Source organism: Candidatus Eisenbacteria bacterium (assembly GCA_035712145.1).
Lineage (GTDB): Bacteria > Eisenbacteria > RBG-16-71-46 > RBG-16-71-46 > RBG-16-71-46 > DASTBI01.
Genome location: DASTBI010000127.1, coordinates 1 through 57,671, shown reverse-complemented (window position 1 = coordinate 57,671; position 57,671 = coordinate 1). Strand labels below are relative to the sequence as shown.

General features: G+C 69.2%; 42 protein-coding genes (1 of these 42 running past the window's edge). 18 read left to right on the top strand and 24 right to left on the bottom strand.

Annotated elements, in window-relative coordinates; genetic code table 11:
- Both VFQ05_08010 and VFQ05_08005 read right to left on the bottom strand, forming a co-directional pair.
- On the bottom strand, window positions 1-138 hold the beginning of the coding sequence (locus VFQ05_08010; GenBank protein ID HET9326700.1) for a sigma-54 dependent transcriptional regulator. 1,239 nt of this gene lie to the left of the window's left edge; only the first 138 of its 1,377 coding nucleotides appear in the window; the start codon lies at window positions 136-138; its stop codon lies off the left edge, out of view.
- A gap of 12 nt (window positions 139-150) precedes the next feature.
- The gene (locus VFQ05_08005) at window positions 151-786 is read right to left on the bottom strand and encodes a hypothetical protein (GenBank protein HET9326699.1); all 636 of its coding nucleotides are present in this window, start codon (window positions 784-786) and stop codon (window positions 151-153) included.
- A gap of 80 nt (window positions 787-866) precedes the next feature.
- On the opposite strand from VFQ05_08005, the gene VFQ05_08000 reads away from it, so the two are divergent.
- The 3 genes from VFQ05_08000 to VFQ05_07990 all read left to right on the top strand — a co-directional run bounded on the left by VFQ05_08000 (window position 867) and on the right by VFQ05_07990 (window position 5,283).
- On the top strand, window positions 867-2,984 hold the full coding sequence (locus tag VFQ05_08000) for an ATP-binding protein (protein ID HET9326698.1): 2,118 nt from the start codon (window positions 867-869) through the stop codon (window positions 2,982-2,984).
- A 97-nt stretch (window positions 2,985-3,081) separates the two neighbouring features.
- Entirely contained in the window at window positions 3,082-3,900 is an 819-nt protein-coding gene (locus VFQ05_07995) for an AraC family transcriptional regulator (GenBank protein HET9326697.1), read from the top strand.
- A 93-nt stretch (window positions 3,901-3,993) separates the two neighbouring features.
- Window positions 3,994-5,283: a serine hydrolase domain-containing protein gene (locus tag VFQ05_07990; protein HET9326696.1), complete on the top strand. Its 1,290-nt coding sequence runs from the start codon at window positions 3,994-3,996 to the stop codon at window positions 5,281-5,283.
- Here the strand turns inward: VFQ05_07990 and VFQ05_07985 are convergent, their stop codons facing one another.
- Genes VFQ05_07985 through VFQ05_07975 form a run of 3 tightly spaced genes read right to left on the bottom strand, consistent with a single transcriptional unit; the run spans window position 5,284 to window position 8,680 of the window.
- Window positions 5,284-6,450 (bottom strand): CoA transferase, encoded by a 1,167-nt coding sequence (locus VFQ05_07985; protein HET9326695.1) that lies wholly within the window; start codon window positions 6,448-6,450, stop codon window positions 5,284-5,286.
- The gene (locus VFQ05_07980; protein ID HET9326694.1) at window positions 6,447-7,631 is read right to left on the bottom strand and encodes a glycosyltransferase 87 family protein; all 1,185 of its coding nucleotides are present in this window, start codon (window positions 7,629-7,631) and stop codon (window positions 6,447-6,449) included. Before VFQ05_07980 ends, VFQ05_07985 begins: the two co-directional genes overlap by 4 nt.
- Window positions 7,632-7,639: 8 nt before the next feature.
- Window positions 7,640-8,680: a Glu/Leu/Phe/Val dehydrogenase dimerization domain-containing protein gene (locus VFQ05_07975; GenBank protein ID HET9326693.1), complete on the bottom strand. Its 1,041-nt coding sequence runs from the start codon at window positions 8,678-8,680 to the stop codon at window positions 7,640-7,642.
- A gap of 104 nt (window positions 8,681-8,784) precedes the next feature.
- Between VFQ05_07975 and VFQ05_07970 the strand changes: the two genes are divergently transcribed.
- Window positions 8,785-9,432 (top strand): NAD(P)-binding domain-containing protein, encoded by a 648-nt coding sequence (locus tag VFQ05_07970; protein HET9326692.1) that lies wholly within the window; start codon window positions 8,785-8,787, stop codon window positions 9,430-9,432.
- Here VFQ05_07970 and VFQ05_07965 read toward each other — a convergent pair.
- Both VFQ05_07965 and VFQ05_07960 read right to left on the bottom strand, forming a co-directional pair.
- Window positions 9,413-12,829 carry a TM0106 family RecB-like putative nuclease gene (locus VFQ05_07965; GenBank protein HET9326691.1) on the bottom strand — a complete coding sequence of 1,139 codons (3,417 nt, stop codon included), beginning with the start codon at window positions 12,827-12,829 and terminating at the stop codon, window positions 9,413-9,415. The two genes, VFQ05_07970 and VFQ05_07965, sit on opposite strands and share 20 nt — an antisense overlap.
- Window positions 12,830-12,880: 51 nt before the next feature.
- On the bottom strand, window positions 12,881-13,795 hold the full coding sequence (locus VFQ05_07960) for a hypothetical protein (protein HET9326690.1): 915 nt from the start codon (window positions 13,793-13,795) through the stop codon (window positions 12,881-12,883).
- A gap of 102 nt (window positions 13,796-13,897) precedes the next feature.
- Here VFQ05_07960 and VFQ05_07955 point away from each other — a divergent pair, with 102 nt between their 5' ends.
- From VFQ05_07955 to VFQ05_07940, 4 genes are all read left to right on the top strand, one after another.
- Window positions 13,898-15,445 (top strand): DUF4301 family protein, encoded by a 1,548-nt coding sequence (locus tag VFQ05_07955; GenBank protein ID HET9326689.1) that lies wholly within the window; start codon window positions 13,898-13,900, stop codon window positions 15,443-15,445.
- 150 nt (window positions 15,446-15,595) lie between these two features.
- Window positions 15,596-16,483 (top strand): DUF2911 domain-containing protein, encoded by an 888-nt coding sequence (locus tag VFQ05_07950; protein HET9326688.1) that lies wholly within the window; start codon window positions 15,596-15,598, stop codon window positions 16,481-16,483.
- Between the two features lie 4 nt (window positions 16,484-16,487).
- Window positions 16,488-17,027: a hypothetical protein gene (locus VFQ05_07945; GenBank protein HET9326687.1), complete on the top strand. Its 540-nt coding sequence runs from the start codon at window positions 16,488-16,490 to the stop codon at window positions 17,025-17,027.
- On the top strand, window positions 17,024-17,830 hold the full coding sequence (locus tag VFQ05_07940; protein HET9326686.1) for a mycofactocin-coupled SDR family oxidoreductase: 807 nt from the start codon (window positions 17,024-17,026) through the stop codon (window positions 17,828-17,830). The genes VFQ05_07945 and VFQ05_07940 overlap by 4 nt, the downstream gene beginning before the upstream one ends.
- A gap of 12 nt (window positions 17,831-17,842) precedes the next feature.
- On the opposite strand, the gene VFQ05_07935 is transcribed toward VFQ05_07940, so the two are convergent.
- From VFQ05_07935 to VFQ05_07920, 4 genes are read right to left on the bottom strand one after another with little or no spacing between them, the layout of a single operon-like run.
- Window positions 17,843-18,148 carry a hypothetical protein gene (locus tag VFQ05_07935; GenBank protein HET9326685.1) on the bottom strand — a complete coding sequence of 102 codons (306 nt, stop codon included), beginning with the start codon at window positions 18,146-18,148 and terminating at the stop codon, window positions 17,843-17,845.
- Between the two features lie 9 nt (window positions 18,149-18,157).
- Window positions 18,158-19,864 carry a sodium:solute symporter gene (locus VFQ05_07930; GenBank protein HET9326684.1) on the bottom strand — a complete coding sequence of 569 codons (1,707 nt, stop codon included), beginning with the start codon at window positions 19,862-19,864 and terminating at the stop codon, window positions 18,158-18,160.
- The gene (locus tag VFQ05_07925; GenBank protein HET9326683.1) at window positions 19,861-20,010 is read right to left on the bottom strand and encodes a hypothetical protein; all 150 of its coding nucleotides are present in this window, start codon (window positions 20,008-20,010) and stop codon (window positions 19,861-19,863) included. The genes VFQ05_07930 and VFQ05_07925 overlap by 4 nt, the downstream gene beginning before the upstream one ends.
- Window positions 20,011-20,017: 7 nt before the next feature.
- On the bottom strand, window positions 20,018-22,666 hold the full coding sequence (locus tag VFQ05_07920; GenBank protein HET9326682.1) for a PIG-L family deacetylase: 2,649 nt from the start codon (window positions 22,664-22,666) through the stop codon (window positions 20,018-20,020).
- A gap of 188 nt (window positions 22,667-22,854) precedes the next feature.
- Between VFQ05_07920 and VFQ05_07915 the strand changes: the two genes are divergently transcribed.
- The 7 genes from VFQ05_07915 to argF are packed head-to-tail and all read left to right on the top strand — an operon-like array spanning window position 22,855 to window position 30,912.
- A complete protein-coding gene (locus tag VFQ05_07915; protein HET9326681.1) occupies window positions 22,855-23,331 on the top strand; it encodes an arginine repressor in 477 nt (158 codons plus the stop codon).
- Window positions 23,328-24,458, top strand: a complete 1,131-nt coding sequence (gene argC / locus VFQ05_07910; GenBank protein ID HET9326680.1) for an N-acetyl-gamma-glutamyl-phosphate reductase — start codon at window positions 23,328-23,330, stop codon at window positions 24,456-24,458. The genes VFQ05_07915 and argC overlap by 4 nt, the downstream gene beginning before the upstream one ends.
- A 47-nt stretch (window positions 24,459-24,505) precedes the next feature.
- A complete protein-coding gene (argB, locus tag VFQ05_07905; GenBank protein HET9326679.1) occupies window positions 24,506-25,312 on the top strand; it encodes an acetylglutamate kinase in 807 nt (268 codons plus the stop codon).
- Window positions 25,305-26,558 carry an aspartate aminotransferase family protein gene (locus VFQ05_07900; protein ID HET9326678.1) on the top strand — a complete coding sequence of 418 codons (1,254 nt, stop codon included), beginning with the start codon at window positions 25,305-25,307 and terminating at the stop codon, window positions 26,556-26,558. Before argB ends, VFQ05_07900 begins: the two co-directional genes overlap by 8 nt.
- Window positions 26,555-27,847 (top strand): argininosuccinate synthase, encoded by a 1,293-nt coding sequence (locus VFQ05_07895; GenBank protein ID HET9326677.1) that lies wholly within the window; start codon window positions 26,555-26,557, stop codon window positions 27,845-27,847. The genes VFQ05_07900 and VFQ05_07895 overlap by 4 nt, the downstream gene beginning before the upstream one ends.
- Window positions 27,837-29,903, top strand: a complete 2,067-nt coding sequence (gene argH / locus VFQ05_07890) for an argininosuccinate lyase (GenBank protein HET9326676.1) — start codon at window positions 27,837-27,839, stop codon at window positions 29,901-29,903. The genes VFQ05_07895 and argH overlap by 11 nt, the downstream gene beginning before the upstream one ends.
- A 13-nt stretch (window positions 29,904-29,916) precedes the next feature.
- Window positions 29,917-30,912: an ornithine carbamoyltransferase gene (gene argF, locus VFQ05_07885; protein ID HET9326675.1), complete on the top strand. Its 996-nt coding sequence runs from the start codon at window positions 29,917-29,919 to the stop codon at window positions 30,910-30,912.
- Between the two features lie 89 nt (window positions 30,913-31,001).
- Here the strand turns inward: argF and VFQ05_07880 are convergent, their stop codons facing one another.
- Window positions 31,002-32,318, bottom strand: coding sequence for a M20/M25/M40 family metallo-hydrolase (locus VFQ05_07880; protein ID HET9326674.1), 1,317 nt, complete (start codon window positions 32,316-32,318; stop codon window positions 31,002-31,004).
- 101 nt (window positions 32,319-32,419) lie between these two features.
- On the opposite strand from VFQ05_07880, the gene VFQ05_07875 reads away from it, so the two are divergent.
- Together VFQ05_07875 and VFQ05_07870 are read left to right on the top strand one after the other, a co-directional pair.
- Entirely contained in the window at window positions 32,420-32,971 is a 552-nt protein-coding gene (locus VFQ05_07875) for a DinB family protein (GenBank protein HET9326673.1), read from the top strand.
- Window positions 32,972-33,005: 34 nt separating this feature from the next.
- Window positions 33,006-35,210, top strand: coding sequence for an MMPL family transporter (locus tag VFQ05_07870; protein ID HET9326672.1), 2,205 nt, complete (start codon window positions 33,006-33,008; stop codon window positions 35,208-35,210).
- Between the two features lie 46 nt (window positions 35,211-35,256).
- On the opposite strand, the gene VFQ05_07865 is transcribed toward VFQ05_07870, so the two are convergent.
- The 9 genes from VFQ05_07865 to VFQ05_07825 all read right to left on the bottom strand — a co-directional run bounded on the left by VFQ05_07865 (window position 35,257) and on the right by VFQ05_07825 (window position 49,437).
- Window positions 35,257-36,411: a DUF2911 domain-containing protein gene (locus tag VFQ05_07865; protein HET9326671.1), complete on the bottom strand. Its 1,155-nt coding sequence runs from the start codon at window positions 36,409-36,411 to the stop codon at window positions 35,257-35,259.
- Window positions 36,412-36,557: 146 nt separating this feature from the next.
- Window positions 36,558-39,137, bottom strand: a complete 2,580-nt coding sequence (locus VFQ05_07860) for an MASE1 domain-containing protein (protein ID HET9326670.1) — start codon at window positions 39,135-39,137, stop codon at window positions 36,558-36,560.
- Between the two features lie 148 nt (window positions 39,138-39,285).
- The gene (locus tag VFQ05_07855; GenBank protein HET9326669.1) at window positions 39,286-40,875 is read right to left on the bottom strand and encodes an AMP-binding protein; all 1,590 of its coding nucleotides are present in this window, start codon (window positions 40,873-40,875) and stop codon (window positions 39,286-39,288) included.
- A complete protein-coding gene (locus VFQ05_07850; GenBank protein HET9326668.1) occupies window positions 40,863-41,864 on the bottom strand; it encodes a GNAT family N-acetyltransferase in 1,002 nt (333 codons plus the stop codon). The genes VFQ05_07855 and VFQ05_07850 overlap by 13 nt, the downstream gene beginning before the upstream one ends.
- Entirely contained in the window at window positions 41,861-43,288 is a 1,428-nt protein-coding gene (locus VFQ05_07845; GenBank protein HET9326667.1) for a hypothetical protein, read from the bottom strand. Before VFQ05_07845 ends, VFQ05_07850 begins: the two co-directional genes overlap by 4 nt.
- Entirely contained in the window at window positions 43,285-44,418 is a 1,134-nt protein-coding gene (locus tag VFQ05_07840; GenBank protein HET9326666.1) for a DUF3419 family protein, read from the bottom strand. Before VFQ05_07840 ends, VFQ05_07845 begins: the two co-directional genes overlap by 4 nt.
- On the bottom strand, window positions 44,415-47,150 hold the full coding sequence (locus VFQ05_07835; protein HET9326665.1) for a PEP/pyruvate-binding domain-containing protein: 2,736 nt from the start codon (window positions 47,148-47,150) through the stop codon (window positions 44,415-44,417). The genes VFQ05_07840 and VFQ05_07835 overlap by 4 nt, the downstream gene beginning before the upstream one ends.
- On the bottom strand, window positions 47,147-48,124 hold the full coding sequence (locus VFQ05_07830) for a hypothetical protein (protein ID HET9326664.1): 978 nt from the start codon (window positions 48,122-48,124) through the stop codon (window positions 47,147-47,149). Before VFQ05_07830 ends, VFQ05_07835 begins: the two co-directional genes overlap by 4 nt.
- A gap of 17 nt (window positions 48,125-48,141) precedes the next feature.
- On the bottom strand, window positions 48,142-49,437 hold the full coding sequence (locus VFQ05_07825) for a hydroxymethylglutaryl-CoA reductase (GenBank protein ID HET9326663.1): 1,296 nt from the start codon (window positions 49,435-49,437) through the stop codon (window positions 48,142-48,144).
- A gap of 103 nt (window positions 49,438-49,540) precedes the next feature.
- Here VFQ05_07825 and VFQ05_07820 point away from each other — a divergent pair, with 103 nt between their 5' ends.
- Complete coding sequence (locus tag VFQ05_07820) at window positions 49,541-50,071, top strand: FG-GAP-like repeat-containing protein (GenBank protein HET9326662.1); 531 nt, start codon at window positions 49,541-49,543, stop codon at window positions 50,069-50,071.
- Window positions 50,072-50,074: 3 nt separating this feature from the next.
- On the opposite strand, the gene VFQ05_07815 is transcribed toward VFQ05_07820, so the two are convergent.
- The 3 genes from VFQ05_07815 to VFQ05_07805 form a co-directional block, all read right to left on the bottom strand.
- Window positions 50,075-52,948 (bottom strand): S8 family serine peptidase, encoded by a 2,874-nt coding sequence (locus VFQ05_07815; GenBank protein HET9326661.1) that lies wholly within the window; start codon window positions 52,946-52,948, stop codon window positions 50,075-50,077.
- Window positions 52,949-53,065: 117 nt separating this feature from the next.
- Complete coding sequence (locus VFQ05_07810) at window positions 53,066-55,909, bottom strand: S8 family serine peptidase (GenBank protein ID HET9326660.1); 2,844 nt, start codon at window positions 55,907-55,909, stop codon at window positions 53,066-53,068.
- Between the two features lie 160 nt (window positions 55,910-56,069).
- Window positions 56,070-57,671, bottom strand: a 1,602-nt coding sequence (locus VFQ05_07805; protein ID HET9326659.1) for an Fn3-like domain-containing protein, incomplete at its 5' end; no start/stop codon positions are given.

The following is a 57,671-nucleotide window of genomic DNA, read 5'->3' as shown; positions in this document are numbered from 1 at the left end:
GGGGGGTGTCTTGGCCAGGCGCTGCCGGGCCTCGGAAAGCGAGGCCGCGGTGGCGGTTTCGAATCCTTCGAGACCGACGACTTCGGCCAGCGCCTCACGGATGTTCGGATCGTCGTCCACGATCAAAGCACGGGGCACGTATCGCTTCTCCTAACGAGTACTGGTCTGGATAGGTATGCGTAAAGCAACGACCGAGCCGGTAGGGCTCGCATCGAAACCGCCGCCGATGTTCTCGATGATGTCGGCCACCGCGGGGAGCCACTGGTGGACGAGCGGGCCTTCGATTTCCAGGGTGCCGTCGACGTCGAGACGCAGCTCGAGTCTTTCCTCTTTCTTCAGGGCGAGGCTCGCTTCGAGCAAGGTTACCAGAAGCACTCGCTGGATCACATCACGGGTTCCTTCGAGCATCAGAGGCTGATCGGGCAGCGTGATCAGGAGCTCGGTGTTACGGTCTTTGTGGAACGGGGAGAGCAGCGCCTCGACGTTCCGGATCACGCCGCGAAGGTCCAGGCTCGCTTCGGCCTTTTCGGAAGGACGCGTGGTGGCGAGAACGTGGTCGAAGAACGCCTTGAGCGACCTCATGGCCTCGTTTGCCTTGGCCGAGCGGATCTTGAGTTTTTCCCACGCCTCGCCGTCGCCCGGAGAGGCCCGTCGCAGGACCTCGGAACTGATGTCGAGCTGGAAGTTCAGGCTGGCCAGATGATTGTTCAAGCCGTGATTGAGGCTCGCGTTCAGAAGCCTCAGGGCGCGGAGGTAGTGGAGGTCCAGATCTTCGTTGCGGCTCATGACTTCAGGATGAAGGTCGGAGGGGGCCGAGGCAAGGCCCCCATGGCGAGCCTGCAGGCCGGGCGTATACTTGCCTCCCGATGACTACCGCGGGAAAGCTTTGGCTCGGCTTCGGTTTGCTGATCGCTCTGCTGGTCGGGACCGGGGTCTTCGTGGCCCATCGTCTGGCCCTGATCGAGCGCGCCCTGACGACCATCATGGCGGTGCAAGAGCCTGCCACTGCAGCCACTTACGAGATGGCGGTCAACGTCATCACCACCCGGTCGGCCGTGCTTCACTACAGCGACACCGGGGATCTCGAGGAGAGGGCGCGGGTGGGTGTCCTGATGTCGGAGTTCGGGCGCCACAAGCAGTACTTCGACCAGGTCGCCCGCTCGCTGACGTCGCGCGAGCTGGGACGTCGCATCGAGACCGGCTACGCGACATTCCGCCGTCAGGGGGACTCGCTGATGGCTGTGAGCGATCAGCAGCGGGAGCACGCGGCGGCCTTTGCAAAGCGCAGCGACGAGCTGCGCGAGCTGATGGATCCCGGCCTCCGCATCCATCTGGACACGCGCGGCCGCGAGGGACCGCGCCGCATCACCGATATGAGCCGGATGGAAGCGGATATCGCGGGCGTGGGCGCGGCGCTGGGACAATTCATGACGACCCGCGAGTCTCGTCATCGCGTCCGCGTCTCGTTTCACGAGAGCCACTTCGAAGTCACGGCCACGGATCTCCGTCAGACTGGTCTGAACGAGGACGAGCGCAGACGTCTCTCCCGCGTCGAGTCGGCCTTCGAGCACTACGTCGCAGAGGCGCGCAACATCATGTCGGTCACCGACGAGAACCGCCAGATCTACGCGCGCTTCACCGCAGCCGGCGTCTTGCTCGAGCGTCTGGTGGGCGAGGGCATCCGCAGCCTGGCGCGCGACGACCTGCGCGACGCGCAGCAATCGGCGCGGCTCGCCATTCGCACCAGCCTGATCGCTGTGATCGTGCTGCTGGTGGCCGGAATCATCATCGGGGTCGCCACCGCGGTTCCCACCGGACAGAGCATCGTGCGCGCCGACCTGGACCTGCGCGAGCGCATGCGCGAGCTGGCCGACGCTCATCAGCGGAAGGACGAGTTCCTCGGCGTCCTGGGCCACGAGCTCCGGAACCCACTGGCGCCGCTCAGCAACGCGCTGAACGTCCTGGAAGCGCGCAAGGGCGAGGTGCCGGAAGACATCCGCGACACCCACGCCATGATGATGCGGCAGGTGCGCAGCATGTCGCGTCTGGTCGACGATCTGCTCGACGTCTCGCGGATCAACCAGGGCAAGATTCCGCTGCGCCGTGAGCCCACCGACCTCGCGAGCGTCGCGTTCGAGACCGCGCATGATCTCGAGCCGGTGGTGACCGCTCACCGCCATCAGCTCGAGGTGGTGAAGCCTTCGCGGCCGGCATGGGTCCACGCGGACCCCACGAGGCTCGCCCAGATCACCTCGAACCTGCTCCAGAACGCGATCAAGTACACGCCCGACGGAGGGCGCATCGTGCTCGAGGTCGAGAGCAAGGACGGGCAGGCGGTGCTGCGGGTGACCGACAACGGCATCGGGATCTCTCCGGCGATGCTGCCGCTCGTGTTCGAGCCCTTCATCCAGGGCGACCATTCACGCACTCGCGCGCAGGGTGGACTCGGCATCGGGCTCACGCTGGTGAGCCGGCTGGTCGAGCTGCATGGCGGTCGCACCACGGTCGAGAGCCCAGGTCTCGGGCGCGGAAGCACGTTCACGGTTCGCCTACCCTCGGTCCCTGCGCCTCCTCCTCCGGCCAAGCCCGCTCTGCCTCCGGACCCCTCCCCGCGGCGGCGCATCCTGGTGGTGGACGACAACGAGGATTCGGCCGAGAGCATGGCGATCCTGCTGCGCATGTGGGGTCATCACGTCGACGTCGCCCACGACGGGCCGACCGCGCTCGTCTCCGCCGCCGAGAATCGCCCCGAGGTCGTCTTCCTCGACATCGGTCTGCCGGGCATGGACGGCTACGAAGTCGCCCGCCGTCTCCGCCAGCAGCAGAACGGCAAGGCGCTGACCTTGATCGCGCTCACCGGGATGGGCCGGGACGAGGACCGCCGGCGTGCCATGGAGGCCGGTTTCGATCGGCACGTCACCAAGCCGGTCGGGCCCGAGACCCTGCAGTCGATCGTGGGACCCGTTCCCGCGTCGCCGGTATGACGCGGCCCTCCGGGAGCACGTCGCTCCAACCCTTCATCCGGCTTGCGGGTCCAACCACTGGAGTCACGGAAACCCGACCCCACTCGGAGAGCCTGTCATGAGTTCCATGAGGATCGAATCGGCGGGAGAACGCTTCGGCAAGGTGCTCGCGACTCGGCGCGTCGGCCGATTCCTGCTGCGGCGCTCGACCTACCGGCCACACCTGATGACGCCGTCGCACGAGCACGGCGCTCCTTATCTCTCGTTCCTCGTGCAGGGCTCACAGCGTGAGACTGGACGATGGGGTCGTCGGGACTACGAGGCGGGATCCCTGCACTTCCATCCGTCCTGCGAACCTCACGCCGTCGTCGTGGGTCCGAGCGGGATGACGTCGCTCAGCTTCGGCCCGAGCGGCCGTGTGGGACTTTCGCTCGACGCACAGCCACCCCGGCCGGCGGACCTGGACGATCCCGTTCTCGCCGATCTCGCGCGCCGCTGCAACGCCGAGCTCGCCGCCACCGACAGCGCCTCCGATCTGGCGATCGAGGGCCTGTGCCTCGAGCTCGTGGCCGCCTGCATGCGACGCCGCACTCAGGGCGGCCGGCGGGCCCCACGCTGGCTCTCGACGGCACGCGACTATCTGCACGCGCACCTCGACGGCCGGGTGACGCTCCGCGATTTGTCGGCGGTCGCGGGTGTGCACGAAGCTCATCTCACCCGCACCTTTCGCCGCCACCTCGGCATTTCGCCCGGAGGCTATCAGCGGCGGCTGCGCATCGAGCGCGCGCGGCTCGCGCTGGAGACGACCGAAGACTCGATCGTCGAGATCGCGCTGGCGGCGGGATTCTCGAGCCAGTCGCACTTCACCCGCGTGTTCCACCGCCATCTCGGCGTGCCACCCGCACTCTACCGGCGAGAGCTCGGCCGGCGACGGTAGGCACGGCCCGGGACAACACGCTCGGATCGTGCAAGAACGCCGGGGAAGGCGCGATTAGGGTCCTCTCGCTCGCGGGTTTTCCCTGGAGATGCGATGGCCCTACTGAAGCTCCTGACCATGGTCCTGCTGGTGCTCGCCTTCGCGCCGGCATCCTCCTCGAATTGGAAGCCGGACAGCCGTCTCGCCAAGGCGATCGACGATTACGCCAAGCCGTTGGACGCAGGCCGCCAGCTCTCGGGCCAGCTCCTGGTGGCCCGCCACGGCCAGATCGTGGTCGAGCGCTTCTACGGTTACGCCCACTGGGAGCTGAAGGCGCCGGTCACGGCGGAAACCCGATTCAACATCGCTTCGGTGACCAAGCCGATGACGGGAACGCTCGCCATCCAGCTCCTCTCCGAGAAGAAGCTGAGGATGACCGACTCGATCGCGCGCTGGTTTCCGGACTTTCCCAAGGGCCATCGCATCACCTTCGGGCACCTGATGCGCCACCGCTCGGGGATACGCCATGAGCTCTGGCCGGACAGCGAGTCGACGCGTCCCGTGACCACCGTTCAGGTCGTGGAGCGCGCCAAGACGCTGCCCCTCGATCACGAGCCCGATGCGCGCGGCGGGTACAGCTCGGGCGGCTTCTCCGTGCTGACCCGCATTCTCGAGCGGGTGACGGGCCAGAGCTACGCCGAGCTGCTGGCCAAACGCATCTTCGAGCCGCTCGGCATGACGCATTCGAGCGACCATGACAGCCGCGCTTTGCTGCCGGGACGGGCCCGCGCCGTCACGCCCGGCCCAGGTGGTCTGGAGAACGCGGAATACCAGGACTTCTCGGCGATCGTGGGCGCGGGATCGGTTTGGTCCACGGCGCGCGATCTCCATCGTTTCGTGCAAGGGATCGTGAGCGGAAAGCTCGGCCCTGGCCCGCGATATTCCTACCTCCGCGATGGCCGGATCGACTTCAACGGGATCGCCGGCGGGTACCGGTCGTTCTGTGACTACGACAGCGTCTCGGGGCTCGAGGTGATCTTCGTGGGCAATCTCCAGACCGGCGCGCCGGACCTGATTCGCCGCGCGCTTCCGAAGCTCGCGGCGGGCGAGGCCGTCCCGGCGCCCGCGCTTCCGGCGCTCAGCGCGCAGCCTCCGTCGGAGTCCGATCTCAGGAAGTACGAAGCCACCTACGAGCTCGGCAACCACACCAAGCTCGTGATCCGCGCGCACCGCGGCGTGCTCTGGGCGAACCAGTGGGTGCTCATGCCGATGGAAGGCGGCGGGTTCTTCTCGCCTCGAGACTACGGCAAGGTGCACTTCGTCGCGGGGCCCGACGGACGTTTCGAGCGCCTCGACTGGGAGCAGCGAGGGCAGGTCTATCCCGCCCCTCGCGTGGCGGGATGATCACGGCACGAACCTTTTCCAGAACTCCGCGGTGTGCTCGCCGAGCGCCGGCGGCGGAAGACGCAACGGAGGCCTCACCTCGTCGATCCGCCAGGGCATCTGGAACAGGTCGGTCTCCCCGCCCGCGACTTTGATCCGGGGCGCGATCATGCCCCGCGCTTCCAGCGCCGGATCACGGACCACCTCGTGCACTTCGCGCACGGCGCCGGCGGGGACGCGCGCGGCGCGGAATCGCTCCAGCCAGTGCGCGCGCGGCGCTTCGGCGAAGCGCGACGCCAGCCAGGCCACCACGTCGGACTTGTGGAGCACGCGCGCCGGGTTCTTCGCGAAGCGTGGATCGTCCCCTCGCTCGGGATCGCCGAGCGCCTGGCAGACACGGCGCCACTGCTCGTCGTTCCCCACGGCGAGCACCATCAGGCCGTCCGCCGCTTCGAAGGTCTGGTACGGGACGATGTGGGGATGAGCGTTGCCATGGCGGCGCGCCGGCTTGCCGGTCGTGAGCACGCCCTGGGAGACGTTGACCATGGCGTGCACGCCGACTTCGAAGAGCGCCAGGTCGATGTGCGCGCCTCCGCGCCCGCGCGCCTGCCCGACCAAGGAGCCGAGAATCGCCGCGGCGGCGTGCGCGCCGGACAGCACGTCGACCAGCGCCACGCCCACCTTGGTCGGCGGACCTTCCTCCTGGCCGGTGATGCTCTGCAGGCCGATGAATCCCTGGAGCACCGCGTCGTAGCCCGGCAGCTCGGCATACGGCCCGTCCTGGCCGAAGCCGGTGATCGAGCACACCACGAGCTCGGGCTTGGCCTTTCGGAGCGAACCCGCATCCAGCCCGAAGGGAACGAGCGTGCCCGGAAGATAGTTCTCGACCACCACGTCGGCGGCCATCGCCGCGCGCTTCACCGCCTCCAGATCGCGCGGATTCCTGAAGTCGAGCTCGGCCGAGCGCTTGTTGCGGTTGACGCTCAGGTAATACGCGCTCTGGTTGCCGACGAACGGCGGGCCCCAGGCGCGCGTCTCGTCGCCGATGCCCGGGCGCTCGACCTTCCACACCTCGGCGCCGAGATCCCCGAGCAGCATGGTGGCGTAAGGTCCGGCGAGCACGCGAGAGAGATCGAGAACGACGATTCCTTCGAGCGGCCGGTGGGCCACGAACGCCGTCTGGCTCACGCGGCTTGCTCCACCGGCGACACGGATCGCTCGGCGCGCTGCAGCACCACCACCAGCCACCAGACGAGCGGCAGCAGGATCGCCGCGAACTGAAGGACCGTCTCGCTCGGAGCGCGGCCGGCGGCCACCGGAACGCCCAGGACCGAGAGGATCATGGCAATGAACAGCCGTCCGGCGGGACCTTCGAGCCGCGGCGGCGCCAGGGCCAGAGGCGCCGCGGCCGCGAGCACGAATCCGTACGCCATCGGGCGCGGAGTGAGCAGCGCGTACAGCCACACGGCGGTGAAGGCCCAGCGCCGCGCGTCACGCGCGCGCCACGTGTCGTTCAGCCAGCGGGCGCTGACCGCGAGCATCGCGGCCACGAACAGCAGCCAGCCTCCGAACGCGAGGCCGAGCGCCAGATGCTCCGAGTCCATGGCGCCGCGAGCATAGGTCAGGAAGAGCGCCAGCATGCTGGGATTCGAAGCGCCCACGGGAAAGACTTCCGCCAGCTTGGCGAGGAATCCCGACCAGCGCGACGCCGGGCCGATCCACAGCGGACCCCACACCAGGAGCGCCAGCGCCAGCGCGTTGATCGCCAGCAGCTTTGGGCTCGGCTTTCGATCCGCGGTCGGCACGAGCAGGAGGAGCAGCAGAAACGCAGGCGTCAGCTTGAAGCACGACGCCGCCACGATCCACGCGGAAAACGCGCCGCGCCTTCCGTCCACGAAGGCCGAGAGGCCGATCCAGATCAGCGCCGCCTCGAGAATGCCGACGTTGCCGGCGCGCAAGTCCCACAGCGCGCTGCCCCCGAACGAGAAGAGGCCGACCAGCGCGAGCGGAAGCCAACCAACGTCCGAGGCGACGCGATGCCAGAGGATGACCAGCCCGATCAGCAGCAGGACCTTGAAGCTGACCCAGACCGAGAGCGCCATGGCGAGCGGCATCTGCGCGAGCACCAGGAACGGCATGAGCCCGATCGGCGGATAGACGAAGGGATACAAGACCTGCTTGCCGTGGGCGAGCGAGGACAGATTCTCGAGCGAGTAGGGATCGAGTCCGGCGAGCGCCGCGCGCGCCGCCAGGTGGTAGGTGCCCGTGTCCCATTGCGCGGTGCGCTGGCGGGCGGCGAACGACACGAGCCAGGCCAGCAACAATGCGAGCGCGATCCACTCGAGACCGCGAGCGGTCCATCGCAGCACGGCGCTGCTCACCGGACTCGCGCCGCGCGCACTCGTGCGAGGGCCAGGGACTCGGCCGCCGCATCGGTCGATCCTCCGTGACGCGACGCCAGGCGCGCCACCTGGAGCATGCGACCGTGGATGCGCTCGAGGCTCGTCCAGCTCTGCGCGCGGCCGAGCAGCTCGTATTCGGCGCCGCGGATCACGCCGCCTGCGTTGGCGAGATAATCCGGCGCGTAGAGAATGCCGCGGCGTGCGAGCCGCAGGGCATCCCCAGGCGTGGCCAGCTGGTTGTTGGCGGCGCCGCAGACGATCCGGGCCTTCAGCCGGGCAATGGTGCGCGCGTTCAGCACACCGCCCAGCGCGCAGGGCGCCAGCGCGTCGCAGGCGGCGGTCAGCGCGCGGCCCGCCGAGAGCACTTCGCCTCCGACCTCGCGCGCCACGCGCCGCGCCCGCCCGGCGTTCAGGTCGGCCACCGCGATCCTGCAACCGACCTCGGCGAGGATACGGGCGAGCCACGCGCCCACGCTGCCCGCGCCCTGGATCACGACACGTGCGCCGCGCGGAGCGATGTGCGCGTGCTCGAAGCACGCTCGGAGCGCGTGCGATACGCCCATCGCCGTGTGCTGGCCGATGTCACCGAGCCGGGCATCGCCCTCGCGCGACACGTGCGAGGTCGCGCGCCCGACCGCCTCCAGATCGGCCGCGCGAATGCCCACGTCGGGGCCGGTGTGGAAGCGCCCGCCGAGTCCTTCGACGATCCCGCCAAAGGCCTCGAAGGCGGCTGCGCGCTGAAGTCGCGGGTGGTCGAGGATCACGGCCTTGCCCCCTCCCGCCGGCAGCTCGGCAAGGGCGGTCTTGAGCGTCATCGCCCGCGAGAGTCGCAGCGCGTCCTCGAAGGCTCGCCGCTCGCTCGGGTAGCGGAGCAGCCGCACCCCGCCCAGCGCCGGGCCGCGGCGGGTGCTGTGGATGGCGAGGAACCCGCGCAGCCCCGAGCGCGGATCCTGAAACGCGATCAGCTGCTCGTGGCCCAGAGCGGAGAGTCTCTCGAGAATGGTCACGGGCCGCATTGTCGCGATCCGGGCCCGGCGGGTCCAGAATGCTCGCCGCCGGCCTCGCGCGACAGCATCGCCGCGAGTCGACCGATGGGCTCATCACGCACAGGGAGTGACCGATGCCTCAGAAGATCGCTGTTCTCGGAACCGGCCAGGTCGGCCAGGTGCTGGCCAATGGATTTCTCGCGCGCGGCGACACCGTCATGCGCGGCAGCCGCGATCCACGCAAGCTCACGGAGTGGCAGCAGAGCGCCGGCGCGCGCGCGTCGGCCGGAACGTTCGCGGAGGCGTCGGCCTTCGGCGACATCGTGGTGCTGGCGCTCAAGGGCGCGGCGGCCGAGTCGGTGGCCGAGCAGTGCAGCGCGAGCCTCCGCGGGAAGACGGTGATCGACACCACCAATCCCATCGCCGATGCGCCGCCGGTCCACGGTGTGCTGAAGTTCTTCACCAACCTCGACGACTCGCTGATGGAGCGCCTGCAGCGCCGGGTCCCGGACGCTCATTTCGTCAAGGCGTTCTCATGCGTGGGCAACACGCTGATGGTCGAGCCGAAGCTGCCCGGAGGTCCGCCGACCATGTTCATCTGCGGCAACGATTCGGGCGCCAAGGAAGAGACCGGTCGCATCCTCGCTGACTTCGGATGGGAGATCTCGGACCTCGGCATGGCCGAAGCGGCGCGCGCGATCGAGCCGCTGTGCATCCTGTGGTGCATCCCCGGCTTCCTGGGTCAGGGATGGACCCACGCGCTCAAGCTGTTGAAGGGGTGACCTCCAGAGCGAGTGTCGCGGCCTGCTCGAGGTAGCGGCAGAAAGCATTGGCGAGCTGCATCTGGCGCGGGCTCCCGCAATCGGGCTCGAACAGCCGCGGGCTTGCGATCAGGATGCAGGCCGCCTTGGCGCGGGATGTGGCGACGTTGAGCCGGTCGAGGCTGTAGAGGAACTCCATGCCGCGCGGCGCGTCCTCGGGGGACGACGTGGCCATCGAGACGATCACCACGGGCGCCTCCTGGCCCTGGAAGCGGTCGACGGTCCCGACCCGCGCGCCCCCCGGCAGGGCGCGCAGCAGATCCGCGACCTGCGCGTTGTATGGAGCGACGACCAGCACGTCGTCGAGCGTGAGCGGCCGGCTTCCATCCGCGTCGGTCCAGGTGCTCGACCCGCTCAGCAGGTCTTCGACGAGCGCCTTGGCCGCGGCGACCTCCTCGACCGAGGCGGTGGTGTTGCCCTGATGCTCGACCGGAAGGAACCACAGTCCCGCGCCTGTGAGCCTCGGCGTGTCGATCGCCTGGCGCTCGAGCGAAGGCCGTGATCGCAGGCGGCCCTCGTAGAACTGCTCCGAGGTGAACGCGCAGATCGTGGGATGCAGTCGCCAGGTCTCGTCGAGGAACAGCCCGCGGTCCGCCGGCAGCGTCTTGTGTCCGCCCAGTACGTGCTCGAGCGCCGAGACTCCGGAGCCCTCCGGATGGCTGCCCTGGATCGGCTGCTCGAGCTGCTGCGGATCGCCCACCAGCACGAGGCTTCGGGCACCCTGAGAGCAGGCGAGCGCGTTGGCGAGCGACATCTGGCCCGCCTCGTCCACGAACAGCACATCGACGGCCTCGTGAAATTCCTCGCGCGACCACATCCACGCCGTGCCCCCCGCCACCTTCACGCTCCCTTCCTCGAGGGCGCGGCGGACCGGTTCGTTCTCCGTGGTCTCCGGGACATCTTCGTCGTCGGAGGGCTTCCTCACCTTCTGCAGGCACGGCACGCTTTGCCCGTTGCTGGCCGCGGCGGCGAGCACGGCCAGGAGCAGGTTGCGAATCACTTTGTGGCTCTGGGCGCTGATGCCGACCCGTCGGCCTGCCGCGACGAGATCGCAGATCATGTGCGCCGAGGTGTAGGTCTTGCCGGCGCCGGGCGGACCCTGGATCACCAGGGTGCCTTGATCGAGATCCATGCCGACGCGCCGCGCGGCATCGACGATCGCCCCGGCTCCCCCCTCGAGCGACGCACCCGCGCGCAGCCGTGGCGGCAGGCCGAGGAGCAGATCGCGTCCGGCGCGGTAAGCGCCAGGCGCGTCGATTCCATGCTCGTCCACCCACTGGCCGATGCGAAACAGCGCCGCGGCCAGGGTCCCGTTGTGGATCATCTTGTGGCGGAAGGCCGCGACCAGCGGGGTGCCTTCGGCGCGACGCGGGCGAAGAATGTCGACCAGTCCTTTCTCCAGATGCATGGCGGCGACCTCACCGGCCTTGCCGAGGCGGGTGTGCAGCTCGTCTTCCTCTCGCACCTGCGTTTCCTGAGGCGGGAAGGCGTAGCGCTCGAGCTTTCGGCCGCCGTTCACGATGGGGCCCACGAACTCCAATCCGGCGATGGCCGACCGCTCGTCCATCAGCTCGTCGTCCGTGAGATCGCGCAGCCGGAAGTACTCCCACCACGGCGCCTTCTCTTCGCGTCGGTGCCATTCCAGCAGGTCGGCCAGCAACGACCGCGCGTTCTGCTCACGTGTTCGCCCATCACGATCGGCCGGCACTCCCGACGCCAACCGGGCGGCGAGGGCCTGGGTCCGGCGCTCGCGCTCGTCCAGATCGGGGTTGGGAGCGCCGTCCTCCACCGCGACGGGCCGCGCGATCTCCGCCCCTCCCCGGATCCGCTCGCTGCGCAGACCCTCGAGCCAGTCACGCAGCCGCATCGCCGAAACGCAGTCGTCGCGGTTGTACGCCTCGACCGCGTGACGGGCATCCGGGTCGATCCCGCCTAGGCCTCCGAGCTCGAGCGAATGCTCGATCGCCGACCGATGCCACGATGCCTCGCGCAGGGGCAGCGTCCGGGAGAAGCCGAAGAAGGGCTCCAGGTCCTTGATGGAGTAGTGCTCCACGCTGGCGCGCAGCGTCTGGCGCACGATCGGCAGCAGGTCGACGAAGCGTCCCGCGCGCAGCAGACGATCCACCTCGCGCTCGCGCCGCGCGTAACGGCCCATCAGCCGCCGCAGCGCCGCAGGATCGTAGGCGCCGTAGTGAAACACGTGGAGGTCGGGGTCGCGATCCCAGTGGATCATGATCGTGTCGATCAACCGTTCGAACGCGGTGCGCTCCTCGTCCGCGTTCGTCGCCCATTCACAGACGTAGACCGGCTCCCCTTGGGATCCCTGGAAGGCGAGGCCGAACAGGTACTCGATCCCGTGCTCGCCGACGTAGGGATCGCCTTCGAGGTCGAGGAAGAGATCGCCGGGCGAGGGTGCTTGAAGCCGCGCGAGACCCTGATCGGGGGCGAGATCGAGCAGCTCGTAGCGCCGGCGCCCCTCACGGCGGCCCTCGAGCTGCACCCGCGCCTGCTCGCGCACCCGCTCGTAACCGCGGCGGGTGCCACGGCGCGGCGACCACGGGAGAGGCAGGGCCAGGCTCGCCAGCGACTCGAGCGTCGAGATGCCGCGGGCCTCCAGCTCGCGCCGCTGCAGACGGGAGATGCCGGCCACGATCGAGAGGTGATCGTCGTCGTGACGCTTGCGGTCACAGCGGGGCCACCAGCGGCACAGGTCGCAGTGCGGCACCGGCTCGGGATAAGCCTCCGTCTGCGGCGCATCCACGGCGGCTTCGAGGCGCCGGCGCACCCAGCGGTAGTAGGCCAGGAAGTCCTCGACCCGGAACGATTCGGGCTCGAATCCCGAGCGAGGCGATACGACGTGCAGCCGCTCGGGATGAATGCCCTGCAGCGGCTGGAGCAGATCCGCGTAGAGCACGAGCTGCAGGATGGTGCCCGCGCGCGTCTCGCGAGCCAGCTTGGTGTCGACCGGCTCGTAGGACCATGCGCCGAGCGCACTGGGTCGATCGACTTTGCGCAGCACGTCGGCGCGGCCACGGAATCGGCCTTCGCCGAGCGGCGCCTGCACGATCACGTCGACACCGGCCTTCATCGCCTCGAGCGTCCACGCGGCGCCGACCGAGTCGACTTCACCCGCGCGCGCCCAGCTCAGGCCCTGCCCGTCGAGGTGCGCCAGATACGCGCGCTCGTGCGCCATGCCACGCTCGCGCAGCGCATCCAGGCCAGGACGCTTCCAGCGCGGCGGCTCGATCTGGCCGCGGGCGGCAGCGAGATCGAGCGACGTGAGATGGCGGCACGCCAGGTGGTTCGCCAGGTCGGTGGCGGCGAGACCGATCGCAGGATCCTTCCCGCTGGCGCGCATGCGCGGGATTCTACCCGGTCGTCTCGGGGCTGCCTCGGAGAATCGAGCCGCTCATTCGCGCACGGGAGGTTTCGCGTCGAGCGGAGCCCGGGATGAGGTGTCAGGCTCGACCTCGCGCGGCGCCAGACCCCAGGCCGATCCCATGGGCAGCCTTCGTTTCCTGGGTTCCAGGCGGGGCTCGACCGGAGGTGCGCTGACATAGCCGAGGCTCAGGGCGAAGCCGTTCTGCGGCTCACCACCCGAGTGCCCCAGCCTCGCGTTCCCCGCGAGCGTGATGTGATCATGAATGCGGCGCTCCACCTTGAGCGTGAAGCCGGGCCCGTCGTAAGGCCCGCCCCCGACGATGCCGGCGTAGACGTCCCAGAGCCGGCCGGGATGGGCGCCCACCCCCATGTCGAAGAAGCGCCCGCTCGAGTAGAGCGGAACGGTCTCGAGCCAGCTGATTCGGAAGTGGAGGCCATCCAGGCGCCCGGCCCGGATATGGAAGGTCGGCTCCCCGCGGTTCGTGGGGAAGAACCCGGTCCCATAGGGGTCGTCCGAGAAGATCCAGCCCACCCCGACTCCTCCGCCCCGACCCTCCCAGCCGATCCGCGGAATCACGTACTTGTTCTCACGCTCGTAGACCCGCACGAACATCGTTTCGCGTGCCGGGTAGCTCCCGTCATCCGTGAAGGTGATGTGCTCATCCGCCTGGTCATGCACCCGGCCGCCGCTCACTCCCAGCGACAGACCGTTGGCAAAGCGGTGGGTCACCTCGCCGCCGACCTCGTCGAACGCATGGGGATGGGTGCGCAGCACCTGACCTTCGCAGCCGCGATCGATGATGGCGTAGGTGCCCATCCCGCGAGTGACCGTGACTCGCGTCTCCCCGCTCCGGCTCACGCTGTCGCGGGCCGCAGGGATCTCCACGCTGACCGGCAGCAATGCGATGAAGGCCCCGAGACTCCACGTCCGGGCATTGTTCATGGCGACCTCCTGCCCATAGCTTGCGTCGGCCGAGCACGGAGCGTGTGACGCCTGCGGGACGGCCTTCCTTGCGATCGAGGCCGCAAGCCCCCTAGTGTCGGCATGATGCGAACGGCACCGGTGTTCGAACCGCGCGACCTCGAGTCGATGCGCCATCGCGGCGTGCGGGTCGAGGACGTGGTCGACCAGCTCGAGCGGATCCGACATGGCTCGGGGCGCGTGCATCTGCTGCGCGCGGCGACCATCGGCGATGGCATCGAGCGCTCCTTGGGCCGGGACGCCGAGCTCGACCAACAGGGACGAGAGGCGATCGCCGCCGGACGCTGCGGCTGCTTCGTTCCGGCCTCGGGCGCCGCGACCCGCATGTTCCAGGACCTCATCGCGACGCTCGATCAGGGCATCGAGATCGAGACCGAGACGACGAGGCGGCTGCTCGACGAGCTGCCGCGATTCGCCTTCCACGACGCTCTGGCCAGCGAGCTCCAGCGCCGCGGGCTCTCGGCCGAGCGGCTGCGCGCCGCGGGCCGGGCGCGGCCGATCCTCGAAGCGCTGCTGGAAGACGATGGCCTGGGATACGCCAACGCGCCGAAGGGCATGGTGCTCTTCCATAAGGCACCCGAAGGACCCCGGACCGCCCTCGAGGAGCACTTGTTCGATGCGGCGGCGATGATGGCCGACGGACGAGGCGTCGCCCGCGTCCACTTCACGACCGCTCCCGAGCACGAGCAAAGGATCACGGATTTCATTCGCGAGCGCGCGGCCACGATGTCCGCGGGGGTCGGCGCATCGTTCGAAGTGAGCGTCTCGACCCAGGGCCCCGAGTCACAGTGCGTGGCGGCCACGCCCGAAGGCGCCCCGTTTCGCGACACCGCCGGAAGGCTGGTGTTCCGTCCGGGCGGGCACGGGGCGTTGCTGCCCAATCTCGAAGGCACGCGTGGCGACCTGCTGTTCGTGCGCAATGTCGACAATGTTCCGGCTGCCCGTGAGGCGGTGCATCAATGGGTGCCTCGAATGCTGGGACGCCTCGCCGAGGTCGAGCGCCGGACGCACGAGCATCTGCGGCGCCTCGATGATTCCGACGACGAAGGCGCCGTCGAAGCCGCCGTGGCGTTTGCCGCCACGACGTTTCGCCGGAGTCCCTCGCCGACCGAAGGGGAGGACGCGAAGAGCCGGGCGCGCGCGCTGCTCGACCGCCCGATCCGCGTTTGCGGCATGGTGCCCAACGCCGGCGAGCCCGGCGGTGGCCCCTTCTGGACGCGCGGGGCGGACGGCAGCGTGAGCCTCCAGATCGTCGAGCAGGCCCAGGTCGGCGCCGAGCAGCGATCGATTTTGGCAGGCGCGACCCACTTCAATCCGGTGTTCATGGCCGTCGCACTCCGGGACCGGCACGGGCGCCCGCGGGACCTGCGCCCCTTCGTCGACCCCGAAGCGGTGATCGTGACGCGGAAGAGCGAGGGAGGGCGCGAGCTGCTGGCTCTCGAGCGGCCCGGGCTGTGGAACGGCGCGATGGCCCATTGGAACACCCTCTTCCTCGAAGTCCCGCTCGCGACGTTCGCTCCGGTCAAGACGATCTTCGACCTGCTGCGGCCCGAGCATCAGCCGGCATCGGATGGAGCGCCCCGGACGCGATCGAGCGCGGATCAGGTGTGAAGGATGGATGAGACCTTCGCCACAATTTCGCCACATCTCGTCATCATCTTGCATTGCCTTCTCGGATGGAGTCTCTGCTAGCCTCCTCGTGCGCGGGGAGTCCTGCCCGCCCCACTCGAGTCCATCCCTTCCGTCCACAAGGAGCGCCCCATGAAGTCCTCCCGCATCCTCGTCACGACGGCCGCGCTGGCCGCCGTGAGCCTCGTGACAGGAGTCGCCTTCGGCGAGCTCGTCACGCCGCGTGTCAGTCCCAAGGTCAGTCTGACCCAGACGCTCGGCGTCACCGACATCACGCTGGTCTATTCGCGTCCCGGCGTGCGCAACCGCACGGTGTGGGGCGAGCTGGTGCCCATGGGCAAGCCGTGGCGCACCGGCGCCAACGAGGCCACCACCTTCACCACCTCCCACGACATCAAGATCAACGGACAGAGCCTGCCGGCCGGCACCTACAGCTTCTTCACCATTCCCGATGCCACCGAGTGGACGATCGTGTTCAGCAAGCAGAAGGATCTGTGGGGCGCCTTCGACTACGACGAGAAGCAGGACCAGCTCCGAGTGAAGGCTCAGCCGGTCGCCGCCGAGTACCGCGAGTGGATGGAGCTCGACTTCGAGGAGCTCTCCCCCGCAGCGCTGCCTCAGTCTCCTTCCGCCGGCAAGCTGGTGCTGCGCTGGGAAAAGATCGCGGTGCCGATCACGGTCGAAACCGACATGAGCAACCTGGTCCTGGCCTCGGCGCGCGATGAGATGTCGAAGCTCAAGGCCGACGACTGGCGGACGCCGTTCCGTGCGGCCAGCTTCAGCTTCGATAACAACCTGAACAATCAGGCCGAGGCCAAGGGGTGGGCTCAGAAATCCGTATCGATCCAGGAGAACTTCCAGAACCTGAGCCTGCTGGCGAAGATCCAGGCCAAGGAAGGCAAGAAGAAGGACGCGGTCGCGACGGCGAACAAGGCGGTGAAGCTCGGCAAGGCCAGCAAGAACCCCGTCGACACGGCGCCCACCGAGAAGCTGATCGCGGAGTGGAGCGGCAAGAAGTAAGGGCATGGCCCGGATTCGCCCGCTCGACTACGAAGAGGTCTCCGGTGCCGTGCGCGCCGAGTACGATCGGCAGATCGGCGCGCACGGCCGCATGACCAACATGAAGCGCACGCTGGCCCATTCCGAGGTCGCGCTGCGCGCGCTCATGGAGTGGTACGCGCTGCGCGACGAGGCGCTCCCGTTTCTCGGCGAGCGGCTGTGCGACCTCTACTCGCACGCGATCTCGGCCGAGACCGACTGCCTCATCTGCTCCACGTACTTCCGCCGCGCGCTGATCGACCGTGGCGACTCTCCGGATGCTCCTTCGCTGGACGAGCGCGAGCAGGCGGTGATCGACTTCGGGCGCCAGCTGGTGGCGGACCGAAACCGCGTCGGAGACGAGATGTACGCGCGCCTGGCCCGGCACTTCACGCCCGGGCAGATCGTGACCTTGACGGCGTTCGGCGCGATGATGATCGCGACCAACGTGTTCAACAACGCTCTCGACGTCGATCTGGACGACTATCTGAAGCCCTACACCCGTTCCGAGGAGCCGCGCAAATGAGCGCCGATCTCAAAGGCCAGGTCGCGTTCGTCACCGGCGCCGCGCATGGCCAGGGACGCGCCACCGCGCTCGCGCTCGCGGATCATGGCATGGACATCGCCGCCTTCGACGTGGCCAGGCAGCTTCCCTACCCCGGCTACGCGCTGGGGAACGCCGGTGACTTGTCGAGCCTGGCTCAGGCCTGCGAGCAACGCGGCGCGCGCTGCCTGACGTTCGCCGGCGACGTGCGCGACGACGCCGTGGTGAGCCAGGCGGTCGAGGACACCGCCCGCCAGTTCGGCCGCATCGATCTCTTGTTCAACAATGCCGGGATTTGCGCGTACGGCCTGGCCCACGAGCTCACGGAAGAGGCGTGGGATGCGATGCTGGACATCAACCTCAAGGGCGCCTGGCTGGTGGCACGCCGCATCATCCCCCACATGATCGAGCGCAAGTCCGGCGTGATCGTCAACAACTCCTCGGTCGGCGGCCTGCGAGGCATGCGGCGGCTCAGTCATTACGCGGCGTCGAAGTGGGGCCTCACCGGCCTCACCAAGTCCTGGGCCATCGAGCTGGCGCCTCATGGAATTCGGGTGGTGTCGATTCACCCCACCGGCGTCAACACGCCGATGAACGACGGGCTCGCCGAGCTGGAAGGATCGACGCCCAAAGAGATCGCGGAGCGCTCGGCCGGCAATCTGCTCCCGGTGCCGTGGATCGAGCCCGAGGACGTCGCGAAGGCGGTCGTGTTCCTGGCCTCGGACGACGCCCGCTATGTGACGGGGTCACAGTTCGTCCTCGATGCCGGCCTGCTGACCCGATAGGTCACATCGTTCTTACTGCAGCGCGACGCCGCACTTCGAGCAGAAGCGTGGGCTCAGCTCCCGCCCCAGGTAGCGCCCGCACGCCGGGCAACGCCAGTTCCGGAACGAGAACGCCAGCGCGCCGATGACCACGGCGAAGAAGATCGGGAAGAAGAATCCAAGCGACACGCCGCCCATCTCCCCATCCGTCTCGAATCGAGCGAGGAGCGCAAATGCGATGATCACCAGGACGAACGAAATCGCCACCATGAGCTGGCGTTTTCGCCGGACCGCGAACTCGTGTTTGAACTCGTCGAGCTGGTTCGGTGTGTATTCCATGCGAGGAATCTAGGCCGTGCGCGCCACCTGACGCCAGCGGGGCACCAGCAGCGCCAGAATGGCCGCGAGGCCGATCACCACCAGGCAGCCGACGACGTTGAACCACAGGAATGAGATCTTGCTCCATCGGAAGCAGGCGAGCACCACCGCCTCGGCCACGATGGCGGCGATGAACACCGGCGTGCCACCGACGCGCTTCAGATAGAAGGCGGTCAGGAAGATTCCAAGGATGGTGCCGTAGAAGAGCGAGCCGAGCACGTTCACCGCCTCGACCAGGCTGCCGAGGCGTCCGGCGAATTCCGCGAAGCCGATGGCGAACACGCCCCACATCAGGGTGATCCAGCGCGACGCGTGCAGCTCGTGCATGGGTTTGCCGCCTCCGCCGAGCCAGCGCTTCCAGACGTCGACGATGGTGGTCGACGAGAGCGCGCTCATCTCCGCCGAGCTCGCCGACATCGAGGCCGAGAACACCATGGCCAGCACCAGCCCGATGATCCCGACCGGCAGGTTCTGGAGCACGAAGCGCAGGAAAACGTAGTTCACGTCATTGGGATTGAGTCCGGGGTCGGCCTTCTGGAGCACGTCGATGGTCGCGCCGCGCGCGGCTTCGACATCGCGGTGCGCCTGCTCGAGCGCCGCGCCGGCCTGAGCGACCGCGGCGGGATCGCGGAGCCGCCGCGCCTCGACCAGCGCCCGGGCCCTGTCCGCACGTTCGGTCGCCGCCGCCCGCTGGATCCCGGCCGCGCGCTCGAACTCGGGCGCCAGCTCCGAGCGCTCGACGGCGCGCAGCGGCTCGGGGTTGAAGAACACCGGCGGCGGCGTGAACAGGTAGAAGGCGAACACCAAGGCGCCCACACCCAGCACCACGAACTGCATCGGGACCTTGGCGAGCCCGTTGAAGAGGAGACCCAGCCGGCTCTGCGTCACCGAGCGGCCGGTGAGGTAGCGGCCCACCTGCGACTGGTCGGTGCCGAAGTAGGACATGGCGAGGAAACAGCCGCCGATCAGGCCCGACCACAGGTTGTATCGGTTCTCGAGATCGAACGTCGGGTCGACGATGTTGAGCCGTCCGAGCCGCCCGGCCACCGCCAGCGCGTCGAGGGCCGATATGCCGTGCGGCAGGCGGGACGCGATCACCACGGCCACGATGGCGAGCCCGCTCCAGATGACGGCGAACTGGAGCGAGTGTGTGTGGCTCACCGCCTTGGAGCCTCCGAACACGGTGTAGGCCATGACCAGCGCGCCGATCGCCAGGATCGTCCACTGGATGCTCCAGCCAAGCACCACGGACAGGATCAACGACGGCGCGTAGATCGTGAGCCCCGCCGCCAGCCCGCGCTGGATGAGGAACAGCAGCGCAGCCAGCGCGCGGGTCTTGGCGTCGAACCGCGTTTCCAGGTACTCGTAGGCCGTGAACACGCGCAGACGATGGAAGATCGGCACCGCGGTGGCGGCCAGCACCACCATGGCGATCGGCAGGCCGAAATAGAACTGCAGGAAGCGCATGCCGTCCGCATACGCCTGGCCGGGCGTCGAGAGAAACGTGATCGCGCTCGCCTGGGTCGACATCACCGAGAACGCCACCATCGGCCAGGCCAGGCTCCGCCCGGCGACCAGGTAGTCGTCGAGGCCCCGCTCGCCGCGGCTGCGCCACACGCCGTAGAGCACCACACCGGCGAGCGTGATCACGACCACGGCCCAGTCGAGTGCGCTCAACGGAAGGCCTTGGTCAGCGCCCAGAAGATCGCGATCTCGGCCAGCAGCGCGATCAGGACCAGCGCGTAGAGACGGCTCCAGCGGCCGAGAATGGGCGGCGGCTCCTGCGCGGAATCTCCTCGATCGGGTGCCTCGAGTTCGGGCATCTCGGTTCTAGGGCGCGCTCCGGCTCGAGGGTGAGCCCGCCGTGCCCTTTCGCTTGGTGGCAGCGCCCCGGCCGCCTTTGGCGGCCGACTCGAGGCTCACCAGGTTGGCGAACAGCCGGTAGGCGCCGGGCACGCCGGCCGGCAACTGACGGAAGAACGCGTAGCCGGTGTAGACCATGTGGCCGTCGCCGTGACGCTTGTAGATCAGGCCCCCATCGCGTGCCGGCTCGCCCGGGTCGTTGCTGGAGAGCGGTGCGACGAACGCCGACGAATCCCACGCGGTCGCGAAGTAGAGCCCTCGCTCCTGCACCCAGCCGTCGAAGTCCGCGGCGGCGATCTTGTTGGGCGCCGTGAGCAGCGGGTCGCTCTCCCGCATCCGCAGCGGGGCCTCCTCCACGGTCACGCGGTCGCGGCCGATGGTGAAGCGGCCGAAACCCATCTGCTCGCCGAGCCGTGGCTCGGCGGTGTTGTACTGGACCACCAGCGTGCGACCGGCCGCCACGTAAGGCGCGAGTCGCGAGGAGCCGATGCGCTTGAGGACGTCGCGCGTGTTCCAGGCGCGCACGCCGGTGACCAGGGTGTGGTACTTCGACAGATCGCCCCATTGGAGATCGGCGTCGGTGAGCAGCGTGACGTCGTAGCCCATCTGTCGCAGCGCCGAGGGCCCTTCGTCGCCCGAGCCCATCACGTAGCCGATCGACTCGCCGCGCCGCTGGATGTCCGTGGCCACGTAAGGCACCTCGGCAGGCGGATACAGATCGGTGATCGGCAGGTGAGCGTGATCGATCACCTGATGACCGTAGGAGGTGGCGCCCCGGCCGTCTTTGAACTCCAGGCGGAACGCGCCTGACGCCGGCGGCGCTTTGCTCGAGCGCGTGACACGGAACTCCACGGAAGTCGCAGCACCATTCCCCACCAGCTTCACGTCGTGGCTCGCCGTCGCCAAATCGAACTCGGGCGGCGTGACCAATGTCACCGAGCCTTCGACCGGCACGTCTGGACTCTCCACCAGGACTCGCACCGCGCGCGTGACACCCTTCGCCGGGAAGACGTAGAACTTCTGATCGAAGGTCATCGTGACCGCCGGCGTCACGGCGAACGGCCGGTAGCGCTCGCCCTTCACCGGATCCGTCCAGCGGTACGCGACCGGCAGGTCGAACGCGACCCGCTCGCCTTCGATCCGGAACGTCATCCGCGCCGACAGGGCCGGCGCGTCCATCGCGTGTCCGACCTCGGTGGGCTCGACCGTGAACCGCCCCTTGCTGCGCCGGTGCGCCAGCCAGTAGGGCTGGCCGACCGGCATGGTCGCCGGCAGGGTCAGGCGCACGGTGTCCGCGGTCGCGTGGTTGAGCCGCAGGGTTCGTGGCGTGTCTCGGCTCCCACCATCGAGTGGGAATTGGACGGACTCGAGCGTGATCGCAGCCGGAGTCCTTTGGATCGCGGCGGTCGCGATTCGCACTTCTCCCCCGGGCGAAGCCGTGGGCCGGAGCGCGAGCGCCTCGATCCACAGTCCGGCGCACGAGCGGATCACGTCGTCGAGCTCGGCGCGCTTGATGGCCACCCATGGATCGTCACCGAGCTTGCTCATGGCGGCGTGAGCCTTCAGCAGCGCGGGCAGCGCCGCCTGGGGCTTCGACGGGTCGAACGCCTTCTCCGCCTCGGCCAGGATGCGATCGACGGCCGCTCCACCCTTGATCCGGTTCCAGGTGAGGTCGATGCCCTCGAACAGATCGGTCGTGGGCGTGTCGCCGAGACGCGGGTCGAAGAAGTTGGGGATCGTGCCGCGCCGCTCCGGCGCGCCGAAGCCCTGGCTCTTGTGCATGCTGCGGCTCTCGCCGGCGATCTCCGTGTACGAGCGTCCGAGCAGCGGCTGGTAACCGCCGAGATCGATGCGGATCAAGGCCGGCTTGCCCGCGGCCTGGGTGGTGTCGGCGCCGAACCGGTTCCAGAGCAGTCGCTTGGGCCGCCAGGGACGCAAGGATCCGAGCTGCTCGGGGAACCGCGTCGAGTCGCCGGCGGCTTCGAACGCGGCTTCCGCCAGGATCGCCGAGGCGGTGTGGTGGCCATGTCCTCCGCGGCCATCGGTCGGGAAGCGGAGCACCATCACGTCCGGGCGGTAGCCGCGGATCACCCGCACCACGTCGGCCAGAGTCGAATCGCGTCCCCAGAACTCCATGGTTTCGTCGGCCGTCTTCGAGAAGCCGAAATCGAGCGCGCGGGTGAAGTACTGCTCGGCGCCGTCGATGGTGCGCGCGCCGAGCAGCTCGTGGGTGCGGATCACGCCGAGCGCTTCGCCGATCTGATCGCCGATCAGGTTCTGACCGCCGTCGCCACGGGTGAGCGAGAGGTAGCCGGCGCGGGCCAGCCGGCCCTGCGTCAGGTACGTGAGAAAGGCCGTGTTCTCGTCGTCGGGATGGGCGGCGACGTAGAGCGCGCTGCCCAGGACGCGCAGCCGGCGCATGGCGAGTGCGAGGTCGGCGCCGTTCATCGGCTCGCGCGGCTGCCAGTCGGGATCGGGCTCCCGTCCCGCGGGCGGAACGCGCTCGGATCCGGCAGCCGCGGCGCTGCGAAGGCTCGGGCCGGGCACGATGCTCAGCGCAACGATGAGCGCAGCGAGCCACGCGGAGCGGAGCGGAGAGAGCCGGTTGAGTTCCATGGGCACGAGCCGCGAATGCTAGCACAGCGGGCCCCTGCGCCCGCGGCCCTCGTCGATGGCGCCTTGGTGCGGGCCCGGCCGCCAAGCCCAACGGCTCCTCCCATCCCGCCGCCTCGGAGATTTTCATTGACCCCGGGGGCCGCACTGCAGTTTTATGCATACATGTGCATATTCATGCAGGCCCGACGATGAGCCGCTCGCGGCGACTGGCGGTCATTTCGCAGCTCCTCGGCGGTCGCTCGTTCCACAGCCAGGAGGAGCTGACCAAGGCGCTCGCGCGCGCCGGCATCGAGGTCACGCAGGCGACGCTGTCGCGCGACTTGCGCAGCCTCGGGGTCGGCAAGCGGCCCGACGACGGCGGGCGCTCCGCGTACCGGCTGCCCGCGCCGGCCGCCGAGATGCTGGATCGTGAGCGCCAGCGCCTCGATCTGCGGGCGTTCGTCAACGAGGTGCGGGTGGCGCAGAACCTCGCCGTGGTCCGGACCCCGCCCGGCCACGCGCATGCGGTGGGGCGCGCCATCGACCTCTCCGGCTACGAAGGCGTGGTCGGATCCGTGGCCGGCGACGACACCATCCTCGTGGTCCTCGAGGAGCGCACGGCAGCCATGCGCTTCAAGCGCTGGCTCGAAGGCGTCGCGACGGCCGCCGCGACCGGCGCGAAGTGAACGACCCGCTCGGTGCTTTGCCGGCGGGCCTGGACGTGGCCCCCGAGGAGGCACGGCCCAGCGTCACCTTGGAGGCGGCGGCTTCGGCGCCTGCGGCCACGCGCGCGGGTTCTCCGCCGGGGGTCCGGTTGGCCGTGCTGGGGGCGAGCGGCTATGCCGGTCAGGAGCTGATCCGCCTGGCCTTCGCCCACCCCCGGCTCACGGTCGCGTGGCTGGGATCGCGCGAGCACGCGGGGGCATCCGCCGAGGTGGCCCTGCCCGGCCTCGATCCGCGGGCCGTGTCCCTCCCATCGCTCCGCGAGCCGCTGGATCTCGAGCATGCGCTCGACACCGATGCCGTCGACGTCGTGATCGCCTGCCTGCCGCACGGCGCCTGGCGCTCGCTGGCCGCGGAGCATCGGGCACTGGGCGAGAAGCCGCGCCGAGTGGTCGATCTCTCGTCGGACCACCGTACGGGTGAAGCCGGTTACGTCTATGGATTGCCCGAGGGGTTCCGCGCTTCGCTGGCCGGCGCGACACGCATCGCCAATCCCGGCTGCTACCCCACCGCCTTCACGCTGGCATTGCTTCCGGCGGCCGAGGCGGGCTGGCTCGATGGTCCCGTCGCCGTGAGCGCCGTCTCGGGCGTGAGCGGTGCGGGACGAGCGCCGCAGCTCGGCACCTCGCTCGTCGAACGCTCGTCTTCGGCCGCCATCTACCGCGCGGGCGGCGATCATCCTCACGTCGCCGAGATGGAGCGCACGCTCGCGCGCCTCGGCGCCGCTCTGCCGGTCGGTTTCGTGCCGCACCTCGCGCCGATGTCGCGCGGCATCCTGCTCAGCGCGAGCGCACCGCTCGCGCGGTCGGTCGAGCCGGACGAGGCCCGTGGCGCCTATCGTCGCCGCTATGCCGAGGAGCCCTTCGTGCGCGTGCTCGAAGGCGACGTCTGGCCGGACACGCGCGCCGTGAGCCACTCGAACCGGTGTGACGTCGCCGTCACCACCTTGCACGGCGGCCGCACGCTGCTCGCCACCACAGCGCTCGACAATCTCGTCAAGGGCGCGGCCGGCCAGGCGATCCAGAACCTCAACATCGCGCTCGGCTGGCCGGAAGCCACCGGGCTGCCGGCGCATGGGATTCCATGGTGACGCGGGGAGGTCTTGCGAGCCTCTCCGCAAGACCCGGGCGGACGGCCGTGGACGTGGGAGCGACCGCGCCGTCCTGCCCGGTCGTGCTCAAGCTCGGCGGTCGCGCGCTGGAGCGCGAGGGCGCGTGGGCCGAGCTGGCGACCGCGCTGCGCGCGCACCATGAGGGCATCGTGCTGGTGCACGGCGGCGGGGCCGAGGTTTCGGCATGGAGCCGGCGACTCGGCCTCTCTCCCGCATTCGTCGACGGGCGGCGGGTGACCGACACCGCGACGCTCGAGGTCGCGGTCGCGGTGCTCGCCGGGCTTGCCAACAAGCGCATCGTCGCCGCGCTGCGCGCCCAGGGGATCGACGCCGTCGGCCTCGCGGCGCTCGACGGCGGGCTCGTCGACACGCAGCGGCATGAGCACTCGGACCAGCTCGGCGAAGTCGGCCAGATCACCGGGATCTCCCCTGCGCTCCTCGACACGATGCTCGCGCAGGGACGCGTTCCGGTGCTGGCCAGCATCGGCGCCCGCGAAGGGCAGCTGCTCAACCTGAATGCCGACGATCTGGCTTCGGCCGTCGCGGTCGCGCTGCGAGCGCGGGCGCTCGTGCTGCTGAGCGACGTGCCCGGCCTGACGCTGAACGGCTCGGTCGTTTCCACGCTTTCCACCGAGGACGCGGCGGTAGCGCTCCTCGGCGCCGCGGTGACCGGAGGCATGAGACCCAAGCTCGAAGCGGCGCGGCTCGCGATCGAAGGAGGCGTGCCGTCGGTTCATCTCGGCGCCTGGACGGGAGCGTCGACGCTGGTGGAGCTGCTGAGGGGGGCGGGCGCGGGCACGACGCTCGTCCCGGTGAAGGCCGACGATGTCTGAAGCCACTCTGCTCGGCGCTGCGGAAGCCCCGGCGCGCGATTTCCGCCCGGAGTCATCGCTGCTGGCGCCGGTCTACCCCCTGCCCCGCCTCGAGGCCGCCTCGGGAAGCGGCGCGTGGCTCCTCGCCGTGGATGGGACGAAGTATCTCGACTTCACGAGCGGCATCGGCGTCAACGCGCTCGGGCATTGCCACCCGGGCCTCACCCGCCACGTTTCGCGGCAGATGCGCCGTCTCGGCCACGTCTCCAACCTGTTCGGCAACCGCCGAGCGATCGAGCTGGCGCAGGCGCTCACGGATGCCACCGGCTATGACCGCGTGTTCTTCGGCAACAGCGGCACCGAAGGCGTGGAGTCGGCGATCAAGTTCGCGCGCCTGTGGGCCAGCGCGCGCGGCCACCATGGGCGGGGGCTGCTGGCATTCCGCGGCGGGTTTCATGGCCGCACCGCTTACGCACTGGCGGCGACCTGGACGCCGGCCTACCGCGAGCCGTTCGAGCCGTTGGTGCCCGGCGTGCGCTTCGCCGCCTTCGACGCGCTGGATGCGCTCGATGCCGCGCTCGATGGCGACGTGTTCGCGGTCCTGGTCGAGCCGGTCCAGGGCGAAGGCGGCGCGATCCCGGCCAGCCGCGACTTCCTGCAGGCACTGCGCGCGCGCACGCGCGCGCTCGGCGCGGCGCTGATCTTCGATGAAGTGCAGTGCGGCATGGGTCGCTGCGGCCGGCTGCTGGCGGCGCAGCACTACGACGTGCGCGCCGACATCACGGTCCTCAGCAAGGCGCTGGGCGGCGGCCTGCCGCTCGCCGCCGTGCTGCTGACCGAGGACGTGGCGGGAGCACTCAAGCCAGGGCGGCACGGAAGCACGTTCGGCGGAGGCCCAGTGGCCTGCGCCGCGGGAAGCTTCGTGCTGGACCGGGTCTCCCGCCCAAGATTTCTCGCCCGCGTGCGTCATCGCGGTCGGCGTCTCGGGGAAGGGCTCGAGCGCCTGGTCGCGCGCCATCCTTCGCTGGGTCTGGCGCGCGGGCTCGGACTGCTGCGCGCGGTCGAGCTGTCGCCTCTGGCCGGCTACGACCCGGCCGACCTGGTCGCGGCCGCGCGACGTGCCGGGCTGCTGCTGGTGCGCGGCGGAGAGAACGCGGTGCGTCTGTTGCCGCCGCTGATCGTGAGCGAGGAGGAGATCGACGAAGGCCTCGCGCGCCTCGAGAGCGCCGTGGAGTCACTCGAAGCCCAGAAAGGGAGATCCGCATGATCACACGGCCCAGGGTCCGGAAGGCGGTGCTGGCTTACTCCGGAGGACTCGACACCAGCATCATCGTCCACTGGCTGCGTGAGCACTATGGCTGCGACGTCGTCTGCTACTGCTCCGACGTCGGGCAGGGCGCCGAGCTCGACGATCTCGAGCCCCGCGCCAAGGCGCTGGGCGCGAGCCAGGTCGTGATCGAGGATCTCCGGCAGCCTTTCCTCACCGACTACGTGTTCCCCTCGCTCCGCGCAGGCGCGATCTACGAAGGCCGCTACATGCTCGGCACGTCGCTGGCGCGCCCTCCGATCGCCGCCGGCCAGGCGCGCTGCGCGCTGCGGCTCGGCGCCGACGCGCTGGTCCATGGCTGCACCGGCAAGGGCAACGACCAGGTGCGCTTCGAGCTGACCTACATGGCGCTGGCGCCGCAGCTCGCCGTGATCGCGCCGTGGCGCGAATGGGACATCGTGTCGCGCGAAGACGCTCTCGCCTACGCGGCGCGCCACGGGCTTCCGGTCCAGCAGACCGCGCGCGATCTCTATTCACGCGACGCCAATCTCTGGCACATCAGCCACGAAGGCGGCCCCCTCGAGGATCCGGCGCGCGCGCCCGAAGAGTCGATGTTCAGGCTCACCGCGGGCAGAGATCGCCATCCCGCGAAGCCTTCGACGGTGACCCTCCGCTTCATCGCGGGAACGCCTGTGGCGCTCGATGGCCGAGCGCTGGATCCGGTCACGCTGGTTTCACGGCTCAACGCGATCGCCGGCGGTCACGGCGTGGGGCGCGCGGATCTGGTGGAGAGCCGCGTGGTCGGCATGAAGTCGCGCGGCGTGTACGAAACGCCGGCCGGCACCGTGCTTCAGGAAGCGCTCGAGGACTTGTGCCGCCTGACGCTGCCTCACGATCTGCTGCGCACGCGCCAGGAGCTGGCGCCGCGCATGGCCGACCTGATCTATGCCGGGCACTGGCATTCGCCGCTGCGCGAGGCTCTGCAGGCGTTCGCCGACCACGCGCTGCAGCGAGCGACCGGTGAAGTCACGGTCGAGCTGTTCCGCGGCCAGGCGCGCGCGATCAGCCGCACGAGCGAGCGCTCGCTCTACCGGCCTGCCCTGGCCTCGTTCGACATGACGGGATATGACGCTCGCCACGCCGAGGGGTTCATCCGGCTCTTCGGATTGCCGCTCGCCGTCACGCGGCAGGTCGACGACGCCGTGACCTCGTCACCTCCCGGCGCAGATCCCCCGCACGCTCCGGCCACCGAGAGCGCCGCCGACCATGAGGTGAGCCATGTCCGCTAACGTCCGCGCCCGCGACGTCTGGGGTGCGCGCCTCGGGCAGGGGCTCGACCCTCGCGCCAGGAAGCTCAACGACTCGCTGCCGGTCGACTGGCGGCTCTGGCCCGAAGAGCTGGCGCTGTCGCGCGCCTACGCGCACTCCCTGTTCGAGTGCGGCGTCCTCGACCGTCGCGGGTGTGAAGCGCTGCTCACCGCCTGCGAGGCCGTCGAAGACGGCATGGCCGCGGGGAACATGACGCTGGTCGGCGAGGACGTGCACATCGCCATCGAGTCCGAGCTGATGGCGCGCTGCGGCGATCCGGCGCGCCGCCTGCACACCGGTCGAAGCCGCAACGACCAGGTCGCCACGCTGCTGCGCCTGCGAGTGATGGATCTGTGCGACCACGCGCTCGAGATGATCCGCGAGCTCGAGCGCGCCCTGGTGACGCAGGCGCGGAGCGCCGGCGACCAGGCGGTGGCGGCGCAGACCCATCTCCAGCCGGCCCAGCCGGTGCTGCTCGCGCATGCCTGGCTGGCCCACGTCGCCGCGCTCGAGCGCGACGAGGCGCGCTTCCTCACCGCGCGCGAAGCCGCCGACCTGCTGCCGCTCGGCGCCGGTGCGATCGCCGGCACGCCGCTCCGTTACGACCGCGGCGCGTTGGCCGCCCGGCTCGGGTTCACGCGGCTCGCCGACAACAGCCTGGATGCCGTCTCCGACCGCGACTTCGCGCTGGAGTACCTCAACGCGGCCTCGCTGCTCGGCCTTCACGTCTCGCGCCTCGCCGAGGACCTGGTGCTCGGCTGCTCGCCAGGATTCGGCTGGTTCCGCGCGCCGGCCGGCTTCTCCACCGGCTCGAGCCTGCTGCCCCAGAAGCGCAACCCCGACGTCTTCGAGCTGGCGCGCGCCAAGGCCGCGCGCCTGTCGGCCAACGGCCAGCGGCTCGCGATGCTGATGAAGGGACTGCCTTCGGGCTATCAGAAGGATCTCCAGGAGGACAAGGAAGCAGTGTTCGACACCGGCGACACGCTCGAGGCCCTGCTGCCTCCGCTGTCGGCGGCGATCCTGGCGCTCGAGCCGGACCTGGCCCGCCTCGACGCCGCGCTCACGCCGGACTTGCTCGCGGTCGAGCTGGCGGACGCGTTGGTCGACCAAGGCATGGCCTTCCGCGACGCGCACGCGCTCGTCGGAAGTCTGTGGGCCGAGGCCGAAAAGGCCGGCGTCGAGCCTTCCGCGTTGCCGGAGTCCACGAGACTCGAGCTGTCGCCCCACTTCACGGCCGAGCGCCTCAAGGCGCTCGACGTGAAGGCCGCCTTGGCGCGCCGCAGTCATGCGCCGGGTGGCGGGGCGGGCTCGGTGGCCGCGCAGCTCGCGCGGCACGAGGCGCGGCTCGGCCTGGGGCCGGGGGACGCGATGACGCTCTCGCTGGTGCCGGCCACGAAGACGCTCGCCCGTCCGGCGTCTCCTCCGCCTTCAGCGGACGGCGCCGCGAGCACGGAGTCGTCCACGATGGAGCTGGCCGATGGCCTCGTCCTGCGTCGCGCCACGGTGGCCGACGTCAAAGGCATCGCCTCGCTGATGGCCGACTACGTCCTTCAGGGTCTCCTGCTGCCACGCCCGGTCAGCGAGCTCTATCAGAGCATCCGCGAGTTCCACGTCGTGACCCGCGACGGCCAGGTGGTGGCGTGCGCCGCGCTGCGGCTCCTGTGGGAAGACCTCGGCGAAGTCCGCTCGCTCGCCGTGCGCGCCGACCACCATGGCCGCGGGCTCGGCCAGGCTCTGGTGCAGCGCATCGTGGACGACGCGCGCGCGCTGGAGCTGCCGCGCGTGATCGCGCTCACCCGCGAGCTGCGCTTCTTCGAGCGCTGCGGGTTCCAGTCGGTCGCCCGCGAGACGCTGCCCCGCAAGGTGTGGACGGATTGCGTCCGTTGTCCGCGGCGCCATGCCTGCGACGAGATCGCGGTCGTGCTCGACATCGTGCCCGGCGCGTCCGCCGCCGCCGCCGACCAGGGAAGGGCGTGGGTGCTGCCGATCCCGCAGGCGGCCGTTCCACCTGAATCCGCGCTTCCCATCATTGGCTGATCGAGGAGCTCTCATGTCGCGTGCGCCGTTCCATCTGGTGGACCTGATCGACCTCGATCGGCCGTGGGTCTCGAAGCTCTTCCACGAGGCCGACCGGCTGCGGGCCATGCGCGGCTCGGCGCGCGCCGCCCAGCCCTTGCGCGGCAAGACCGCGGCGCTCGTGTTCCACAAGCCTTCGCTTCGCACCCGTGTCTCGTTCACCGTGGGCATGCACGAGCTGGGCGGCGACGCCGTGGACCTCGGATCGGTCGAGGTCAGCGAGCACGGCCGCGAGAGCCTGAAGGATGTGGCGCACATCCTGAGCGGGATGACGGACCTGATCGTGATCCGGACCTTCGCGCACCGCATCGTGCGCACGCTCGCCGAGCACGCCACGGTTCCGGTGATCAACGCGCTCACGGACTTCTCCCACCCCTGCCAGGTGCTGGCCGACCTCTACACCCTGAAGCGCGCCGGACGAGATCTGGATCGCATGCGCGTGGCGTGGGTGGGCGACGGAAACAACGTGCTCCACTCGTGGATGGAAGCCGCCACCCTGTTCGGGTTCGAGCTGCGGATCGCCGTGCCCGACGGCTTCGAGCCCGACGCGGGATTGTTCCTCGAGGCCGAGCGCCGATCTTCCGGAGGCATTCGCCGCACCCGCGATCCGCGCGAGGCCGTGGACGGCGCCGACGTGATCTACACCGACACCTGGACCAGCATGGGTCAGGAGTCGGAGATGGAGTGGCGGCGCGCGGCCTTCGCCAGCTACCAGGTGTCGCCGCGGCTCATGAGCCTGGCCCATCCCGATGCGCTGTTCATGCACTGCCTGCCGGCGCATCGCGGAGAGGAAGTGGTGGACGAGGTGCTCGACGGTCCGCAGAGCGTGGTGCTCGAGCAGGCGGAGAACCGTCTGCATCTGCAGAAAGCTCTGATGGTGGAGTTGGTCGGCGGGCGATCATCCACCCGCGTCAGCCAGGAGACTCCGCTCGTCGCTTCCTCCATGCCATTCGCGCTCCCGCGAGCTTGAGGAGAAGGGCCGCTTCACGGCGGCTTGTAACTTCTGACTCTCCCCGGGGAGAGCAGAGAATTACAACCAGGGCAGCGCGAAACCTGCCGTCACGACGCGCGCTTCGCCTTCGCCAGTCTCATCAACATCACCGCGGCGCGCTGCGCCTGGGTGCGGAGCGTGTTGAGATCCGCGGCCTCCTGAACCGTGTGGCCGCCCGCGCCGCGCAGACCGATGCCGTCGATCGCCATCTCGACCCGCCCCTCGGTGAACGAGACGTCCGCCGCGCCGGCGCGCGAAGGGTCCACCTCCTCCACGGGCCCCAGGCCGAGGTCGCGGCTGGCCTCGTCGTACATCGCGAGGAGCCGCCGGTTCCCGGGCGATGGCGCGAGCGGAGGATAGCCCTCCTCGAACGTGATGCGTGCGTCGGTCCGCGGCAGGTTCCGGCTCACGATCCGCTGCATCGTTCGCTGCGCGCGCGCTCGCTGCTCGAGCGTGAGGGTCCTGAGATCGCCACGCACCGTCGTGCTCTCGGCGACCACGTTGTTCTTGCCGAACGCCATGCCGCGGCTGCCGTCGTCCTGCACCCCGATCGTCGTGCCACCCAGGATCAGGCCGGGATTGAACGTGAGATAGCGCTCGCCGGCGAGCGAGTCGTGGAACGCGGTCAGGATGCGGGCCGCTTCGTAGATCGCTCCGCTGCCCACGTCGGGACGGAAGATCTGGCCGGAATGGGACGGGCGGCCCGAGGTTTGCAGCGTCCACGACGCCGTGCCGCGCCGCGCGATGACGGCCGAGCGCGGATCGCCGGCCCCGTCCTCGAAACCGATGGCGATGTCGGCCCAGTCCGCCGCCTGCAGCAGATCGCGGCGCGCGAGCGAGAGCGGCGTGCCGGACTTCTCCTCGTCGCCGGTGAACACCACCCGCACCGAGAGCTGATCCAGCACTCCCGCATCGGCGAGGGCGCCGAGCGCCAGCAGCACGATGACGTCGCCGCCCTTCATGTCGATGATGCCCGGCCCTCGCGCGGTGGAGTCGTCGAGCTTCACGAACTTCTGGAACGGGCTGTCGGGCTCGAACACCGTGTCGAGGTGCCCGATCAGGAGCACCTTGGGACTTCCCCGCCGGCCGTCGCGCTCGGCGATCAGATGTCCCGCGCGGCCAAAGCTCGCCCCGTCCGCCCACCGCACCTTGAAGCCCAGGCTCTTGAACTCGGGCTCGAAGAGCTGGGCGACCTTGCGGACGCCATCGAAGTTCATGCTTCCGCTGTTGATGTTGACCGCGCGCTCGAGCAAGGCGAGCGATGCGGGGGTGCGCCGGTCGATGGCCTGGAGCATCTGGCGCTCGGCGCGGTCCAGCTCGGCGGCCGAAGGCGAGGCCAGGAGCAGGAGGCCGATCCACAGAGTCCGGCGCAAGGAAAGACTCATGGACCGCATCATGGGACCGGGCCTCACCGGCGGCAAGGGGCGCTTCTCTCGTCTGCTAGTATTCGCGCCTCGCGCGCAGAACCGTCCGCAGGAGACCCGTCATGAGTCATCCGACCGCGATCCGCCCCGCCCCCGACGAGTTTCTTCCCTACTACGGCAAGTACTTGGCACTCGTGCCCGAGGATCAGGCGATGCCGGCGCTCGAGCGTCAGGCCGAGTCGATGTTCGCGTTCCTTCGAAGCCTGAGCGATGAGCAGGGCTCGCTGCGCTACCAGCCCGGGAAGTGGAGCGTGAAGCAGATCATCGGCCACGTGACCGATGCCGAGCGCGTGTTCAGCTATCGCGCGCTGCGCTTCGGCCGCGGGGATCTCACGCCGCTCTCGGGGTTCGACGAGAACCATTACGCCGAGAACGCCGGCTCGGACCAGCAGCCGCTATCGCAGCTGATCGATCATCTCGAGCAGGTTCGCGGCGCGACGCTCGCGTTGTTTCGGTCTCTTACGAGCGAAGCCTGGACGCGACGGGGCGAGGCCAATGGCGCGCCCGTCACGGTTCGCGCCCTGGCCTTCATCATCGCCGGCCACGGCCACCACCACATGGGCGTGATCAAGGAACGCTACCTCGGCACCGGGAGCATCTCCGCCGCGAGGTAGCTCACGAGCAGGCTGGGGCGTATCCTGCCCGGCCATGCGCGGCGCCGAATGGGTGGTCCGCCACCGCGCCATCGCGATCGTTCTCTGGCTCCTGCTGATCGCGGGAGTCGCGCCGTTCGCTGCGCGATTGCACGGCGTCCTGCGCGGCGGAGCCGACGCCGTTCCCGGCACCGAGTCCGAGCACGTGACCCGCGCCCTGGGCCATGCATTCGGCGCGGGGTCCCTCTATCAGTTCGTGGTCGTCGTCCACTCCGATTCGCTCGGCACCGACGCGCCGGAGTTCGCCGACGTCATCACTCGCTCGACCGCGGCGCTCGAGGCGCTGCCCCAGGTGCACTCGGTCCAGACGCCTTGGAACTCCGAGCGCGCCGAGCTCCTCGGCAAGGATGGCCACGGCGCGCTGATGATCGTGACCCCGCGGGTCACGAGCTTCCAGGAAGCCGAGCAGCTCACGCCAAGGCTGCGCGCGGCGATCGCGGGGATCGCCCAAGGCCCGATCGCGGCCGAAGTCACCGGCTCGACGGCCATGCTCTACGACCTCGATCAGCACTCCTCCACCGACGTGACGGCCGCCGAGCGCATCGGCCTCCCGATCACCTTGCTGATCCTGCTGGTCGTCTTTGGCGCGCCGCTCGCCGGGCTGCTGCCGCTGGTGCTGGCACTGGTGGCGACCATGATCGGTCTCGCCGCCCTCTACGGCCTCAGCGCGCAGCGCGCGGTCAGCGTGTTCGCCGAGAACGTGACGGTGATGATCGGCCTCGGCGTGGGCATCGACTACGCGCTCTTCGTGCTCAGCCGTTTCCGCGAGGCCATCGCGCGTGGTCTGGCGCCCGCGGCCGCGGCGGCCGAGGCGGCGAGCGCCGCGGGCCACGCGGTCGCGTTCTCGGGCGCGACGGTCGCCGTCGGCTTCCTCGCGCTGTTCCTGGTGCGCGCGCCGTTCCTCCACGTGATCGCGATCGGCGGGATCGTGGTCGTGGTCGCGGCGGTGGCGGCGGCGATGACCCTCCTCCCCGCCCTGCTCGCATGGCTGGGTCCCGCCGTCGACTGGCCGCGGCGCCCGCGCGCCACGCCTGTGGATCGAGGCTTCTGGGAGCGATGGGCCTCCGCCGTCATGCGAAGGCCGTGGTGGGCCCTCGCGGTCTCCGCGCTGATCCTGGCGGTGTTCATCGCCCCGGTGTTCCGGCTGAAGACCTGGAACGTGGGTCCGCGCGACCTGCCGGTCGAGCTGGAGTCACGCCGCGGCTTCGACGCGCTCGCCGAGCGGTTCCCGAAGGGCTGGATGGGCCCGATCGTCATGCTCGTGGAAGCTCCGGTCGGCGCATCGGTGCTCGGTCCCGACCAGCGTCGCGCGCTGCTCGAAGTGAGCAACGCGCTGCGCCTCGACCCGCGAAGCGGCACGTTGCTGGGACTGCCTCAGCTCCTCGGCCGAGCGGGCGCATTGAGCCCCGGCAGCATCGCTCTCGACTCCTTGCCACAGCCGATCCGCAGTGCAGCGCGCGCGGTGGTCAGTGATGATGGACGGCTCGGCATCGCCGCGCTGGTCACGCCCACCGAGCCGGGCGAGCCCGAGACCATGCGTTTCCTGCGTGAGCTGCGCGCGAAGCGCTTCCCCGCGGCCGAGGCGGCGGGGCTCACCCTCTGGTGGGGTGGGTCGAGCGCAGTGATGGCCGATTTCGACCACGAGCTGATGGGACGGCTGCCCGCGGTCGTGATCGCGGTGATCGTGATCACCTTCGTGGTGCTGGCGTTCCTCTTCCGCTCGGTTCTGATCCCGCTCAAGGCCACGCTGCTCAACACCATCTCGGTGGTCGCCGCGTATGGATTCCTGGTGCTGGTCTTCCAGGACGGGCACGGCGCGCGCCTGCTCCGCCTGGAGCCCCCGGGCGGGCTCAACTCATTCATCGTGCTGATGCTCTTCACCATCCTGTTCGGGCTGTCGATGGACTACGAGGTCTTCCTGCTGGCGCGGGTGCGCGAGGCCTGGATGGAATCGGGCGACAACGATCGCGCGGTGGCGCTGGGACTCGCGAGGACCGGCGGCATCATCACCAGCGCGGCGCTCATCATGGTGTCGATCTTCGCCGCCTTCGGCTTCACGCGGCTCACGGCGACGCGGGAGTTCGGCCTGGGGCTGGCCTTCGCGGTGGCGCTCGACGCCACGCTCATCCGCGTGGTGCTGGTGCCGGCGCTGATGAAACTCGCGGGCCGGCGCAATTGGTGGCCCGGCCCGCGAGCCTAGGCGAGATCAGCCAGAGCCGCGGGCGCGCGGCCTGGACCCACCTTCCCTACTTGTTCGACGCCGTGGCCGCGGCGGGCGCGCTCCACTGAGCGATCAGGCCTTCGAGGTTCTTCTTGTTCATCGGATCGGGCGCCTGGGCCAGCGCCTTCTTGGCGTACTCCACCGCCTTCTTGTTGTTCCCCTGGAGATTCTCCGCGCGCGCCAGGCCGACGTTGACCGGCCACTGGTTGGGGAAGCGCTTGGCGTTGGCCTTGTAGACCTTGATCGCCAGATCGTTGTTGCCGGAGATCTGCTGGAAGCGGGCGATCTGGTGAAGATCGACCGGCGTCGCGTCGGGCATGGCGATCGCGCGGTCCATCGTCTTCATGCCCTCTTCCTTCTTGCCATTGGCGATTTGCAGCTCCGCCAGCACCGACAGGGTCTTGCAGTTGGCCACTCCGTTCGCGGGATCGCTGACCGCCTTCTCGGCCCACACCAGACCCTGGTCGAGATGCGACTTCGAGGTCAGGCAAAAAATGGCCGCTTCGCGGAAGTTCTCCCACTTGAACGACTGGGCGTTGCGGAACTCCTGCTTCAGGTTCTCGACGTAGACCCCCGGCATGTCGTCGACCTTGATCTGGATGGGAACCTGGAGCTTCTCCCACTTCAAGGCGACGGTCGCGTGATCCTTCTCCCGATCGGTGAACTCGTAGGTGAGCCACTCGCGGTATTCGCACTCGGCGGGCTTCACCGTGACCCGCAACTGATCCTCGGCGGGGTCGTACCAGTAAGCACCCCACGACTTGTGGTTCTTCGAGAAGATGACCGTCCACTCCTCCTTCCCGGGAATGAAGAACAGCCCGTAGGTGCCGGCGGGCAGCGGCTGCCCTTCGATCCTCACCGGATGGGAAACGGAGAAGGTCGTGTTCTCGTTGGCGCCGCCGCGCCAGGGACACGACTTGCAATCGTTGTAGCCGAGATCGGCGAGGCCGTAAGGCACGAGCTCGCCCCAGATGTGCCCCGCCCGATCCTTGCCGTCGGGCCCGTGCACGTTCGGGCTGTTGTACGTGAGCGTCACGCGCACCAGTCCGATGCCCTGGGTGACCGAGCTGAACTGGTTGTCGCCACTCGGCGGAAGGGTGATGTCCTTGGCGATGGCCAGGGAGGGCAGCGCGAGCAGGACGGCGGCCGCGAGCGACGAGGGGCGAAGAGTCCGCGCCATGGGTGCCTCCAGAGACGTGGTCGAGGAGAGGTGCGCCCGGAGCGCGAAGACGACTTCTCAACCGTGGGTTCGCCGGCGCCTGCGGGCAACCGGTGCAGCGACCGGCGCTGGTTTGGAGGCGACCGGCGCGGCTAAGTCTGCGCCGATCAGGTCCTGACGGGCGCCGGCCGAGTGAGGTCGCGAATGATCCGCATGAGCTGGACGCCCTCGAACGGCTTGGCGAGATGCACCTGGTAGCCGCAGCGAATGGCCGCGCACGCATCTTCCGGCCGCGCGCACGCGGTGAGGGCGATGGCCGCCACGGCTCCACCATCCTCGGGGGGCCGCGAGCGAATCCTCCTCAACAGCTCATAGCCGTCGTCATCCGCCAGGTCGATGTCGCTGATGATCAAGTCGGGGCGCGAGGCCTCGAAGCGGGTCAAGGCTTCGGCGCACGAGCGAGTGATGTCGAGGCTCGCGCCATGGCCATCCAGCATCAGGCGCAGGACTTCTCCGGTGTCGACATCGTCATCCACGAGCAGCACTCGGAGTCCGTCGAGTGAGCCGTTGATCGGAGCGGCAGCCTCGGTCGGCGTCGGCTCCCAGGGGGCTTCCGCGCGGGTCCCGGCGAGCTGGAGACGGACCTCGAAGACCGCGCCGCCTTCCGGCCGGTTCGTGGCGCGAACGGTGCCGCCGTGGAGCTCCACCAGCTGACGCACGATGGCGAGGCCGAGACCCAACCCGGACTGGCGGCGCGCCGGTCTCGAGGTCCCGCGACGGAAGCTCTCGAAGACGTGCGGCAGGAACTCCGGGTCGATCCCCGGACCGTCATCCGCCACGCGCAGCACCGCGTGCTCGGCCTCGTGGGACAGCGAGACCTCGATGCGGCCACCTTCGGGAATGAATCGGATGGCGTTGGCGAGCAGGTTCGAGGTGACTTGCTGCAGACGATGAGGGTCGCCCCACACGCAGGCGCCGGGCGCCTCGAGCCGTGCCTCGATCGCGATCTGTCGGTCCCGGGCGGCAGGCCTCACGGCTTCGACGGCCTGCTCGATGATCGAAGCCAGCCCGACCAGCTGCTGCCTCAGCTCGAGCCGGCCGGCGGTGACGCGAGAGTGATCCAGCAGATCCAGGATCAGCTGACTCTGGAGATCCGCATTGCGGTTGATGGCTTCGATTCCACGCTGCTTCTCCGCGGGTTCGAGATCCCCGTCCCGGAGCAAGCGGGCCCAGCCGATGATGGCGTTCAGCGGATTGCGCAGCTCGTGCGAGACCGTGGCCAGGAACTGGTCCTTGAACTCGTTGGCCTGCTCGGCCTCCCGGCGAGCGATCTGCTGCCGGAGCAGTGCGGCCCGCTCCTCCTCGATCCGGAGGCGCTCGGTCATGTCCTGTCCGGTGCCGAGCATCCGGATCGGAACGCCGGTCGGATCGCAGACCACGCGGCCGCGGGCGAAGAGGTGGATGATGCGCCCATCGGGACGCACCACGCGATGCTCGAAGGTGTAGGCCTTGCGGTCGCGCAGCGCGTTTTGAACCGTGGCATGCGTGACCTCGCGATCTTCCGGGTGCACGCGCTCGAGATAGGCCTCGTAACTCGCGCCGAACTCCGCCGGCTGGAGCCCGAAGATCTCGTAGAGCTGCTCCGACCACCACACGACGTTGCGGCCGATGTCCCACTCCCATGAGCCGATGCGCGCCACCTGCTGGGCCTCTCGGAGCCGCGCCTCGCTGCGCTGGAGATCCTTGGCCGCACGCTCCCGCTCGGCCATCTGGTTGCGCAGCTCGTCATTCGTGGCGCGCAGCCGCCGCGTGGCGTCGCTCACCCGCTGCTCCAGTCCCTGGTTGAGCTGGCGGATCCGCAGCTCGATGCGCCGGCGCTCCGCCACGGCCGCGGCCAGCGGCAGCATGGTGACCGCGGTCACGGTCATGAAAGCCTGGAGCAGCAGCAGCGAGATCTGCGGGTCGTAGAGACCGAAGGGCCCGGCGCCGCGCAGCGTGCCCCAGACCGCGATCGCAGACGTCAGGAGCAGCGCGGTCGCGGTCTCCCGCTGGGTGAAGCTGAAGGCTGCCCAGAGGAGCGGCGGCACGCACAGGAAGTGGAGCGGGAAGTTGCCGTGCGAGATGCCCCACCGGTCGCTGAACACGAGGAGTCCGGAAGCCACGACCGCGAGCAGGAGCAGCGCGGCTTCGAGCATGAACCGGCGCGAAGCCTCGATCCGCGCGGACAGACCCCACAGGATCAGCGGCGGGCCGACGACCAACACCGCCGCCGTGTCGCCCAGCCACCAGGTGAGCCAGGTGCGAGCGAGCGATGGCCCGCTCGCGAGGCCGCCGAGCGCCAGGGTGGCGACCCCGATCGTGGCGCCCAGCATGGCGCTCACGCTGGCCAGGCCGGCGAACTTCAGGATGTCCTGCGGTTGCTCGAAGACGCGGGTGCCCGACGCGAAGCGGCGCACCAGAAAAGCGCCGAGCAAGCCTTCGAGTGTGTTCCCCGCGGCGATGGCGATGGAGGTCGTCACCGTGCCGGCGGTCGTCAGGTTGACCAGGAAGGCGCCCACGAGAATGGCTGGCCAGACCTGGTTGCCGAACAGGAGCAGCGCCGCCAGCGCGATGCCGGCGGGCGGCCACACGGCGGTCGCGCTCGCATTCACGAACGCGAGGCTCAGCCCGAGTTTTCCCGCACCGTAATAGGCGGCGCCGACCGCAAGGAGGAGTGCCATGCGGCGCGAGAGGTTCGCCGGGGACATCGGTCCCTCTTTCCGGTCGCGTCCCTGCGACGATCATCGCCTCCGCCACGTCGGAGGCGACGCCACGAGGCTGACAGACTAAGTAGGTTCCCCGGCCGCGGCAAGGGAATCGTTTCGGAGGAGCGATCCCTCCAGGGCCGGATGGGAGCTACCGGCTGCCGTGTCGCCCGGTGAGAACCGCCCGCAGCCGGTCGAGGTCGGTCTTCGAGGCATGTCGAGGGTCGCGAGGAATCTCCAGCGCCAGCAGCTCGTCCGCCGGCCACTCGCCCAGGGCGTCTCGCAGCTTGCGCCGCAGTCGCTCGTCCATCCCGCCCCGCGTGGTTTCCACGCACAGCACCGCCCGCTCCCCCAGCCGGTCGTCCGCGAGTCCGAGGTAGGCGGCATGACGCACCCCATCGACCCGCAGCGCGCGCACTTCCGCAGCCGTGCCCCACCAGGTCTCGCCGCCACGACGCACCCGGTGCTTCACGCGTCCCATCAGCCAGAGACGCCCCTCGGGATCGAGCCAGGCTCCGTCACCGGTCCGGTGCCAGACGCGGTCTCCATCCCGGACCTTCTGCGCGCGGTCGGATTCAGGATCGTCCAGGTAGCCCGGCAACACGTGAGCCCCGCTCACCAGCACTTCCCCGACCTCCCCCGCTCCCACGTCCCAATCCCTCCAACCGTTCGTTCCGAGCGCGATCGGGCCATCGTGAGGCCGCACCAGCCGGAGATGGAGCCCCTCGGTGGGCGCTCCCACGCAAAGGCCGTTCGAGCTTCCCTCCGCCATGGCTCGATCCATGGCGCGAGCCTCGATGGCGGCGATCGGCTCGGCCTCGGTGCTGCCGTAGACGACGTGCACCTCTCCATCGGTCACCGCCGCCAGGCGGCGCGCCAGCGGCGGCAGCACCGGCGCCCCGCCGGTGAACAGAGCGCGCACCGGTAGGCGCTCGCCCCGGGCTTCGCACCATTCGGCCAGACGTTCGTAGAAGGCCGGCGACCCGCTCGTCGTCGTGACGCCTTCGCGGGTCATCTGCGCGTGCACCCGCGGCGGATCGATGTCGGCCGGTCGCCGCGGGTCGAAATCGGGCAGCACGCTGGGGATGCCGGCCGCCAGGTTGTTGAGCACGAACACCGGCAGCGTGGGCATGTCGACGTCGTCCGGACGCGGGGCCAGCTCGCGTGCCAGCGCTTCGTGCTGCGCCCACAGGAAGCCGTGCGATCGTGCGGCCGCCTTGGGGCGTCCTGTGCTTCCGGTGGTGAAGGTGACGAGCGCGGGCGCGTCGCCCGCGAGCTGCGCCGGAGCGCGGGCGGCGCCGCCCTTCATCAGACGCGCCAGCGTGAAGCCCGGCGAATGTGCCACCAGCGCGAGCGGCACCGCGCGCAGCGCCGGGCTCACGAGGCGCAGCAGGTGCGATTTCGCGGTGCCGATGAAGGCCTTGGGTCTGGCGGCGCGGACCGCGGCATCGAGCCGCGATCGGCCCGCCCAGGCGTCCACGAACACCGCCACGGCGCCGAGGTGGAGCACCGCCAGCAGGGCCACGTACAGGTCGGCGGACATCGGCACGAACAGCAGCACGCGGTCCCCGGATACGATGCCACGCGCCTCGATCCCGTTGGCCAGGGCGGCGACCTGCTCCGCCAGCTCGCCGAAGGTGAGCCGTGTGTCATGCCGTCCGTCGACGATCGCCGTGCGTCCTGGAATGCGGGCCGCCGGCTCGGCGAGCCGCGCCGCGATGTTGGGGTTCAGGGCGTCCACTGATAGAGCGCGTAGCGGCGGAAAACCTCGGTCTCGTGACGCGCCGACATGCGCATCGAGAGGTTGCGCACGTACATGAGCGCGTGGATCACGCTGCCCGCGCCCATCTCGCGCGCCCGGCGACGGATGAGGTCGAGCATGTGACCGCCGAGACCGAGCCCGCGGCAGGCAGGCGACGTGGCCACCGTCTTCACGATCACCCGCGGCTTCGAAGGATCCGGCGAGAGCGGGTCGCGGAAGGCGAACTGGAAGGCGACCGGCCGTCGGTCGGTCTCCGCGATGAGCACCAGGGTGGGATCGATCAGCGGCCGGATCTTCTCGTATTGCGCGCGGAAGGTGTCGAAGTCGATCGGCGTGTAATAGAGGTTGCCGGCGAAGCACTCGAGACTCAGGGTGAACAGGCGCGCGAGCTCGCGATCGAAGTCCCCTGGCTCGAGTGCGCGCACGCGTATTCCGGCGTGCCGCACGCGCGCCTCCAGCGTGTCCGCATCCTCCGCATCGGCATCGAGATCCAGATCGATGCGGCTCTCGTAGTGGGCCACCACCGAGAACCCGGCCGCCTCGAAGTCCCCGGGGTAGCGCGGCGGGTTCCACGGCTCGGTGAGGAACGGCGGATCGTCGCCGTGCGCTTCCCCGGGCGGCCGGAGCGCCAGGCGGTAGCGGGCCCACGTGCTGCCGTTCATCGGGCCCAGCACGCGTGCGACCGAGCGCTCGGCGAGCGCCGCGCACGCGGCTCGCAGCAGAGTGGCGCCGGCTTCGGACTCCAGCGCTTCGTAGAAGCCCACCATGCCACTCGCGCCCGGAGCGTCGTGCAGGTCGGGCGCCACGCGGCAAGCCAGCCTGGCCACCGGCTGATCGCCCCGCCACGCCACCATGAGCGTGGAGCCCGGCAGAGGCGGCGCCTCGCTCGCGGCTTCCGGTCCGACCCGCTCGCGCACCTCCTCGAAGCTCCGCGCGTCGCCGGCCGACTCGATCCTGATCGCGCTCATCGCAGCGCCCAGGCGCCGGCCTGGATCCAATGGAAGTGGAGCGGCATGGTGATCAGCGTCGCCGCCAGCACCGAAAGCGCGAGGTAGCGCAGGTTCCATCCCGTCCCGGGCGGCTGGGCGAAGCCGCGGCGCAGCGCGAGAAAGACGAGCATGGCCACGGCGCTCAGCACGGCGGCGGTCCCGAACTCGATGCCCACCCGCCCCGCGCCGCGTGACGCCCACAGTCCGAGCGGCGCCACCACGCCGAAGCCGATCAGGCCGCTGGCGAGTGCGCGCCATGCGGGCGAGCGGTGGCGCACGCGGGGGGAGCTCTCGAGGCCGAGGTAGGCGACGATCGCGATGGCCCCGGAGAGCGAGCCAACGTAGGGCCCGAGGAACGGATGCCACCCGCGCAGGGCCGACGATCTCGCCAGCGCCGTGCTGAAGGTGTTGTCGGCGAAGATGAGCAGCACCGCCACGACGCTCACATAGAAGATGACCGCGACGTCGTGGTCGGCCGACGCCGGCCGTCGCATGCGCGCCACGCGCCGCTGCTCCAGCACCATGGCCACGGTCAACGCCAGCGCGGGAGCGACGATCCAGGACGGCCCGCCCAGGCTGAACGCCGCGTACAGCATCAGGTGCGCGGCAATCGCGCCGCTGAACGAGAAGAAGCGGGTGCGGCGGGAGATCCACAGCATGAGCATCAGGATCGCCATCTGCACCAGGATCTGGACGACGATCGCCTCGAGCGGCTTGGGCGTGAGCTTCGTAAGCAGATAATAGGCGCCGAGCGGCACGAACAGGTTGTCGCTGCCCTGAGTGCCGATGGCTTCGAACGAGCCGACCAGCAAGGCGATCTGGGCCGCCATGAGCACGCACGCGCCGCGCTCGATGTTGGTCGCCAGCAACAGCGGCAAATGGACCACCAGAAAGGTGACGAACAGGAACACCGCGGATCCTTCGAGGCTTCGCTGCTCGGTGGTGACCCGGTACCGGTGCTTGCCGTAGGCGCGGCCGAGCACGGCGGCCAGCGCATCGGCGACGACCAGGGTCAGCAGCGCCACCACGTAGAAGACCGGCGTGTGCCGGCCGACCAGGAAGAGGATGAAGATGGCGATCGGGAAGTAGACGTCGCCGAAGGAGCGCCGCTCGACGCCGAAGATGCTCTGGAGCCCCCCGCGAGCGCGAGCCACGAAGATCGGCGCGCCACCGGTCGCGGCCACGGCCAGCAGCGTCCACGGGGAGTCGAACCACCACGGAAACGCGCACGCCAGGAGCCCGGCGCCGAAGTGCACGAGCTTGCGCGTCCATTCGATCGGCGGATGGAGGCGCCGGTGCCAAAGCTCGGCGGCGATCACCAGCACGAAGAACGCCGACAGGACCAGTGCCGCCCGCGCGGCTTCGCCCATCGGGGTGCCGAACGCCGGCAACGCCGCGATCACGCCTTTCCTCCACTCACCTGATCGACGTGCAGCCGCTGATAGAACCAGGCTCGATCGCGGGCGTGCAGCGCGCGGGCCTCGCCTTCGAGCGGCGCTGCGCGGGCCGCCAGACTCGACGGACGCGAGCGGGGCGCCAGCATGTTCCAGTAGACGAGTCGCGCCCCGGGGCGCGCGTGGTCGAGGATGTCCGCGTAACAGATCTCGTGCTCCAGCATCGGCATGTACTCGAAGATGTCCGAGAGATTGAATCCGTCGAACACGCCGCCGGCCGACTGCACCGTGCCCTGACGCAGCCGCAGACGATCCAGCCGGGCGCGGATCGCCGCCTCGTGCTCGGGACGCAGGTAGCGCGGCAGCGCGTCGGCGGTGAACGTGCCGCAGACGATGAAGACGAGATAGGGGTTGGTGGAGACCGGAAGCTCGGTGAGAGCCTGGCGCGTCCGCTCGAGGATGCGCTCACCCACCGGACCGTGGACGCCCGCGAAGAATTCGGGGTCGCGGCCCAGCCGGCCCATCACCGCGCGGCTGAAGAACGCCTTGAACAGCGCCCGCCAGCGCCACGTATCCCAGCGGGACTGGTAGAAGGCGCGCTGATCCTGGACCGACTTGGGTCGGACGAGATCGCGCACCGTGCTCCGGCCGTGGATGAGCGGCAGCACGCAGCGGCGGAAGAGCCGGAAGTAGCGTTCGAACTTGCCGGCGTGGATGGGACCCGCCGTGATCGCCACGGGGTGCGCATCCCAGAACTCGCGTCCGGACGGCGAGAGATCGCCGCGCAGCTGCCGATACACCTCGGCTCGGCGGTCCGAAGCCGTCACTCCCAGGAACGCGAGCCGCTCGGCATGATCGAGGCGCCGGAAGGCGGCCATGCGCAGATCCAGGCAGGCGAGCTGAGCTCCGCTCAGGTCCACGGCGACCACTTCCGCGGGATCCAGTGTCAGCAGGGCCAGTGCGTTGTCCCCGGCGGAGGCGATCGAGCACAGCCTGCCGCCACGGGCGACCGGAGCCAGCGCCTCGCACAGGATGTCGGCGTCCTCCCACACGTTGCCGTAGCGGACGAAGTCGAACGCGGCGCGCTGCCCGATGGATGCTTCCGGCGCACGCGCGCGGGCCGCGGCGGGAGCCGTCACGACGCGGCCGTCGCCTTCTGGCGGCGCACCACGCCCGCGGCGCCGTCCATCTCGACGACCTCGCCGTCTTCCAGGATGTCGAGCAGCCCGGGGATGCCGACGACGCAGGGCAGTCCCATCTCTCGAGCCACGATCGCCGAGTGGCTGAGCAGGCTGCCGCGCTGCACCAGCAGGCCCCGCACCGCGGGAAAGAGCAGCGTCCATCCTGGATCGGTGCGCTCCGCCACCAGAATCTTCCCCTCCAGGTCGCGCGCCCCGCGCGGATCGCGCACCACCCGCACCGGCGCCTTCACCACGCCGGGACAGCATCCGGTTCCGCGCAGCTCGGCGGCGCCTGCGCCAGGTGCCAACGTCGCCGATTCGGCGCTCGCGATCCAATCCGGCCCCCACGCTCCGGGGGCGCCGTAGGTTTCGAATCGGTCGGGAGGCGGCGTCTCGCGCGCCCATGACTCGAACCGCTCGCGCCGCTCCCGCACCAGCGCCTGGAGGTCGGCGTTCGATCCGCCCTCGAAGGCCGCGAACAGCTCGTGACGCGTGAGGTGGAACACATCACGGGCGTCGGCGATCCGCCCTTGTCGCGCGAGATCGCGGCCCAGCGCAATGACGATGCGGCGAACCACGCCGAAGACACGGGTGCGCTCGAAGCGCAGATTCTCCCGGTCACGCACGCGCCGCCTGGCCCGCACCAGCACCCACTGATAGAGCGCATGCTTCCATCCCTCGAGGTTTGCCTTCACCTGGGCCTCGGCCCCGCGGCGAATGGCGCGCTCCCGCTCCCAGGCGGCTTTGGGATCGGTGGTGCCTCGAGTGGCGTAGGCGCGGATCATCGCGATCAGGAACGCGGGATCCTCGCCGAGCGTGACCGTCTCGAGCTTGAGCTCCTCCATGCAGCGATCGCCGAAGTCGTCCAGGTAACGATGGATCTCGCGCACCAGCGCTTCGGCGCCGGGAAGACGCTCGAGCCGCGCCAGCAGCTGGCGATCGTCGGGCTCCGCCGCGAAGGCCTGGATGAGCTCCGGATCCTGACGCACCAGGCCGGCCAGCGCCATGACTCGTCGCGCCGGCTCGGTCGAGACGATGCCTCCTTCGCCGCACAGGAGATCGTTGACCAGCGTCGGCGGCGAGCCCGGAAGCCAGCGCTCGGTGAGCCGCGAGAGCACGCCGAAGAACACCATCGCGAAGAAGTCGTTGACCAGCGGCGGTCGCCACTGCTCGAGCAGCCGGCGCTCGAGCTGGTGATAGAGCGCGAGCGCCTCGGCCGCCGGCCATGCGCTCACGTCCGCGTGGCGCAGCGGTCCGATCGCGCTCTCGACGCGCGCGTGGAAGGCCGGGACCTCGCGTTGGAGCTTTCCGGCCTCGCGGACCATGCGGAGGATCATGCGGGTGAGACTCGCGAGATCGCGCAGGCGATTGCCGGCGCTGGGCGGCGGCGGCGGATCCTCGAGCGCCTCCCGCACGCCCATCATCCGCTCCATGAACGAGCGATTGAATTGGAATCCCGGAAGCAGCGCGAGCGTGCGATACCAGTTGAGCAGGTTGTAGTACACGCGCCCGCGCACCAGCCCGAGCATGTTGGCGAACACCGGCTGGTGCGACTCGATCAGCGCTTCCGGCGTCCCCATCAGGCGGCAGAACTGGCGGTACACGCTCTCGTAGACCTCGCGGGCGAAGGTGAAGGTGAGCGGCGTCGTGACGCCGCTGTAGCTCTCGATGATGTTGCTGTTGTCCCACACCCAGCGCTCGCCGGTCCGAGGCGCGACGCGAGAGGAACCGAGGGTCGTGATCGGACGAGCCTGGAGCACGAACAGCCGGTCGGGAGCGCCGCCGAGCGCCCACTCGATGTCCTGCGGCGATCCGAACGCACGCTCGAGCTGGCGTGCGACCCGGGCGACGCGCTTCGCCTCCTCGTCCCCCAGCGCGGGGGCGTCCTGACGCTCTTCGGGAAGCGCTTCGAGCTGCGTTCCTCCCGAGGCGGTGAGCCGGACCGCATGGGTCTTGCGAGCCAGGCTCGACTCGACGTGGACGGAATCGGAGGCGAAGCGCACCCGATAGGTGTCGGCGTCGAGCTCGCCACTCACCAGTCCTTCCCCAAGGCCATGGACCGCGCTCACCACCGCGGTGTGGCGAGCGCCCGAAACCGGATCGGCGGAAAAGGCGACCCCCGAAACGCGTGGGTCCACCATCTCCTGGATGACCACCGCCATGCGCACCGGCGCCACGGCGCCGCCGGCCGCGCCATACGCGGCCGCCCATGCGTTGAAGGCCGAAGCCCAAACCTGCCGCAGCGCCCGCTTCAGCGCCTCGAGGTCGTCGTCGGCGCGCACGCCCAGCACGCTGTCGAACTGGCCGGCGAACGAGCGCGCCGCGCTGTCCTCGGCCGCCGCCGACGAGCGAACCGCGAGCAGGCGCCGATCGAGTCCCGAGGATTTCAGCGCGGCGGGGAGATCGTGCTCGAGCTCCGGCGGAAGCGGCGCGGCTCGAACCTCGGCCGCGCGAGCGCGAGCCTGCGCCTCGTCGGCCGGCCACGGCCGCGCGCTGCCCACCAGGGTGTCGTACGCCCTTGTGGTCACGACCACGAAGCTCGGGACACAGAACCCCGCATCGCCGCGGGCCAGCGCCAGCAGCCGCTCGAGGTGATGGCCCTTGCCTCCGACCTGCTCGACCGGCGCGGCTTGGTCGCCGCCGGGAACGTGGATCCACGAGCGCGACACGCCAGCGGAGGGGGCGCTCATGGCCGCCTCATGGCGTGGATCAGGAAGGGCATGGCGCCCAGCACGAGGTAGGTGACGGCGGGCCACAGCTGACTCGCGCCATCGATGTGGCGGGACGCCGGGACCGAGGCACGTCTCGCGAAGCGGAACGCCGGCCACGCGCACGGCACGGCCAGCAGAGCGAGCACGACCAGGGCCTCCCGCGCGGTGCCGGTGTTCACCGCGGCTCTCCATGCCAGGAGCGCCGAGGCGGCGAGAGTGGACAGCCATACGATCGGCGCCATCCGCACGCCCCAGGCGCGCGTGTAGGTGTCCACGCCTTCACGCTCGCCCTCGGGCGCCCGGATCTTTCGCCCGATCTCGATGAGGCAGCCGTTCGCGAACGTCACGAGCAGGAACAGCAGCAGGCCGCGCGGACGGTGCTCCGCGGCCAGCAGCCAGTCGAGGCCGGTGGTGTAGCCGTCGATGAGCGGCATGATCGCCATGTGCGTGAGCAGGTAGGCCGCGGGATGGGCGCGCAGCCAGGCGGGAACGAAGAACTCCTTGGTCATCAGCGTCGCCCACATCGCCACGACGAGGAGCGGGAGCAGCAGGATGGGCGCGACCAGGAGGTTGGCAAGGATCGCGGCCGCCGTCACGCCGGCGCCGATCCACCTGAGCTCGGCGAGCGAGATCAGTCCGCGCGGCACCGGCAGCTCGGGGCGGAAGCGCTGGTCCCAGGGCGCATCCTTGTGCTCGTCCAGCACCCGCAGCATGAAGAAGATGGTGATCGCGGTGAAGCTGCCGACCGCGAACACCGCCCCTGGGACGAATCCGGAAGCTCCGCGCGCCAGTCGTGAGTACGCCGCCGAGGAGAAGGTGAACAGCGTGATCAGCGGAACCAGCGCGAGGAGCGGGAACCGCTCGGCCTGGTAGACGAAGAAGCGCTGGAGAAGCGGCGCGCGGTTCTCGGGCACGCGGTCCGGCGCTTCGGCCTGGCGCCGGGTCGCGCTCATCGCCGGATCTCGGCGCCTCAGCCCGCGGGCGCCCGGCCCAAGCGCTGGTGCGATCCGGCGAATTCTCCCGCGCAGATCGCGCCCACGATCGAGATCTCCCCGGCCAGCGCGACCGCCGCGGCGATCTCGGCGAACTTGCTGGCCTGGCGCTTGTTCTCGACCGCTCCCTCGCAGCGCATGATGCGCAGACACTCGCGCGCGGTCGGCATCCGCGTGCCGCCGCCCACGGTGCCGACGATCAGGTTCGGAAGCGTGACCGCGCAGTGCAGGTTGCCGGTGCCGGTCAGCTCGAGGCGCGTGATGCCGACGCTGGCCTCGCTGACGCACGCCACGTCCTGGCCGCACGCCAGGAACAGGGCGGCGATGCCGTTGGCGATGTGTCCGCTCACGCCGATCGAGCCGCTCTGCGCGCCGCCGACGAAGCTCGTGCGCCAGTATTCGTCCATGCGCTCGGGCGTGGTATGGAGCCCGCGCTCGACGAGCCGCCGTGGCAGCGTCACCTCGGCCATCACGTGGCGACCGCGGGTCTGCAGGAAGCTGAGGACGGTGGCCTTCTTGTCACCGGACATGTTGGCCTCGAGGAACCACGACACCGGTTTGACCGGGCTGGTCTCGAGAATGGTCTCGCACACCGCTTCGGTGCAGAAGGTCACCATGTTCTGCCCGGCGGCGTCGCCGGTGTGGTAGGCGAGGATCAGATAGACCTGGTTGGCTTCGACGTGCGCCAGCAGGTCGATCAGCTGTCCGTGCGACGTTCGCGTGGCGGCGACCTCGCGCAGGCGATCGAACTGGGTGGTGGCCCAGGCGGCGAACACCGCGGCGTCCGCGATGCGCGAGAACACGAAGCCGGGCGCGCGCTGCACCTGCTCGGTGGTGACGATCGCCGAGACCCCGCCCGCACGGGACGCGAGACGTGCTCCGCGATGGTAGCTGGCCACCAGCGTGCCCTCGGTGGTGGCGAGCGGCACGTAATAGTCGCCGTGCGCGTGAACGCCGTTCACCCTCAGCGGGCCGATGACGCCGGTCGGCACCTGCGTCATCCCGATGTACTGCTCGATGTTCCCCCGGAGGGTCTCGGGATCGATGGCCGTGCCGCGCCCGGCAAGGTTCGGCAGCTCCATGCCCCGCGCCTCGAGGAAGGCGATCCTCTGGGCTCGGGCTTCCTCGGACCAGTCGCTGGGCCGCGGGACGTCGGGCGGAAGCTCCTTCTCCTCGGGGGGCACCGGGGCGATCCGCTGCGCCAGCACGTCGAGCGAGCCGTACTGGGTGAGCCGGGCGATGACTTCGCGGGCCAGATCCTTGGAGACCGGCATGGCCGCGTACTCTAGACCCGCGGCCACGCAGGGTAAACCCGGCGGGAAATCGATTGATCGGCCAGGAAGACGTCTACACTTCAGCCCTCTCGTTGGAGGGTTCGTGCTCCCCGTCTCCCAGCCCTTCCGATGGCTCCTTCCCACGGCCACGAGTCTGGCCGTCCTGATCGGCCTGCCCCTCGCCGCCCCTGCGGCGTCGCTCTTCCGAGCGCCGTTCACGGCCGCGGGCGTGCCCGGAACCCCCGAGTACATATCGGCCAGAGATCTCGACGGTGACGGGAAGGTGGACCTCGTCATCTCGGCCAGGTTCGAAAACGGGTTCACCGTGCTCATGGGTCTCGGCGGCGGAGTATTCGCCGCTCCCGCGACGTATTCCCTGACGAGCTACGGATCGCCTCCGATCATCGCGGACGTGACCGGAGACGGCGAAAAGGAGTCGGAGGCGAGCGTGAGGATCTTCGATACGTCGGGACGCCTGGTGCGCACGCTGGCTCAGGGCCGGCTCGGGATCGGCGAGCACTCCGCACGCTGGGACCGGAGCACCGACGGCGGCGCGCGCGCCACGCCAGGGATCTACTTCTGCGAGCTGCGCGCGGGCGATCGCCGCGCGGTGACGCGCATCGTGCTGCTCTGAGCCTCAGCGCAGCACGATCGCCTTCTTCATCCAGCGCTGCCCTTCGGACTCGACGCTGAGGAAGTAGACTCCCGCGCCGACCGCATGCCCTCCGTCGTCCTTGCCGTCCCACTCGAGGCTGGCGAAGCCGGCGCCGAACGCGCGATTCCCGAGGTTTCGAACCCGGCGTCCACGCGTGTCGAAGACGCTCGCCGCGAGGGTGCGAGGCCGGTCGATCCGGAGGTCGAGCCGGGTGCCTCCGGAGAAAGGATTGGGCGCCAGCTTCGCGAGCGACATTCCGGCCGCACTCGGTCCCTGCTCGACCGCCACGAGCGAGTTCCACAAGGTCCGCGCCTGGTCTGCGCTCGCCTGCAGCTCGGCCAGGCTGTGCCCGGCGATGAGGGCAAACCAGACCGCCACGCTGTCGCCTGGAGCCACGTTGAACGGACCGGTAGCCAGAACATGAGCAACATCCCCGGGGCCGCTGCTGGTTCCAAACAAACCATTCATGGCATTCCACTTGGCCGTCTTGGGGTAGCTCGACGACGGCAAGGCCGAATATGTGGTGCTCGATCCGCCCGACAGCACCATGACCCCGAAGTAGGGCTGACTCAGATCGGTGGTGTCCCACGCGTATCCGAGACCACGTGCCGCATCCCAGTCGGCTCGGTTCGTGGCGAAATAACTCTCGTCGATGTTCCAGTCGAGCCAGAGTCCGACGCGCAGTCCGGTCAACACCGTCGTATTCGTGTTGACGACGCGGTAGCCGGCGAGGATGAAGTCCTGATTGGCCGGAGCAGCGAAGGCGCGTGTTTCCCCCTGGACTCGCACCCCGACGAAGACCTGCGGGAACTCACGGAATGATGTGCGAATTTCCTGGTCCGAGACCAGGCCCGGCGTCAGCCGGAACGGCGGCGGCTCGTTCGGGAAGAAGTCCGAGTTCTCGCCAGGACCCTCGAAGAAGGGGATACGAATGGCATCGGCCAGGTGGTCGGCGTCGGTACCCACCATGAATCCACCTTCGAAGAGGCAGTTCGGACCGCCGTCGAAACGAACGCCCTCACCTTTCCGGCCTCCGGGTTCAGTCGCGAACCCCCACCAGCCGATCCCTCCCGTCGACGTGAACGATGCATGCAGACGGTTGATGTCATGCGTCTCGTACAGTGGCTCGACCACCACATCGATCCATTGGAAGTCGGTGTATCCACCGCTGGCTGACATTCCGATCCGAAGCGGGAATGATGCGCCGATGAAGGTGCTCGAGCTGACGGCGAACGAGAAGGCCGCGGGCAGCGAGACGGTCGCATCTTCGGCCAGTGACGCGATGGCTTCGGTGCCATCCGTGACCACGATCGTGGAGGTTGTCGAGATCAGGCTCAGCTGAAGATTCGTGGCGGAAGCCCGATAGTTGTGCAGGTCCAGAGACATCGTCACGGTTTCGCCTCGGTTCAGCTGACCGTTGCCGTCGGCGTCGCCGAACGTCCAACCCGTGAGCCTCACGGACGGTGGGGATTGCGTGAGCGCTCGAAGAGCGTTGATCCGCCCCTTTCCAAGCTGGAACGCCAGGCCGGAGTTGAGGCCATCGATGTTGTCGCAGGTGGCCCGCAGCTGCTCCCCCACCTTGAGGCCGTCCCAGGTTGGGTGCCGGGCCTTGATCAGCGCGGCCACGGCTGCCGCGATCGGGGTCGCCATCGAAGTGCCGGTGAACGATGCGTACGCGTTGTTCACTCCATTGTCGACGGTGCTGAAAATCGAAGTCCCCGGCGCGCACAGATCCACCCATGTTCCGGAGTTCGACGTCGAGTGCTTCTTGTCGGCGTTCGGCGCCAGATGCTGGACGTTGACCACGCTATAGACATTGGGATAGGCGCCGGGATAAACAATGAGCGGAGCGCCTGGACCCTGGTTTCCTGCGGCGGCCACCACCAGGACTCCGTGGGCCACGGCATAATCGATCACGTCCTTGCCGAATTGAGACCACTGGCCCCCGCCCCATGAGAGGCTCACGATGGCCGCGCCGTTGTCGACGGCGTAGAGAATCCCCTCGAACCCGTAGGCGATGAACTGGTCGAAGCTGTGAGAAGCGTTCACCGCCATCAGGCGCGGGTTCCAGCTCGCGCTCGCCATCCCCACCGCGTTGTGGGTCACGGCGGCCAGGAGTCCGGCGGTGTGGGTTCCGTGGTTGGCGTTGCTGGGCGTGGACGGCGACCCGCGAGGGTCGCCATCGTTGGCGAGGAAGTCCCAGCCGTGAATGTCGTCGATGAAGCCGTTGCCGTCGTCGTCCAGGCCGTTCCCTGCGATCTCGCCGGGATTGGCCCACATGTTGGCGAGCAGGTCTTCGTGCTGCCAATTCGTGCCGCCATCCACCACGCATACCAGCGGACCAGCGTTGCTCTTCTGCACGTCCCACGCGCTCGGGGCCTGGATCAGGCCGAGATAGGCCTGATCCGTGGCGTAACGAGGATCGTTCGGCACCGCCATCATTCCCGGCGGCGAACCCTCGAAGAGGGCGTAGAGATAGCGCGGCTCGGCGTATTCGACTTCCGGCAGCGCGGATAGTCGGGACGCGAGCCGTGCAACGTCGGTCCCTCGAGGAACGCGGATCTCGTAAATGCGGTCGATGCCGCCCGCCACGGCGCCGGAGGTTCTGCGATTCCAGATCGCACGCGCCCTCTCGAGTCCGGAGGGGATGGCCGCGCGCAGCCGAGCCGACGCACGGAGCCGGTGATCGAGCGTGGACCGGAACTTCACCAGTAAGACGTCGGGGACGTGAGCTCGACTCGCGTCAGCAGCCGCAAGACCGAGATCCGTGGTGAACAAACCGATCAACAGGCCGCAAGTGATCGGAATGAGAATGGCGCGGCGAGCGCAGGTCGCGGGAATCGACGAGGAATGCATTCGCACCTCCCCGGAACGCCGAAATCATAGCGCACCATCGGATGGCACGAATGCCAATTCCCTCGTCGAGCGGGCCTGGGCAGACCGAGGATCAGCGGCCTTGCCGAAAGTCGCGACTCAGCGCAGAACGATCGCCTTCTTCATCCAGCGCTGGCCTTCGGACTCGACGCTGAGGAAGTAGACCCCGGCGCCGACCGCATGTCCTTCGTCGTCCTTGCCGTCCCAATCGAGGCTGGCGAAGCCGGCGGCGAACGCGCGATTCCCGAGGCTTCGAACCCGGCGCCCGCGCGTGTCGAAGACGCTTGCCGAGACGTTGCGGGGCCGATCGATTCGGAGGTCGAGCCGCGTGCCACCGGAGAAAGGATTGGGGCTCAACTCCGCGAGCGAGATCCCGTTGGAGAACGGCTCGGGAGGGCCTGCCGCCACCAGCGAATTCCACTTCGCCCGCGCCTGATCGGCGTTGGCCTGGAGCTCGGCGAGCGTATGGCCGCCCACGAGCGCGAACCACACCGCCACGCTGTCGTTGGGCGCGACGGTGAACGGCCCGGTGGTGAGCATGTTGCTCACATCGCCTGGGCCGGTGCTGGTGCCGTACACGCCGGTCATCGCTTCCCACTTGGTGAAATCGCTGAAGTTGCCGGGTGGGAACGCGGCGTAGATCGTCTGCGCGCCACCCTGCAGGACCAGGATGCCGAAGTAGGGCAGGCTCGGGTTGCTGGTGTCGAAGGCGTAGCCCATGCCCCGTGCCGCGTCCCAGTCCGCCCGGTTGGTGGCGTAGTGCTCGGCATCGATGTCCCAGTCGAAGAAAAGGCCCACACGCATGCCGTTCTGGATGGCGCCGGTCGTGTTGGTGATGCGGTAACCCAGGAAGACGAAGTCGTCGATCGTGCTCGTGGTGTAGGCGCGGCTCTCGGAGGTGACCCGAATTCCCAGAGGCTGGGTGGGGTTCGGGACGTCGATGTAGGACATCTGCGTTTCCTGCGCCGAGACCAGGCCGGGCGTACGGCGTATCGGAGGATAGAGCGCGCCGAAGTCCGTGTGCTCGTTGTCGGTGCGAATGGCGTCGGCCACATGCGTCCCATCCGTGCCGACGAGCAGCCCGCCCTCGAAGAGGCAATTGGCGCTGCCGTCGTACCCGAGACCCATCCCCTTGGCGCCTCCGGGCTCGCCCGGGAAGCCGATCCATCCCACGTTCCCGGTCGCGGCGAGCGAGACCTGGACCTTGTTCACGTCGTGAGTCTCGTAGACCGGCTCGACCGGGAGCCGGATCCATTCGAAGTCGTTGTATCCGGCCGCCGTCATGCCGACGCGCAGTTCCGCGAGCCCGCCGAGCGCCGCGTTCGAAGCGACGGTGAACGAGAAGGCCGCCGGCAGCGACACCGTGCCGCCTTCGGCCAGCGCTCCGACCGCCTGGCTGCCGTCCACGACCACGATGTCCGATGTGGCGCTCGTCAGCGTGAGATTGAGGTTCGCGGCCGGGGCCCGGTAGTTCTTCAGCGAGAGCGACAGCGTCACCGTCTCACCGCGATTGAGCTGGCCGTTGCCGTCGCCGTCGGCGAAGGAGAAGCCGGTGATGCGGACCGCGGTCGGCGACTCGGTGACCGCGCGCAGGGCGTTGATGCGGCCCTTGCCCAGCCGGTACCAGTGGTCTGAGGGGTTGAGGGGATCGATGTTGTCGCAGGTCGCCCGCAGCTGCTCCCCGATCTGGAGATTCGTCCAGGTCGGATGCTGGGCCTTGATGAGCGTGGCCACCGCGGCCGCCACGGGTGATGCCATCGACGTGCCGTTCATCAGCGCGTAGGTGTTCCCAGGATTGGCGTCCATGGTGCTCAGCATGTCCGAGCCCGGAGCGGCGAGATCCACCCAGGTTCCGTAGCTCGAGCTGAAGCGCCGCGTGTCCGGGCCGGAGCCGGGGAGCCAGTTGGTGTTGACCACCGCGTAGACGTTGGGATACGCGCCGGGATAGTTCGGGATCTGGTTGCCGGCGTTGCCGGCGGCGGCGAAGAGGAGCGCGCCCTGGGACACGGCGTACTCGACCACGTCCTTCCCCATCTGCGACCAGTCCGGGCCGCCCCAGGACAGATTCACGATCCGGGCGCCGTTGTCGACCGCGTAGAGGATGCCGTCGTATCCATAGGCGATGAAGTTGTCGCTCGAGGCCGAGGCATTCACCGCGAGCACCCGCGGGTTCCAGCTGGCGCTCGCCACGCCGAGGAGATTGTTGGTCACCGCCGCGAGCAATCCCGCGGTATGGGTGCCGTGATCGGCGTTCGCCGGCGTCGTGCTCGAGCCGCGCGGGTCGGGATCATTGGCGAGGAAGTCCCAGCCGTGAAGATCGTCGATGAACCCGTTGCCGTCATCGTCGAGGCCGTTCCCGGCGATCTCGCCGGGGTTGGTCCAGAGGTTGGGCTGCAGATCCTGATGGGTCCACATCGTCCCGCCATCCACCACCGCCACCAGCGGCAGATTGCCCTCGGCCTTGATGATGTCCCAGGCCGCGGGCGCCTGAATGAGGTTGAGGAATCCCTGCTCGCCGAAGCGCGGGTCATTGGGGGTCGCCATGACGCCGGCCACGGACTCGGTCTCGAAGGTCGAATAGAGGAAGCGCGGCTCCGCGTACTCCACCTCCGGGAGCCGGGCGAGCTTCGCCGCCACCTGGGTCACATCGGCGCCTCTGGGCAGCCGGATCTCGTAGATCCGGTCCAGTCCACGCGCCACCGCCGCGGCGTTGGCCGGCCGATGGGCGATGCGCCGCGCGGTCTCGAGTCCCGAGGGCAAAGCACTCCGAAGCCGCGCCGAGGACCTGAGCCTCGAGTCGAGCGCGGTGCGGAACTTGACGATCACGACATCGGGAACGTACCGGCCCGAGGGCGCCGCCGCGAAGGCAAAGCCCGCCAACCCCATGAGGCAGGCCGAGATCAGGCCTGCGCGGGCGGCGCGGCGGAGCGGGGATGGTGGCATGGGCAAGAGCGGTCCCGAAGGTTGGCGCGCAGGGGAGTGACCGGTTCGATGGTACTCCACCGGATACGTTCTGAAACTTTATTACAAGCCCTGAGCCACCATGGAGAAGAGGCGGCCCTTCCGGGCCGCCTCTCTCCTGTTACGACTCGGTCCGAAACGACTAATTCAGCCGGACCGCCTTCTGCGTGAGGGTCTTGCCCATCGCGTTCAACCGGAGCAGCACCGTTCCGGCCGGCGCCGAGCGACCCGCCTCGGTCCTTCCGTCCCACACCACGGAGTGGTCACCCGCTCCGAGGTTGCTCCAGCGCCAGCTCTTGAGGCGCCGTCCCGAGATGTCGAACACCTCGAGCGAGACGGGTCCCTGCTTCGGCAGCGCGAACCCGAACGCCACGTTGCCGCGAGAGGGATTGGGCTTGGACGGCGCGAAGGCCAGGACGCGCGGTCCCTGGTTGCCGACACCCACGATCGCCTCACCGATGTTCACGTCGATCGCGATCTCGTTGTTCGCCGTGTATTCCTCGGTCGGCAGCGCAGGCACCCGCACCTTGATCCGGTGCGTGGCCTCGGCGCCCACCGTCCAGGGAACCTCGACGATCTGCGTCTCACCCACGCCGAGGTCGATCACCGACGATCCGACGACGACGTCGTTGTCGAGGAATTCGACGTTGACGGCGGGACGCGGATCGATGCGGGTGTTCTTGACCGACGCCGACAGCGTGACCTGATCACCCACCTGCACCGAGTTCTGCGACAGCCAGAAGGCCTCGAGCGAGATGTCCGGACGCGCGATCGTGATGACCGGAGAGGTCCAGGTCTCGGTATGACCCGGAGTGCCTTCGTCACCCAGCGCCTTCACGACCGTGATCTTCGCCACGTAGGTGCCGTTCGGCAGCATCTCGGGGTCGTGGTTGCCCTTCACCGTCGAGCCATCCCACGTGATCGTGAAGAAGAAGCCGAATCCGCTGGCGTTGGAGCTGGCCGCGGCGTTCCGCGACAGGTTCTTGATGTTCGTGATGAGGTGCTTCGACTGTCCGGTCACCGAGTTGAAGGCCTCCATGCGGAAGATCGAGACCTGGTGATCCAGATGGAACGCGAACACCGGGAAGTCCTGCCCCGACATCACGTACGAGGCGCCGGCAGGCTGGTTGGTGATCGTCGTGCCCGAGCGCTTCGCCAGCCACGGGAACCCGAACGGCGTCGGCGTGAGCGCCGCGATCGACTGGTAGTCACCCTTCAGTCCCGTGTAGGGAACGCTGTAGTCGGCGCTGCCGTCGTCGGGCGTCACGTCGATGTAGCCGGTGAACACGCTGCGATCCGCAAGACCCGCGTTCGCCGTCACCGTGACGTCGACCGAAGCACTTCCGCCGGCCGGAACGACCACCGGGTTCACGCTGAACGACACCGTGCTCGGCGCGTTGAAGAGCGGCACCCCGAACAGGCCGTTCGCCTGCGCGACGTTCTGCCCGGTCGCGAGAGCGGGCGAATGTCCGAGGTTGTAGCTGATCGTGTGGTCGCTGTTGTTGATGATCGTGAGCGACGCGACCACCGGGTTCCCCGAGGTCTCGCCGAGCGAGATCTTGCCCGGCTGGACGACGGTGTTGGCGGTGATCATGCCCGGGATGTCGAGCATGCCGGCGCCCTGCCGGTTGACCGCGTTCAGGAAGCCGGGGTTCGCCGGCGACAGACCGCGCGCATCCGCGCTGTTCTGCAGGCGGTCCCGCACTCCATTCGCAGGCGTGTTGGGATGGGCCTCCAGCAGCAG

What these genes read in the sequence shown, in the direction of transcription:
- VFQ05_08005 (HET9326699.1), bottom strand. Translation starts at nt 786, where the DNA reads ATGAGCCGCAACGAAGATCTGGACCTCCACTACCTCCGCGCCCTGAGG.
- VFQ05_08000 (HET9326698.1), top strand. Translation starts at nt 867, where the DNA reads ATGACTACCGCGGGAAAGCTTTGGCTCGGCTTCGGTTTGCTGATCGCT.
- VFQ05_07995 (HET9326697.1), top strand. Translation starts at nt 3,082, where the DNA reads ATGAGTTCCATGAGGATCGAATCGGCGGGAGAACGCTTCGGCAAGGTG.
- VFQ05_07990 (HET9326696.1), top strand. Translation starts at nt 3,994, where the DNA reads ATGGCCCTACTGAAGCTCCTGACCATGGTCCTGCTGGTGCTCGCCTTC.
- VFQ05_07975 (HET9326693.1), bottom strand. Translation starts at nt 8,680, where the DNA reads ATGCGGCCCGTGACCATTCTCGAGAGACTCTCCGCTCTGGGCCACGAG.
- VFQ05_07970 (HET9326692.1), top strand. Translation starts at nt 8,785, where the DNA reads ATGCCTCAGAAGATCGCTGTTCTCGGAACCGGCCAGGTCGGCCAGGTG.
- VFQ05_07965 (HET9326691.1), bottom strand. Translation starts at nt 12,829, where the DNA reads ATGCGCGCCAGCGGGAAGGATCCTGCGATCGGTCTCGCCGCCACCGAC.
- VFQ05_07960 (HET9326690.1), bottom strand. Translation starts at nt 13,795, where the DNA reads ATGAACAATGCCCGGACGTGGAGTCTCGGGGCCTTCATCGCATTGCTG.
- VFQ05_07955 (HET9326689.1), top strand. Translation starts at nt 13,898, where the DNA reads ATGATGCGAACGGCACCGGTGTTCGAACCGCGCGACCTCGAGTCGATG.
- VFQ05_07950 (HET9326688.1), top strand. Translation starts at nt 15,596, where the DNA reads ATGAAGTCCTCCCGCATCCTCGTCACGACGGCCGCGCTGGCCGCCGTG.
- VFQ05_07945 (HET9326687.1), top strand. Translation starts at nt 16,488, where the DNA reads ATGGCCCGGATTCGCCCGCTCGACTACGAAGAGGTCTCCGGTGCCGTG.
- VFQ05_07940 (HET9326686.1), top strand. Translation starts at nt 17,024, where the DNA reads ATGAGCGCCGATCTCAAAGGCCAGGTCGCGTTCGTCACCGGCGCCGCG.
- VFQ05_07935 (HET9326685.1), bottom strand. Translation starts at nt 18,148, where the DNA reads ATGGAATACACACCGAACCAGCTCGACGAGTTCAAACACGAGTTCGCG.
- VFQ05_07925 (HET9326683.1), bottom strand. Translation starts at nt 20,010, where the DNA reads ATGCCCGAACTCGAGGCACCCGATCGAGGAGATTCCGCGCAGGAGCCG.
- VFQ05_07920 (HET9326682.1), bottom strand. Translation starts at nt 22,666, where the DNA reads ATGGAACTCAACCGGCTCTCTCCGCTCCGCTCCGCGTGGCTCGCTGCG.
- VFQ05_07915 (HET9326681.1), top strand. Translation starts at nt 22,855, where the DNA reads ATGAGCCGCTCGCGGCGACTGGCGGTCATTTCGCAGCTCCTCGGCGGT.
- VFQ05_07900 (HET9326678.1), top strand. Translation starts at nt 25,305, where the DNA reads ATGTCTGAAGCCACTCTGCTCGGCGCTGCGGAAGCCCCGGCGCGCGAT.
- VFQ05_07895 (HET9326677.1), top strand. Translation starts at nt 26,555, where the DNA reads ATGATCACACGGCCCAGGGTCCGGAAGGCGGTGCTGGCTTACTCCGGA.
- argH (HET9326676.1), top strand. Translation starts at nt 27,837, where the DNA reads ATGTCCGCTAACGTCCGCGCCCGCGACGTCTGGGGTGCGCGCCTCGGG.
- argF (HET9326675.1), top strand. Translation starts at nt 29,917, where the DNA reads ATGTCGCGTGCGCCGTTCCATCTGGTGGACCTGATCGACCTCGATCGG.
- VFQ05_07880 (HET9326674.1), bottom strand. Translation starts at nt 32,318, where the DNA reads ATGAGTCTTTCCTTGCGCCGGACTCTGTGGATCGGCCTCCTGCTCCTG.
- VFQ05_07875 (HET9326673.1), top strand. Translation starts at nt 32,420, where the DNA reads ATGAGTCATCCGACCGCGATCCGCCCCGCCCCCGACGAGTTTCTTCCC.
- VFQ05_07870 (HET9326672.1), top strand. Translation starts at nt 33,006, where the DNA reads ATGCGCGGCGCCGAATGGGTGGTCCGCCACCGCGCCATCGCGATCGTT.
- VFQ05_07865 (HET9326671.1), bottom strand. Translation starts at nt 36,411, where the DNA reads ATGGCGCGGACTCTTCGCCCCTCGTCGCTCGCGGCCGCCGTCCTGCTC.
- VFQ05_07860 (HET9326670.1), bottom strand. Translation starts at nt 39,137, where the DNA reads ATGTCCCCGGCGAACCTCTCGCGCCGCATGGCACTCCTCCTTGCGGTC.
- VFQ05_07850 (HET9326668.1), bottom strand. Translation starts at nt 41,864, where the DNA reads ATGAGCGCGATCAGGATCGAGTCGGCCGGCGACGCGCGGAGCTTCGAG.
- VFQ05_07835 (HET9326665.1), bottom strand. Translation starts at nt 47,150, where the DNA reads ATGAGCGCCCCCTCCGCTGGCGTGTCGCGCTCGTGGATCCACGTTCCC.
- VFQ05_07830 (HET9326664.1), bottom strand. Translation starts at nt 48,124, where the DNA reads ATGAGCGCGACCCGGCGCCAGGCCGAAGCGCCGGACCGCGTGCCCGAG.
- VFQ05_07825 (HET9326663.1), bottom strand. Translation starts at nt 49,437, where the DNA reads ATGCCGGTCTCCAAGGATCTGGCCCGCGAAGTCATCGCCCGGCTCACC.
- VFQ05_07815 (HET9326661.1), bottom strand. Translation starts at nt 52,948, where the DNA reads ATGCATTCCTCGTCGATTCCCGCGACCTGCGCTCGCCGCGCCATTCTC.
- VFQ05_07810 (HET9326660.1), bottom strand. Translation starts at nt 55,909, where the DNA reads ATGCCACCATCCCCGCTCCGCCGCGCCGCCCGCGCAGGCCTGATCTCG.